The sequence below is a fragment of the Photobacterium alginatilyticum genome (genome assembly GCF_009910675.1).
Taxonomy (GTDB): Bacteria; Pseudomonadota; Gammaproteobacteria; order Enterobacterales; family Vibrionaceae; genus Photobacterium; species Photobacterium alginatilyticum.
Map to the genome: position 1 here is coordinate 1 of NZ_RSEJ01000039.1, position 47,058 is coordinate 47,058.

The 47,058-nt window shown below is 45.9% G+C and carries 45 protein-coding genes; 21 read left to right on the top strand and 24 right to left on the bottom strand.

The genetic code is table 11. The annotated features are described in order from the left end of the window. Nucleotides 1-460 precede the first annotated feature (460 nt). Both EIZ48_RS25555 and phhA read right to left on the bottom strand, forming a co-directional pair. Nucleotides 461-811, bottom strand: coding sequence for a 4a-hydroxytetrahydrobiopterin dehydratase (locus EIZ48_RS25555; protein ID WP_160657937.1), 351 nt, complete (start codon nucleotides 809-811; stop codon nucleotides 461-463). Further along, complete coding sequence (gene phhA, locus EIZ48_RS25560) at nucleotides 804-1,616, bottom strand: phenylalanine 4-monooxygenase (protein WP_160657940.1); 813 nt, start codon at nucleotides 1,614-1,616, stop codon at nucleotides 804-806. Before phhA ends, EIZ48_RS25555 begins: the two co-directional genes overlap by 8 nt. Before the next feature lie 630 nt (nucleotides 1,617-2,246). Here phhA and EIZ48_RS25565 point away from each other — a divergent pair. From EIZ48_RS25565 to EIZ48_RS25595, 7 genes are all read left to right on the top strand, one after another. Further along, nucleotides 2,247-3,377: a homogentisate 1,2-dioxygenase gene (locus tag EIZ48_RS25565; protein ID WP_160657942.1), complete on the top strand. Its 1,131-nt coding sequence runs from the start codon at nucleotides 2,247-2,249 to the stop codon at nucleotides 3,375-3,377. A 69-nt stretch (nucleotides 3,378-3,446) separates the two neighbouring features. Beyond that, nucleotides 3,447-4,469 carry a fumarylacetoacetate hydrolase family protein gene (locus EIZ48_RS25570; protein WP_160657945.1) on the top strand — a complete coding sequence of 341 codons (1,023 nt, stop codon included), beginning with the start codon at nucleotides 3,447-3,449 and terminating at the stop codon, nucleotides 4,467-4,469. 11 nt (nucleotides 4,470-4,480) lie between these two features. Continuing rightward, complete coding sequence (gene maiA, locus EIZ48_RS25575; protein WP_160657947.1) at nucleotides 4,481-5,119, top strand: maleylacetoacetate isomerase; 639 nt, start codon at nucleotides 4,481-4,483, stop codon at nucleotides 5,117-5,119. After that, nucleotides 5,119-7,218 carry an acetoacetate--CoA ligase gene (locus EIZ48_RS25580; protein ID WP_160657950.1) on the top strand — a complete coding sequence of 700 codons (2,100 nt, stop codon included), beginning with the start codon at nucleotides 5,119-5,121 and terminating at the stop codon, nucleotides 7,216-7,218. Before maiA ends, EIZ48_RS25580 begins: the two co-directional genes overlap by 1 nt. A 77-nt stretch (nucleotides 7,219-7,295) precedes the next feature. Beyond that, complete coding sequence (locus tag EIZ48_RS25585; protein WP_160657953.1) at nucleotides 7,296-8,279, top strand: CobW family GTP-binding protein; 984 nt, start codon at nucleotides 7,296-7,298, stop codon at nucleotides 8,277-8,279. A 132-nt stretch (nucleotides 8,280-8,411) separates the two neighbouring features. Next, nucleotides 8,412-9,797, top strand: coding sequence for a TldD/PmbA family protein (locus tag EIZ48_RS25590; protein WP_160657956.1), 1,386 nt, complete (start codon nucleotides 8,412-8,414; stop codon nucleotides 9,795-9,797). After that, entirely contained in the window at nucleotides 9,797-11,140 is a 1,344-nt protein-coding gene (locus tag EIZ48_RS25595) for a TldD/PmbA family protein (RefSeq protein ID WP_160657958.1), read from the top strand. The genes EIZ48_RS25590 and EIZ48_RS25595 overlap by 1 nt, the downstream gene beginning before the upstream one ends. 94 nt (nucleotides 11,141-11,234) lie before the next feature. Here the strand turns inward: EIZ48_RS25595 and EIZ48_RS25600 are convergent, their stop codons facing one another. From EIZ48_RS25600 to EIZ48_RS25635, 8 genes are all read right to left on the bottom strand, one after another. Next, complete coding sequence (locus EIZ48_RS25600) at nucleotides 11,235-11,483, bottom strand: hypothetical protein (protein WP_160657960.1); 249 nt, start codon at nucleotides 11,481-11,483, stop codon at nucleotides 11,235-11,237. A gap of 67 nt (nucleotides 11,484-11,550) precedes the next feature. Next, on the bottom strand, nucleotides 11,551-12,708 hold the full coding sequence (locus EIZ48_RS25605) for a cyclic di-GMP phosphodiesterase (protein ID WP_240153100.1): 1,158 nt from the start codon (nucleotides 12,706-12,708) through the stop codon (nucleotides 11,551-11,553). A gap of 113 nt (nucleotides 12,709-12,821) precedes the next feature. After that, nucleotides 12,822-13,925, bottom strand: a complete 1,104-nt coding sequence (locus EIZ48_RS29800) for a methyl-accepting chemotaxis protein (RefSeq protein WP_160657965.1) — start codon at nucleotides 13,923-13,925, stop codon at nucleotides 12,822-12,824. A 301-nt stretch (nucleotides 13,926-14,226) separates the two neighbouring features. After that, complete coding sequence (locus tag EIZ48_RS25615; RefSeq protein WP_160657968.1) at nucleotides 14,227-15,174, bottom strand: helix-turn-helix domain-containing protein; 948 nt, start codon at nucleotides 15,172-15,174, stop codon at nucleotides 14,227-14,229. A 51-nt stretch (nucleotides 15,175-15,225) separates the two neighbouring features. After that, complete coding sequence (locus EIZ48_RS25620) at nucleotides 15,226-16,356, bottom strand: sensor domain-containing diguanylate cyclase (protein WP_160657971.1); 1,131 nt, start codon at nucleotides 16,354-16,356, stop codon at nucleotides 15,226-15,228. Between the two features lie 549 nt (nucleotides 16,357-16,905). Beyond that, nucleotides 16,906-17,733, bottom strand: coding sequence for a hypothetical protein (locus EIZ48_RS25625; RefSeq protein WP_160657973.1), 828 nt, complete (start codon nucleotides 17,731-17,733; stop codon nucleotides 16,906-16,908). 11 nt (nucleotides 17,734-17,744) lie between these two features. Then, nucleotides 17,745-18,989: a hypothetical protein gene (locus EIZ48_RS25630; RefSeq protein WP_160657976.1), complete on the bottom strand. Its 1,245-nt coding sequence runs from the start codon at nucleotides 18,987-18,989 to the stop codon at nucleotides 17,745-17,747. 13 nt (nucleotides 18,990-19,002) lie between these two features. Then, nucleotides 19,003-19,686, bottom strand: a complete 684-nt coding sequence (locus EIZ48_RS25635) for a pirin family protein (protein ID WP_160657978.1) — start codon at nucleotides 19,684-19,686, stop codon at nucleotides 19,003-19,005. Between the two features lie 169 nt (nucleotides 19,687-19,855). On the opposite strand from EIZ48_RS25635, the gene EIZ48_RS25640 reads away from it, so the two are divergent. Beyond that, nucleotides 19,856-20,749 (top strand): LysR family transcriptional regulator, encoded by an 894-nt coding sequence (locus EIZ48_RS25640; protein ID WP_160657979.1) that lies wholly within the window; start codon nucleotides 19,856-19,858, stop codon nucleotides 20,747-20,749. On the opposite strand, the gene EIZ48_RS25645 is transcribed toward EIZ48_RS25640, so the two are convergent. From EIZ48_RS25645 to EIZ48_RS25680, 8 genes are all read right to left on the bottom strand, one after another. Next, complete coding sequence (locus EIZ48_RS25645; protein WP_160657981.1) at nucleotides 20,744-21,559, bottom strand: LytR/AlgR family response regulator transcription factor; 816 nt, start codon at nucleotides 21,557-21,559, stop codon at nucleotides 20,744-20,746. The two genes, EIZ48_RS25640 and EIZ48_RS25645, sit on opposite strands and share 6 nt — an antisense overlap. Further along, the gene (locus tag EIZ48_RS25650) at nucleotides 21,552-22,622 is read right to left on the bottom strand and encodes a sensor histidine kinase (RefSeq protein ID WP_160657982.1); all 1,071 of its coding nucleotides are present in this window, start codon (nucleotides 22,620-22,622) and stop codon (nucleotides 21,552-21,554) included. Before EIZ48_RS25650 ends, EIZ48_RS25645 begins: the two co-directional genes overlap by 8 nt. Beyond that, on the bottom strand, nucleotides 22,622-23,920 hold the full coding sequence (locus EIZ48_RS25655; protein ID WP_160657984.1) for a hypothetical protein: 1,299 nt from the start codon (nucleotides 23,918-23,920) through the stop codon (nucleotides 22,622-22,624). The genes EIZ48_RS25650 and EIZ48_RS25655 overlap by 1 nt, the downstream gene beginning before the upstream one ends. A 1-nt stretch (nucleotide 23,921) precedes the next feature. Then, on the bottom strand, nucleotides 23,922-24,695 hold the full coding sequence (locus EIZ48_RS25660) for an outer membrane lipoprotein-sorting protein (protein ID WP_160657985.1): 774 nt from the start codon (nucleotides 24,693-24,695) through the stop codon (nucleotides 23,922-23,924). Next, complete coding sequence (locus EIZ48_RS25665; RefSeq protein WP_160657987.1) at nucleotides 24,688-25,974, bottom strand: ABC transporter permease; 1,287 nt, start codon at nucleotides 25,972-25,974, stop codon at nucleotides 24,688-24,690. Before EIZ48_RS25665 ends, EIZ48_RS25660 begins: the two co-directional genes overlap by 8 nt. Next, entirely contained in the window at nucleotides 25,962-26,660 is a 699-nt protein-coding gene (locus EIZ48_RS25670) for an ABC transporter ATP-binding protein (RefSeq protein WP_160657988.1), read from the bottom strand. The genes EIZ48_RS25665 and EIZ48_RS25670 overlap by 13 nt, the downstream gene beginning before the upstream one ends. Nucleotides 26,661-26,669: 9 nt before the next feature. After that, nucleotides 26,670-27,323, bottom strand: coding sequence for a hypothetical protein (locus EIZ48_RS25675; protein ID WP_240153101.1), 654 nt, complete (start codon nucleotides 27,321-27,323; stop codon nucleotides 26,670-26,672). 263 nt (nucleotides 27,324-27,586) lie between these two features. Beyond that, entirely contained in the window at nucleotides 27,587-28,042 is a 456-nt protein-coding gene (locus tag EIZ48_RS25680; RefSeq protein ID WP_160657990.1) for an acyl-CoA thioesterase, read from the bottom strand. A 475-nt stretch (nucleotides 28,043-28,517) separates the two neighbouring features. On the opposite strand from EIZ48_RS25680, the gene EIZ48_RS25685 reads away from it, so the two are divergent. Beyond that, nucleotides 28,518-29,513 carry a Preprotein translocase subunit SecY gene (locus EIZ48_RS25685; protein WP_205298614.1) on the top strand — a complete coding sequence of 332 codons (996 nt, stop codon included), beginning with the start codon at nucleotides 28,518-28,520 and terminating at the stop codon, nucleotides 29,511-29,513. A gap of 74 nt (nucleotides 29,514-29,587) precedes the next feature. Here EIZ48_RS25685 and EIZ48_RS25690 read toward each other — a convergent pair whose 3' ends face one another. Together EIZ48_RS25690 and EIZ48_RS25695 are read right to left on the bottom strand one after the other, a co-directional pair. Beyond that, nucleotides 29,588-29,968: a hypothetical protein gene (locus EIZ48_RS25690; RefSeq protein ID WP_160657994.1), complete on the bottom strand. Its 381-nt coding sequence runs from the start codon at nucleotides 29,966-29,968 to the stop codon at nucleotides 29,588-29,590. A gap of 18 nt (nucleotides 29,969-29,986) precedes the next feature. Further along, entirely contained in the window at nucleotides 29,987-30,295 is a 309-nt protein-coding gene (locus EIZ48_RS25695) for a monooxygenase (RefSeq protein ID WP_160657996.1), read from the bottom strand. Nucleotides 30,296-30,398: 103 nt separating this feature from the next. Between EIZ48_RS25695 and EIZ48_RS25700 the strand changes: the two genes are divergently transcribed. Further along, the gene (locus EIZ48_RS25700) at nucleotides 30,399-31,298 is read left to right on the top strand and encodes a LysR family transcriptional regulator (RefSeq protein ID WP_160657998.1); all 900 of its coding nucleotides are present in this window, start codon (nucleotides 30,399-30,401) and stop codon (nucleotides 31,296-31,298) included. A gap of 61 nt (nucleotides 31,299-31,359) precedes the next feature. On the opposite strand, the gene hppD is transcribed toward EIZ48_RS25700, so the two are convergent. After that, nucleotides 31,360-32,436: a 4-hydroxyphenylpyruvate dioxygenase gene (gene hppD, locus EIZ48_RS25705; protein ID WP_160658000.1), complete on the bottom strand. Its 1,077-nt coding sequence runs from the start codon at nucleotides 32,434-32,436 to the stop codon at nucleotides 31,360-31,362. A 308-nt stretch (nucleotides 32,437-32,744) separates the two neighbouring features. On the opposite strand from hppD, the gene EIZ48_RS25710 reads away from it, so the two are divergent. Next, a complete protein-coding gene (locus EIZ48_RS25710) occupies nucleotides 32,745-33,710 on the top strand; it encodes a CHAD domain-containing protein (RefSeq protein ID WP_160658003.1) in 966 nt (321 codons plus the stop codon). 75 nt (nucleotides 33,711-33,785) lie between these two features. Then, nucleotides 33,786-35,630 carry a hybrid sensor histidine kinase/response regulator gene (locus tag EIZ48_RS25715; protein WP_160658005.1) on the top strand — a complete coding sequence of 615 codons (1,845 nt, stop codon included), beginning with the start codon at nucleotides 33,786-33,788 and terminating at the stop codon, nucleotides 35,628-35,630. A 44-nt stretch (nucleotides 35,631-35,674) separates the two neighbouring features. Here EIZ48_RS25715 and EIZ48_RS25720 read toward each other — a convergent pair whose 3' ends face one another. Beyond that, nucleotides 35,675-36,154: a glutathione peroxidase gene (locus EIZ48_RS25720; protein WP_160658007.1), complete on the bottom strand. Its 480-nt coding sequence runs from the start codon at nucleotides 36,152-36,154 to the stop codon at nucleotides 35,675-35,677. Between the two features lie 196 nt (nucleotides 36,155-36,350). Between EIZ48_RS25720 and yhfZ the strand changes: the two genes are divergently transcribed. The 9 genes from yhfZ (at nucleotide 36,351) to EIZ48_RS25765 (ending at nucleotide 45,119) form a co-directional block, all read left to right on the top strand. Next, complete coding sequence (gene yhfZ, locus EIZ48_RS25725; protein ID WP_160658009.1) at nucleotides 36,351-37,247, top strand: GntR family transcriptional regulator YhfZ; 897 nt, start codon at nucleotides 36,351-36,353, stop codon at nucleotides 37,245-37,247. A 40-nt stretch (nucleotides 37,248-37,287) separates the two neighbouring features. Then, a complete protein-coding gene (locus EIZ48_RS25730) occupies nucleotides 37,288-37,665 on the top strand; it encodes a hypothetical protein (protein WP_160658011.1) in 378 nt (125 codons plus the stop codon). Beyond that, complete coding sequence (locus EIZ48_RS25735; RefSeq protein WP_160658013.1) at nucleotides 37,659-38,537, top strand: phosphotriesterase family protein; 879 nt, start codon at nucleotides 37,659-37,661, stop codon at nucleotides 38,535-38,537. The genes EIZ48_RS25730 and EIZ48_RS25735 overlap by 7 nt, the downstream gene beginning before the upstream one ends. A 16-nt stretch (nucleotides 38,538-38,553) precedes the next feature. After that, nucleotides 38,554-38,913 carry a DUF2620 domain-containing protein gene (locus EIZ48_RS25740; protein WP_160658015.1) on the top strand — a complete coding sequence of 120 codons (360 nt, stop codon included), beginning with the start codon at nucleotides 38,554-38,556 and terminating at the stop codon, nucleotides 38,911-38,913. Between the two features lie 12 nt (nucleotides 38,914-38,925). Then, nucleotides 38,926-40,227, top strand: coding sequence for a YhfT family protein (locus tag EIZ48_RS25745; protein ID WP_160658017.1), 1,302 nt, complete (start codon nucleotides 38,926-38,928; stop codon nucleotides 40,225-40,227). 100 nt (nucleotides 40,228-40,327) lie between these two features. Next, nucleotides 40,328-41,506 (top strand): YhfX family PLP-dependent enzyme, encoded by a 1,179-nt coding sequence (locus EIZ48_RS25750; RefSeq protein ID WP_160658019.1) that lies wholly within the window; start codon nucleotides 40,328-40,330, stop codon nucleotides 41,504-41,506. After that, entirely contained in the window at nucleotides 41,499-42,710 is a 1,212-nt protein-coding gene (locus EIZ48_RS25755) for a phosphopentomutase (protein ID WP_192928738.1), read from the top strand. The genes EIZ48_RS25750 and EIZ48_RS25755 overlap by 8 nt, the downstream gene beginning before the upstream one ends. Before the next feature lie 355 nt (nucleotides 42,711-43,065). Next, nucleotides 43,066-44,391, top strand: coding sequence for a PTS sugar transporter subunit IIC (locus EIZ48_RS25760; RefSeq protein ID WP_160658023.1), 1,326 nt, complete (start codon nucleotides 43,066-43,068; stop codon nucleotides 44,389-44,391). Between the two features lie 146 nt (nucleotides 44,392-44,537). Next, complete coding sequence (locus EIZ48_RS25765; protein WP_160658025.1) at nucleotides 44,538-45,119, top strand: hypothetical protein; 582 nt, start codon at nucleotides 44,538-44,540, stop codon at nucleotides 45,117-45,119. Nucleotides 45,120-45,178: 59 nt separating this feature from the next. On the opposite strand, the gene EIZ48_RS25770 is transcribed toward EIZ48_RS25765, so the two are convergent. Together EIZ48_RS25770 and EIZ48_RS25775 are read right to left on the bottom strand one after the other, a co-directional pair. Beyond that, nucleotides 45,179-46,198, bottom strand: coding sequence for an adenosine deaminase (locus tag EIZ48_RS25770; RefSeq protein WP_160658026.1), 1,020 nt, complete (start codon nucleotides 46,196-46,198; stop codon nucleotides 45,179-45,181). A gap of 76 nt (nucleotides 46,199-46,274) precedes the next feature. Further along, nucleotides 46,275-46,553, bottom strand: a complete 279-nt coding sequence (locus tag EIZ48_RS25775; RefSeq protein ID WP_160658028.1) for a molybdenum cofactor biosynthesis protein — start codon at nucleotides 46,551-46,553, stop codon at nucleotides 46,275-46,277. Nucleotides 46,554-47,058 lie beyond the last annotated feature (505 nt).

Genomic DNA, 47,058 nt, shown 5'->3' on the forward strand with positions numbered 1-47,058 from the left:
TAGGCTAGGCGCCGATTTGAAGATCTAGTGGCTCTAAATCAATAATCGGTAACAACGCATAGAAGCCAAGTAAACTCGCCCTTTGGGAGTGAGCCAGCGAACTCATTTCTGTGTCAAATAACGTTGAAAGGGGCTACCATTCCTACCGATATTTTCCTTGAACTGAGCCCGCTGGCCTCACTCTGAATCCTGCATCTTGAGGTAGCTTGGGTATAGCACTCTAGTAGAGCCGATTATTAGTGACATAATAAAAAACCTCCCAAGTGGGAGGTTAAGTCAAGCAAGATAAAGTGAACGTCTAGTTACTACGAAGCTCATATGAGCAAATCTACTTATGGATGGATCAAGTGGTTTATTCGCCTATAACACTACTACTCACAGTATAGTTAACAATTCATGACCATATTAAATATATGGGTATATATCCAAGCTATCTTGCCCTGCTTTAAACATTCAACCTTTATAGATTTAACGACTGAAAGGCTAAATCCGTTTTCGCTGCACAGATGAAATCATTTTTATGCAGCCCTTTTACTGAATGGCTCCACCAGCAAACCGTCACTTTCCCCCACTCCAGCGTAATGGCCGGATGATGAAACTCTTCTTCGGCAAGCGCGGCCACTTTGTCGGCAAAAGCCCAGGCCTGCTTGAAATTCTTGAACTTATAGGCCCGCTCAAGCTGCTTAATTCCTTCCCTGCTAAGCACATCCCACTCCGGGATATTCTGAGACAGCTCGATCATCTCACGCTCGGTGACCATCGGCGCACCAACCTGGCAGGCTTCACACTTCAATTCATGTAATTCAGACATAGTCTCCCACAATCTCCTTATCTTTCGGTGGAAACATTGGCTCATGCAAGCCTAGCGATTTAGCCTCTAACACCATACTCATAATGTCTCTCTGGGCCAAATCGTAAAGTTGCTCAATACTGTCGAGCACGAAATATATCGGTTGCATAATATCGATACGGTAAGGGGTACGCATAATATCAACCGGATCAAACGGGCGATAAACAGGTTTATCACTGGTTACGGCATATTCTGTCTCGCCGGGTGACGATAAAATTCCCCCGCCGTAAATGCGCAAGTTATTATCCCGCCGTAGCAGGCCAAACTCGACCGTAAACCAATACAGACGAGCCAGGTATACCCGATCTTCTTTGCTGGCTTCATACCCCAACCGACCATAGGTGTGGGTAAATTCAGCAAAAGCCGTGTTAGTCAGCATGGCGCAATGGCCAAATATCTCGTGGAAAAAATCAGGCTCCTGCAGATAATCGAACTCTTCGCGACGGCGTAAGAAAGTGGCAACAGGAAACTGCTTGTTAGACAACAGGCTGAAGAAACGATCAAAATTGATCAATGCCGGCACCTCGACACACTCCCATCCGGTTGTTGACCGTAGCACCTGATTGATTTCTTCTAGTTGCGGTACCCGATCCAGAGGCAAACCTAGCAAGTCCAGCCCCTTGATGTATTCGTCACAGGCCCGGCCATCGATACTATTGAGCTGTCGAATCACCAAATCATGCCAGATTTGATCTTCTTCCGCGTTCCAGTCAATAAAGCCATTTTCATCCGGCTTCTTCGATACATATTTGTTCGCTACACCCATAAAATAACCTACTTTGTCTGTTCGCCTCACCCTGGCAATCTTCAATTATTCCCGTCTTCAATGCCGAATTCCCTCTATCTTCATTAAGGTTAGGTGCTTTCATGACGGCTATGGAACCACAGGAAGGAAAACAAACCCACGCACAGGTGTAACAAATTTTTTACATTATTTGTTAGGGTAATATACCCAAGCTACCTCAAGATGCTCGCTTCAGCGAGAATTACTTGGCTTGTAGGCTAGGCACCGATTATTAATCTAGTGGCTCTAAATTAATAATCGGTAACAACGCATAGAAGCCAAGTAAACTCGCCCTTTGGGAGTGAGCCAGCGTGCCCATTTCTGTGTCAAATAACGTTGAAAGGGGCTACCATTCCTACCGTTATCTTCCTTGAACTGAACCCGCTGGTCTCACTCTGAATCCTGCATCTTGAGGTAGTTTGGGTATAACTTTAATTACGTCTCGAAGCTGAGCTTGCATTTTCAAAATATAGTGTTAGTAAATAAATGGTTATGTAAAATTATCCGCACACTCCAGCGGATAAAATAATACGGATTTAGTTGCTTGTTCGTCCTTGCTCAGCCAGAGTTAATATATTGAGTTAACAAAACATTAACTTTAAGGATAAGGCAATGCGGCATTGGTTTCAGTTTCCAATCATTGAGGGAAAGGCATCCCGTCAGGCTCACTGCGATTTACCCGAAGGGACCTATGAACGTGAATGCGGCAAGGAGGGCTTTTTTGGCCCGGCCAGCCATATGTATCACGCCAACCCGCCGACAGGCTGGACACAGTGGGAAGGCCCGCTTCGTCCCCGCGCCATCGATACAACCAAGCTGGAGCAGCCAGGTGATTCCCCCTGGGATGCATCATTATTGCTGTTCAACAACAATGTAAAGATGCGGGTATGGAACAGCAAACAGAGCATGGACCATCTGGTGCGCAATGGCGACGGCGACGAAGTTCTGTTCATCCATCAGGGCCGCGGACAGCTCTTCTGTGACTATGGCCACCTCTCTTTCCGCGACGGCGATTATATTGTGATCCCCCGGGCGACAAGCTGGCGTATCGAGATTGAAGAGCCGGTGTCCATGCTGCTCATCGAGGCCACTAACAGTGGATACCAGATGGCAGAGCGCGGCCTGGTCGGCCAGCACGCGGTGTATGATCCGGCAATTCTGGAGTATGCCCGTATTGATGATGCTTTCTTGGCCCAGCAAAGCATGGAGCAGCAATGGCAAGTGAAACTGAAAGCCCGCAACCAGCTCAATACCATTACCTATCCGTTCAACCCGTTAGATGCCCAGGGCTGGAAGGGTAACCTGACCGTTTTCAAGCTTAACTGGCGCGATATCCGGCCACTGATGAGTCACCGCTATCACCTGCCGCCCTCGGCACACACGACCTTTGTCGCCAATGGCTTTGTGATCTGCACCTTTGTCCCCCGGCCGATCGAGAGTGATCCCGAGGCATTGAAAGTGCCCTTCTATCACAACAATGATGATTATGACGAAGTACTGTTCTATCACAGAGGCAACTTCTTCAGCCGGGATAATATCGAAGCCGGCATGATCACCCACCACCCTTGCGGCTTTTCCCATGGACCACACCCCAAGGCACTAGCCAGCAGTATGGAAAACCCGAAAAAGGAAACCGATGAAGTTGCGGTGATGCTCGACACCCGGTGGCCGCTTGAAATCGCCGATTTACCTGAAGGTGTTGAAAATAAAGACTATGTTTATTCATGGTTAAACAAAAAATAAGCCGCTTACGGCTGCGATGGCAACGATTAACCCGATGAAATAATTTACATTGTAAATAAGGAGTCGAGAGTGAAACTAGCTTCTTTAAACCATGGCCGAGACGGACAACTCGTTGTTGTCTCTCGTGATTTGACCCAAGCCGTGCATGCCCATGACATTGCTCCTACCCTGCAATTTGCTCTCGACAACTGGGAGCAGGTCGAAGGCGATCTTCAGCACCTATACCGAAACCTCAACGACGGCACGGCCCATGATATCTTCCCGTTCAATCCCAAGCTTTGCACCTCGCCGCTTCCCCGTGCCTACCAATGGGCTGACGGCAGTGCCTATGTCAATCATGTCGAGCTGGTACGCAAGGCCCGTGGCGCAGAAATGCCGGAAAGCTTTTGGACGGATCCGCTAGTCTACCAGGGCATGTCCGATGCCTTCCTCACCCCAACCCAGGATATCGCCGTTGCCGACGAAAACTGGGGCATTGATTTCGAAGCCGAGATCGCCATTGTCACCAATGATGTCGACATGGGGATCCGTACCGAGGAAGTCCACGGGCACATCAAGTTGCTGATGCTGGTCAATGATGTTTCGCTCCGTAACCTGATCCCGGCCGAGCTGGCCAAGGGCTTTGGCTTCTTCCAGTCCAAACCGGCCTCGGCTTTCTCTCCGGTTGCGGTTACCCCGGACGAACTGGGCGGCAACTGGCATGACTACAAGGTTCACCATCGCCTGACGGTTCATCACAATGATGTCCTATTCGGCCAGCCCCATGCCGGAACGGATATGACATTTAATTTTGCCGAACTGGTTCAGCATATTGCCAAAAGCCGTCCGCTCAGTGCCGGTACAATTATCGGCTCCGGCACCGTTTCAAACCGAGACCGTTCCAGCGGCTCCTGTTGCCTTGCCGAGCGCCGTATGCTGGAAATCATCGACAACGGGGTCGCCGAAACACCTTTCATGCGCTTCGGCGATACGGTCAGAATTGAAATGTTCGACGACAACGGCCAGTCCATTTTTGGGGCAATTGAACAGAAAGTGGCGCGTTATGAACATCGCTACCATGATGAAGACCTCAACCACCACAGACCAAGCTGAGCGGGGAAATCATGAAGCTTTACGACTATTATCGTTCTTCCGCTTCCTACCGGGTACGCATTGCCCTTAATCTCAAAGGGTTGAGCTATGAGCATTATCCGGTGTCGCTGTTGGATAACGAACAGAGCAGCACCAGTTACACGTCCCTCAATCCCAGTGCCCTGGTTCCGAGCTTTGAATCGGACAGAGGATTGTTAGGCCAGTCGATTGCCATTATGGAGTACCTGGAAGACTGTTACCCCGAGCCCGCGATCTTACCGAGTTCTCGCTGGGAGAAAGCCAAATGCAGAGAAATATCGCTGGCGATTGCCTGTGATATTCACCCGCTGAACAACCTGAGAGTCCTGAACTACCTTCACAGTGAGTTCGGGGTGCACCAAAACGAGAAAATGATTTGGTATCACCATTGGCTCAGCCAGGGATTTCAAACCCTTGAAACGCTGCTAAGTGACAGTACCCATCATTTTTGCTGTGGCGATACGCCAACCATGGCCGATATCTGCCTGCTCCCCCAAATCTACAACGCACGGCGCTTTGGGTTTGATGTTGGCCCCTACCCTACCCTGCAGCGCATTGAGCAGCACTGTCTTCATCTTGATGCGTTCGTCCGTGCCCACCCTGACGCCCAAAGTGAACAAGGAACCTCCTGATGACAGAGAACGGTGATGATCCTACTTTTCAGGTTAATTCGACAGCTCATCCGCAAATGATGTGGATGCCAGAGAAAGATCGCATTCATGACAGCCTGCTGTACCGGTTCATGGTGGATCTCAGCGAAAAAAAGAACACCTTGTACCATGATTACAACCAGCTTCATCACTGGACCATCGAACATAGCGAAGAATTTTGGGATATGCTGTGGGACTTTTGTGACGTCAGGGGCGAAAAAAACCGACCAATCACCCAATGCCCCCCTAACAGCCAGTTGCCGGCCAAAGAAACCCAATGGTTTCCTCATGCAAACCTCAACTTTGCCGAAAATTTACTTAAAAACTGGAATCTTCACGCTGCCGCCGATGCCATTATCTTCCATTGTGAAGGGGCTCCCGGGCGGCGACAGCATCTCAGCTGGCAACAGCTATACCGCCAGACTTCACAAGTAGCCACTTTTATGGCTGAAAACGGGGTTAAACAAGGCGACGTCGTGGCGGCCTATATCCCCAATATTCCCCAAGCAATCGTAGCTATGCTGGCTACGACTTCATTGGGGGCAATATGGACGTCAACCTCTCCGGACTTTGGCGTGGAGAGCGTCGTTGAGCGATTCGGCCAAACAAAGCCCAAGCTATTGATCTGTGCCGATGGCTACTTCTACAACGGAAAAGTGCACAACAGTCTGGATAAAGTCAGTGCGATGCTGGAAAAGCTCCCCAGTGTGAAGCAATTACTGATCATCCCCTATACGGAAGGCAGCAAGACAGAAGGTGACAATACAATAGAAAATGAAAGGGGCGCCATTTCTCGATCTTCTGATTCTCGGCCTTCTGGCAAACAACCGGTAGCGACTGCGTGGTGGGATGATATGCTCGAGCAATTCCCTGCATGCCCCCTTTCTTTCACTCAGGTACCGTTCAATCATCCGCTGTATATCCTCTACTCTTCGGGAACAACAGGACAACCCAAATGCATCGTCCACAGTACCGGCGGAACCCTGCTCAACCACCTGAAAGAACATCAGCTCCACTGCAATCTGAAATCGGGAGACCGGCTGTTTTACTTCACCACCTGCGGCTGGATGATGTGGAACTGGATGGTCAGCGGTCTGGCATCCGGGGCCAGCCTGGTTCTCTATGATGGCTCGCCCTTCTTTCCTGATGGCAATGTATTGTGGGATATGGCTGAACAGGAATCGGTCACTCAGTTTGGTACATCGGCGAAATACCTCGAGGCACTGGAAAAACAAGGCTACCAGCCGAGATCAAACCATGATTTATCATCACTCAATACCTTGTTTTCGACCGGTTCGGTACTGGCCCCCGAGCAGTTCGACTACGTCTATCAAGCGATAAAATCCGATTTACAGCTCGCGTCTATTTCCGGCGGCACTGACATCTGTGGCTGTTTTGCCATCGGGAATCCTCTCAATCCAGTCTACCGTGGGGAATGCCAAGGGCGAGCGCTCGGTATGGATGTACAGGTATTTGACGATAACGGCCGTTCACTATTCCAGCAACAGGGAGAGCTGGTTTGCTGCAACAGCTTCCCCAACCAGCCCGTCGGCTTTTGGAGTGACGAGGGTGGCAGCCGCTATCACAAAGCCTATTGGCACACCTTCCCCAACACCTGGCACCATGGCGATTATGTCTCGCTGAGCGAGACGGGCGGAATGACCTTCTATGGCCGCTCCGATGCCGTATTGAACCCTGGCGGTGTCCGAATTGGTACCGCCGAGATCTACCGTCAGGTAAATCCGCTCGAAGAGATCACCGACTCAGTGGTTATCGGCCAACACTGGCGCAATGATGTTCGGGTGGTACTCTTTGTCCAGCTAGCAGAGGGATACGAACTGGATGATGAACTAAAGGCGACGATTTGCCAGCGGATCAGACAACATTGTTCACCGCGCCATGTGCCGGCTGTCATTCTGGCAGTTAAGGATATTCCCCGTACAAAGTCGGGAAAACTGGTCGAGCTGGCCGTACGCAACATCGTCCATCACCAGCCGGTCAAGAATGTCGGGGCTCTGGCAAATCCGCAAGCCCTTGAACAGTATAAAAATCACCCAGAGTTACAAGATGAAGCAAATTAAGTTGTCCAATCTGGCTCGGATAGGTTTATAGAATGATATGATGCCTTCATCAGGCTACAAGGAGAACTGTTACCCAAATGAAGCGCATTCCAACCAACATTATCACCGGCTTTTTAGGTGCCGGAAAAACGACTTCCATACTTTCTCTGCTGGCACGTAAGCCAGAAAATGAAAAGTGGGCGATTCTAATCAACGAGTTTGGCAATATCGGCGTTGATGGTGCGATTCTTGACCAGCAAGGCGCTATCGTGAAAGAAGTTCCGGGTGGTTGCATGTGCTGTGTAGCAGGCTTGCCGATGTCCGTTGGCATTAATGCTCTCTTGGCACAAAAGCCTGATCGTCTGCTGCTCGAGCCGACCGGTCTTGGCCACCCGAAGGAAGTGATCGCCAAGCTCACTTCTGAGAGCTACCGTAACTATATCGACCTGAAGGCAACCATTACGGTTGTCGATCCGCGTCATTTTTCCGATACCCAGTATACCGACAACCAAAACTTCCAGGATCAACTCGCGCTGGCAGATGTCGTTGTCGCTAACAAAATAGACCAGTGCGCTAACGAAGATCTGGCTGCTTTTGAGGCATTTACCGCTAAATCCGATCCGGCAAAAGCCGCCATTGGCAAAGTTGAGCAAGGTCAGCTTGACCTCGACTGGCTGGCTATCGAACGAACTGAACGTCAGGCACAGCACAGCCATCATCACCACAGTCACGGCGAAGCCGCGCCATTGGAAGAATTTGAACTGGCTCCCGGCGAAACCTTTGCTCGTCGCGAAAACAGCGGCCAGGGATATCGCAGCTGCGGCTGGTTCTTCGCCGCCGATCAAATTTTCGACTTTTCGAAACTCTTTACCCTGCTTTCCAATGTCAACGCCCAGCGTGTCAAAGCCGTGGTTAATACAGAGCGTGGCTGCTTTGCCTTCAACGTGGTCAACCAGGTCGTCTCTGTCAACGAACTATCGCTGAACGGGTTCGAGTCACGGATAGAATTTATCGACAAAGAAGCACTACCGTGGGACGAGCTAGAGGAGATCCTGTGCTCTCTGGTCACGGTTCAATCATGATTGGCGAGTCAAGATTTTGAATTTCATGCTAATAATGAGTATGGATAGCATTAAAATTGCAGTCGAACAGAATTAATTTGTCCATTGAAGGCCCTGTTTGGCAATGGACCTAATCACAAGCAAGGAGCAAATATGCTAAACCCTGCTACTGCGAAAGCAGTCATTGATCATGCGCTATTCCTCGGTGCTGACTTTGCTGAACTCTTCGTTGAGCATCACCAGTCCAGTTCCGTCGAGCTTATCTCCGGCGACATTGACAAGGTAAACTCGGGTATCGACTTCGGTATCGGGATCCGCTTGTTCTTCGGTTATAAAGTACTGTACGGCTACACCAACAGTACTGATGAAGAAGAGCTCAAGCGAGTTACCGGGCTGCTGGCAGCCAAGGACAAGCGAGACCAGATTGCCAATGCGGCAGCCTTGAACCTCAGCCGTTATAACAGCAAACATCAATGCCAACAGCCATTGGCACAAGGGGCCAACCTTGAAGCCAAAATCGCTTTCCTTAAAGAAACCGATCAAGCTGCCCGCAGTGAAGACGAGAAGATTTCTCAGTTTATCGGCCGTATCCTGCAGCGCGAACAACAGATAGAAATCTTTAACTCGACCGGCCTGCATATCGGCGACACCCGCCACTATACACGTGTCGCGGCAACAGCCATCGCCCAGAACGGCAGCGAGCAGTCAACTGGCTTTGAAGCGCCTGGCGCCCTGACTGGCTGGGAGTTCAATACCCGCCTTGATGCCCGTGAGCTAGGCCAGCACGTTGCCAAGCAGGCAATGGTTAAGCTGTTTGCCGATAACTGCCCGTCAGGCGAAATGCCCGTTATCATCGGTAACGGCTTTGGTGGCGTGATATTCCACGAAGCCTGTGGTCACCTGCTTGAAACAACATCGGTGGCCAAGAAAGCCTCGGTATTCCACGACAAGATGGGCGAAATGATCGCCAACCCTGTCGTCAATGCTGTAGATGACGGCACCATGACCAACGAATGGGGCTCTATCAATATTGATGATGAGGGCATGGAGACTCAACGCACTCAGCTTATCAAAGACGGCAAGTTAACCAGCTTTATGGTTGATCATATGGGCTCGCTCAAAACGGGTTATGAGCCGACAGGCTCTGGCCGTCGTGAATCCTACAAATACGCACCGACATCGCGTATGCGCAATACCTTCATCGAGCCGGGTGAGAGTTCACTGGACGAAATGATCAGCAGCGTCGAGCACGGTATTTTTGCCAAGAAGATGGGCGGCGGTTCGGTTCAACCGGGAACGGGGGAATTCAACTTTGCCGTGCAGGAAGCCTACCTGATTGAAAACGGCCAAATCACCAAACCGCTGAAATCAGCCACGCTGATCAGCACCGGACCAAAAGTGCTGAAAGAAATCAGCATGGTGGGCAAGGACTTTGAATTAGCCGCCGGCATGTGCGGTTCCGTCAGTGGCTCTGTGCCGACAACTGTGGGACAGCCGGCTCTGAAGGTCGACAACATTCTCGTGGGAGGTGGCAACTAATGGCCGATCAAAACAAACTTCAACAAGCGATTGATCAGGTACTGGAGCGTGCCAGCGCAGCCGGTGCCGAAGCCGATGTTATTGCCAACTGCAGCAATAACTTCTCACTGAAAGCCAACGGCGGTGAGCTTGATGAGTACAAGGTAACGTCAGGCCAGGTCATTGGTGTTCGTGTCGTCAAAGATCAGCGTATTGCGACCTGCTACTCAGAATCACTGGAGCCAACCAGTCTGGATACCATGGTGGAGCATGCACTGCAAAACGCCCTTTACACCAAACAGGACGCACACCAGACAATCAGCTGTATCAACAGCCAGTTAACCACTGACGTTGCCGAAATCTATCAACAGGACGAAGCAACTGTTGATGACAAAATAGCCCTTGCCCTGTCATTAGAGAGCGGCGTTGTTTCCAAGCCTAACGCCAAAGCCGCTCCTTACAACGGTTTCGGCGAGTCAGACAGCCAGGTCATTATTGCAAACACCCAGGGCACCTTGTGTCAGCATCAGGAACGTTCGACCTACTGTTACGCCTATACCCTTTACGAGCATGATGACAAGCAGTCTATGCACGGTGGTATGTCATCGGGTCGACGCTTCGACGATCTTGATCCTAACTACTGTATTAACCACGGCTATGAAACTGCCAAGGCGCTGCTGGATGGTTCACCGATTGCCACTGGTAGCTACTCGGTGATCTTTGATCTCAGCTGTCTGAGTAGCCTGTTTGGTGCATTCGGTATGTGCCTGTCTGGTCAGTCTGCGATGAAGGGCATTAACCCATGGCGTGAGGCGCTACATCAGCAGGTAGCCAGCCCGCTATTAACCGTCTCTGACATCGCTTTCATTGAGGGCGGCTCAGCCATCAAAGCATTTGACAGCGAAGGCTATGCAACCCGAGATACTATCTTGATCGGTGAAGGCCAACTACAGAGCTTGCTGCACAACAGCCACACAGCGAGCTTCTTTGGTATCGACAACACTGCGAACGCCTCACGCTCGGCGAAAGGCGGACTGGGTGTCTCATCACGCCATACGGTGATAGCAACCGGTACCAGCTCTGATGCTGAAATCACAGCCGGAGAATATCTGGAATTGGTTGAACTGCAGGGGGTTCACTCTGGGGCCGATGCCGTCAGCGGTGACTTCTCATTCGGAGCCAGCGGCTTCCTTTGCCGTGATGGCAAACGCATCCAGCCAGTACGTGGCATCACCGTTGCCGGCAATTTCTATCAGTTACTGAAAGAAGTTGATGCCGTCGGTAAGACCCTGAACCACGACTACGAACGTGACTTCTTTGCCCCTCAAATTCGCTTCAACAAGCTAAGCATTGCCGGTAAATAAAGGACGGCAATAATAGCAGCTAACGCGAAAGCGGGAAGTCAAAAACAACAAAGGCGAGCTCCGGCTCGCCATTGTTTTCAATTTATCGATATTGCTAACCAATCGCTTTATCGGGATCAATCTGATAGTAAGTATTAACACTCGAGCTCGCGAGTTCAGGTTCAAGAAAATCCCTTATACTCTCGATAGAATCTGCTTCCCACATGCATTGACACATTTGTTGCTGTACGCTGACCAAAGTAGAATGGAGCCGCATCCCAGACGGTGGATGGGTTAACGCCCCGCTGGCTTTTTGCCAGAATAACTCAGGATCAGTGATTTCATGTTGAATCGCAATAAACATATCCCGCTCCCTTAGTTCTATAAAAAGTATAGCGAGGAATAAGCATTATGGTTTAATCCAAATGAAATTAACGATAAGGCGTAGGGTCGATATTCTCGGCATTTAGGCTTAATCCACGTTCAATAACAAGCTCTTTATGTTTAGCCAGATTGACAATATCAACCTCGATATAGCGCTTATGCCTTGTCGAATAAAAGCACTTAATCATTGGCTGAAGAAGCGATGACTCATTGGACTCCCAGACAATGCCGGCTCGCCCGTCTGAAAGCTCGACAAGAGAGCCAACCGGGTATACACCAATGTTCCAAATAAATTTGTCTAACAAGTCACTATCTAATTGATGCGGCGCCATAGATCTAAGGATTTTAAAAGCTGCTGCAGGGCTCAGAGGTTCTTTGTAACAACGGGCTGCGGTTAATGCATCATAGATATCAACGATTGCACTCATTCTGCCGACTAAAGAGATCTCATCACCTGTCAAACCTTTGGGATAGCCGCTGCCGTCAAGCTTTTCATGATGAAGCAGACTAACCTGACGACTCATCTCAGACAAATCCGGCATACTGGCGATGATGGGCTCTGACAATGTTTGATGCTGCTTAATATGCTCAAACTCTTCTTCGGTTAACCGACCAGGTTTATGCAAGATATCATCATCAATTTGGGTTTTACCTACATCATGCAATAAACCGCCAATGGCTAACTGTTTTAGGATATGTTTATTGAACCCTAAATATCGGCCAAAATTCACCAATAAAAAAGCGACATTTAATGAGTGTTCGAGTAAATAGGTATCTTTATTACGTATCGCCGATACACATTGGATCGCATCCGGATTACTTAGAATAGAACAAACAATATTATCTGATAGCTCCTCGACAGGGCGAACATCAATATTCTTTCCTTGATATAAATTATCTATAGTTTTACTCAACAGATCCTTTGACTGTGTCACAATGGACTCCGCGCGTTTCAGCTCGACTTCAAAAGATGTAGTTTTTAATTGCGTTGTGTTGAGTTGATTTATACTGGGGATATAATTTTTAAGATCTGACTGGTTAAAATCAACCCAAACGACTTTTATACCATTCCCTCTAATTTGAGATATTTGCTTCTCTGTATGGATTCTTCCCGGGTGATTAACACGAAGACGCCCTTTGGCATTTTCTAGTTCTACAACAAAAAGACCTTGGCAAATATCTTCAACTTTAACTGCCTGTATCATTACTCTCCCCCCCATCCCTGAGTGGCCTTATATAATTAATACACAACAAAGTATGGCTTGATGTCAATTTCATTAAACTTTTCATTTACGATTAAGTTACACTCAACATTTGTTCAAGCGAACTCAACATTATTTTCATACGCTTCTTTACTCATTTTTTCTAAATAGCTAATAACCAAACTTCCCGCTTCTTCCATTTTGGCCAATAACGTAAAAGCATCATCATTTTGCTCATTCTTGAACGCCTCTATCGCTTTAGCGCCATAATAATGAGTATCAATATGGGGTTTTTCCAATAACTTATAACTTGGTAGGTGAGAGAAAAACGCCTTCCCATTGCCTTTATAATACCACTGACCAAGTCTGCAATGGCAATGATCAACCAATTGATTAGTATCTAAACGTGTCTCGCGTATACGCTTGTAAATATCTATTTTCCATGAGACGTGATCTAACTTAACAAGATGAATAAAGAGCTGAATGTAACTGTCTCTCACCACCTTGTACAAGGTATTTGCGTTATCAACAAAACGGGAAACCATATCTACAAGTATATTAAGCTTTTCCCCTAATAGGGAAAAATCATTCGTCACATCGCTTACGCCTTGACGACAAGATGATGTATTTACGCCAATTTCTTTAACAACATCTTTGATATGCTTTGCTGAATTGCGAGCAGTCTGCGCGAGCACCCTTACTTCATCTGCCACCACGGCAAAACCACGTCCATAATCCCCGGCACGGGCGGATTCAATAGCAGCATTTAGCGCAAGTAGATTTGTCTGCTCTGAAATACTGTCAATTGAAACGATATATTTTGTGATTTCATCGGAGTTAAGCTTAAGCATGTTAACCTGCTCTCCCACTCCATTAACACGATCTTTTGTTGCAAGTAACGTAGTCTGGAAGCTTCTTAATAATTCAATACCATCACGAGTTTCAGTCTCGTATGAATCTAAGAAAATCTTCGTATTCTCCACAGAGTCCGATATGCTCTTCCTTATAGCTTCAAGTGGGTGCGCAGTATCTAACACCCTAGAGAACAACCCCTCATAGTAATATCTTTTTTTTATTTCATTGGTGACATCACTTGTTAAGACATCAATCTTATGCTTAAGTTCATCACGCTGATTATTGCATCTATCAAGTTCACTTTTTAGAGCCTCTATCTGAAACTCATAATTTCTAACATCACTGTCAAACAGAAGTGAAAACATGAAGAATCATCCTTATAATAATTCATTACAGTTCTAGCGGCTACAACAACACAAACACTAATATTGAATATAGCAAAAAACTGCCTGTACAATATTTAGCAGTGAGCTAATCATTATCAGTCAATAATGTGAGGCTTGTTCCACTAATTCTATTAATAACAATAACAAAAGATTGAATTAATATACACTCATATCATAGATATACCGACATTTTTTCGTTTTTTGTACATTATTATCAAGTTATAATTTCTTGCTTTTATTATTTATAGAACAAGTATTTAAAGCGTAAAATATCATACAATTACTCAGCCTTATTTCGCTTTAATGTATCTTTAGGATACTCATGAAACAATTCGAAGTACTCACCACTAAACCGTCCAGGATTTTCGACATTCATTTTTTTTAGAGTCTCTCCGACAGACAAGCTACCAAATTTTCTTTCAAACTCAAACCGAGCAAAATTCAATCTCGCCATTAATAAAAATTGCTTTGGCGAAATAGAGATCACTTTCTTAAAAGCATACTCTAGCGTTCTCGTACTACAAAAACAGTTTCTTGCGAGATCGCCTACTTCAAGTTTTGATTTTATATTTAGGTTGATATAAGCAAAGGCACGCAGAATGATGACAAACCGCTTATCATAAACAAAGCTCGATTCCGTATAAATACCAGGCTTATTAAACAATAACTTAACATTTCTCAATATATAATCCTGAACAAGAAGACTCATTTCCGGTGAAATGAAAACATTATACCTTATTGAATATTCAATGATGCTGATAACTCTTTTTGAAATCAGCTGAGTCTTTGGCAGGATCACTTTTCTGTTTCTAATTTCACTCGATAACTTAATTATATTGCTAACTTCTTCTTCCCCTAGCACATCTACCAAGTATCTTTTCTTGATTAAGAGAACAAAGACTTCGACACCGGGAGGTAAAACAGAAACGATTTCCTCATTCGGTGCCACAATAAAAACATCATCATAGCCTAACTTAACTCCATTTACAGTAATAGCATCATCTCTATTAAAGAAAGCTATATATAAGTAATCACTAGTACATACGCCATGGTAAAGCACTTTATTACTGGTTATTTCCTTTGATGCTTCTAATTTCGGAAAGCTTAATACATACCTAGATGCTTCAAACTCTCCTCTTGATAACTGGCATACGACTTGATTTAATGGATCACATGAAAGGCTATATTGTTCTATCGAGTCATAAGTTAAATGCCGTATTTTTACCATATACTCCAAATTCTTCTATCATTTTACGAAAGTAATTGGTAATTGTATTACTCACATCTCTTCTAAATGAAAGTAAATAGATGTCCCATTGGATTTTTTTGCCTGATACATGGCTTTATCTACTAAATCTATACCCATATCAAGATCCAAGTTATTCGTATCAAAAACACCAACGCCTATACTTGCGTTAACATTAAGTAAGTACTCTCTTGTTTTGACTTTTTCTGAAAATACACCTTTTATTTTATTTGTAATTGGGCTAATTGCTGAACTTTTTAATCCTGTAAATACCATGACAAATTCATCACCACCAAATCTTGCTATACAATCATCACCTCTTATGCAGTGTTTTAGTCGATGTGCGACAGTCACAAGAACTTCATCACCAACTGAATGACCTAATGTATCATTAAGCTTTTTGAAGTGATCAATATCAATATAAAACATAACTACAAACCCGTCGACACCCATATTGTCATCAAGTATTTTAATCAGTTTATCTTTGAATATTCTTCTATTCGGCAACCTTGTCAGGGGATCAATATTTGCTTCTATCCACAGTTTCTCTTTATCTAGCTCTTGTAATCTTAGATCTCTCACAATAGCGACAAAACATTCAGAGCCATTGTAACGGCCTACTGATATATTAACCTCCACCGGTATCGGAGAGTTGTCTTTTCTCAAGTGTGTTGACTCAATTGTAATACTTTTTTTTCTCTCTACTAAATCAATAATTTCATTCCATCGCCCTATTGCTCCATTTGTAGAGTCAATCTGAGAAAACCTCATTCTCAACATTTCATTATAACTATATTGCAATCGGCCAAATGCATTCCGGTTGCATCCAATAATTTTCATTGAAATTGGGTTAATTATATATATGGCATCATCAGTATTAAATAGTAAGGATTGAAATGTAGTTTCATCATTTTTAAAAACAGATAAAAATGCACTTGCTAACTTTTTTGTTATTCTTTTCACATGTTGATTTACACCAAATTTCACAGAGCCATGATTACTACTTACGTTTCTTGCAAAGAGGAAGTTCACATAAACAGCGACAGCGAAGATAATTCTGATAATGTCAATCGGAAGCTTATATGCAACACAGTGCTTTGCTTTATTCTCATAGAATAACTCGTCATTACCACTTCCCCAGAGAATAATCTTAATGATTTTCATATCAAAAATCTCCTCTCGCTAGTTGTTATTTTGCTAAATTATCATTTTTTACCCCATAAAAATTTATCTATTTCACTTATCCGCCTATATCAGCCAGGTTATTCATCATACATATTTAAAAAACAAACGATATTTCCTTAAAAATCTATCCTCTCATATATGTATGACAAACATTATGTTAAGTTATTAATATTCCTTTTCAATATATTAATAAATATAACTGCTAAAGTTAGGTTTATAAACAGAGCGGACGACAAATTGCGTATATTGTACATTTCACAATATGCAATTGCTTTTATCTTTTGATGTTAGTGTGTTGCGGACGTGTCAATAATGAGCACATAATTTTGAAAGGAACGGACTGGATAACTTTTCTTGCCAAAGTTTTCGATAGCAAATTAATGCTGCACGATAACAAATTTCCACCTATTGTTAAATACACTCACTGAATAGTTTGTCGAGAAAAGCCTCAGGAAGCGTATGCATTTCGCGCACACTAAAGAGAAAGCTTTCATGAGGCTTCTCAATAACTTTTTGATAATATCAGTGTTAGTATTCAGGAACTATCGGGATGCTAATCCATTGCTCCTGACCTGCACTTTCAGCAGCTAACGAAGGTTGATCAAATAGCCCTGTTATCCTGTTGCCCGCAACATCTTCTAATATGGGATCAATAACTAACTGATACTGGTTTTTGTCCCACGTTATATCCGGATAAAATAGCCACATCTCTTCATGTTCTGAAAGCTCAATACTTCCAGCAACACTTTGCCCCTTCTGATCTTTCACTCTGATACGATATGCCAGCGAAACATGATCCATCTTGCCATTAAGCTCAATAGTCAACGCTTCGCTTGAGCCCTTATTAGGGTGATGAATAACCCACTTATCCACATCAGGCACTTCATAATCAGCTTCTACGGCTTTAAAGGGCTTCCGGTATTCCTTTTCTAAGTGGCAACCGTCGGCATCTTTCGCCATAGTATCGATAACTAGCTGATAGTCCTCTCCCGATGTCAAAGCTCTCCCCATTGCATTATGAGCAACAAGACCTGTTTTTACTCGGCCCGGATCAAAAAGCAATGTCAGGCGTGAACTGTCTGTACTCCAAAGTGCAAACTTGTTATCAAGAAATACACCGTGCAGCCTATTACCCTCCTTATCCTCTAAATACACTGACGATAAAATATCTTCACGATACATTGGCTTAGAGAAATACACATAAAATCGAAGCAAGTTCTCGGGAAGTCTATCAGCAGTCGGGTAGACTGCTGATACATGTGCTTTCTCTGCTGCTGGCTCGCAGGTTGAAGCTATAATCGTAGATGAAAAAATACTTAGCCCAATGGCCAGGCTAAACAGAAAAGCAGCTCTCATATTCCTCTCCTTTAACGAACCAGATCGCTATATCCTGCATCGGTTTTCAATAGATTCTGAAAGTTCCTGAACATTTCCTGCTCAGGAATATATTTATAGTTGGAGAAGTTATACTCACTAATAAAGTCATTCAGACGGAAATATGCCCCTTTGCGGAAAGAAACCAAGTCCATGTCACCCGTCACCAAATTTCTTTTTAGCGTTGCGATGAACTGTTCATCCTGATCAGCAGCCTGAAGCACTCCAGCCAGCGGTACCGGGCGTGTGGCAACACCTGCTTTAGCCCACATTTCTGGCGCAGAGAGGCCTTGCTGCTTATTAGCATTAACAATATCTGCTACACGAATTAAATCGGCACTGCGCTCTTTATGAAATACCAGCACATAATCTTCCATCTTTTGTTGTTCATTCTGGGCAGTAAAATGAACGACATCCAAAGGCGTATTGCCATAGCCCAACTCAGCAATGGTTTTGCCTTTTACGTGGGCACCGTCGTTTAGTTTGCTTGTCGGTATAGTCACCAGTGGGGTACATGTATAAGCTGCGACAACAGTTTCTTCTCCATCCAGATCCAATACTGTCATCGCCCGAATCGGTGCTCTTGTCTCAGTCTGATTATGGACGGTGTGATAAATCTCTACATGAGAAGTGGTCAAAGATTTATCAAATGGGTATGGAATCTTACGCAACGTAGAAGAAAACTCGCCCGTGGACAAGCTGGATACGTAGAGTGAACCATTCACATAATCCAGATCTGTTATCCCTAATGTTGATGCCGGAATGTCACGCCAGAACTTCACCCCATCGGTTGCAGTTTTAGTTAATTTCTTTACCGTATTCGGCAGTGACCTCAAATCTACTCTAGTGATTACTCCTGCCTGGTTGGCACGAATAATAACAGGCGTCCGCTTGCCCTTTTGTTGAATCGACAAAGAGATATAGGCTTCTTTACTGACCGGATGAATCGCAATGTCATGATAATGCAGTAGGTGGCTATCCACTCCCAGCAACTTGGCGATTTTAGTGCCAGCCCCCTCAAGGTTATAACTCATTGACGTTTTCGCCGGTTTCACATCTGGCAAGGTATAGGCAAATATCTGCCCGCCGTCAGAATCGGCCACAAACAATGTATTTTTCTCTGCAAACTCAAGAATAGTTGCTGATACAGGCTGAGCCCCGGCAATGGCTGCCTGGCTGGCAGTACCAAAAGAAAGTGCTGCTATCACGTTGAGCGCAAGTACATTTAACTTCTTCATAATCACCTCTTCTTTACTTACTCTTTATCAGAACCAAACCAAAACTGTCATCTGACTTAAGTTCCAGTGAATCACCTTCAATAAGATCTCCGGCTTGAACAAACACACCATTAGCCTTAGCGGTACCCTCAGAGATCATGGCGATAAATGGCTGCTCACATTCAACGGTCTGCCCCTTTGCAATGAAACCAACCTGACAGACCATATTGCTGTTGAAGCTCTCACCGTTATTGCCACCTAATACAGTCGTAAGATCTCCCTGTTTTAAGGCAAAATTCTGGTACGCAGGCTCCAGCCCGGTTTCTGGCGGCAAAAACCAAATCTGCAGTATTTCAGCTTTGGTATTATTTCTACTGAACTCGGCATGTTGCATACCTGTACCAGCACGTTGAACCTGAACACCGGGACCTTCGATAACGGTCCCGTCTCCCAGGCTACCTTTATGCCCGACAGCACCGTTCAAAATAACGCTGACGATATCAACATCATTATGTGGATGCAGAGGCGCCCCTTCATTTGGCTTAAAATAGCCGCTCGCAAGGTAAATGAAATCCCCCAAACCATGGCTGATGTCTTTACGGTTCTTTGCATCTTTCCAAATCAACGGGCTCTTCACCATATGAGTTTCGACGATGCCCGCAAAACCACCCACCGGGAGATCATTACGATGGATTATGCGTAGTGGTTGTGTATTCATTTTGTGTTCTCCTTACGGCTCTTGCACACGGTAAGCATCCGTAAATCTAGTTGAGTTTAGTCAATACCCATAGGGTTGCTCCTTTGTTAAAGACGATAAACCATTCCTGCCAGTATTAAATCTATGTTAATTTGAATACTGGGTATTCTTAGTGGGAATAGTAGAGATAATGGATACACTCACTGCAATGCGTTCATTTGTAAGAGTTGTTGAGACGGGGAGCTTTTCGGCTGTTGCCCGGGAGGAAAACACCACCCAGTCAACAATTAGCAAGCGAGTCGCTATTCTGGAATCAAACCTTGGTACGCAGTTACTTGTAAGAGGGGGCCGCCTTCACAGCCTTACGGAGGCTGGGCAAAATTACTATGAACGGGTGGTTGGTATCTTACGAGACCTTGAAGAGGCCGAAAGCGAAGCGCGTTCTTTAATAGCTACGCCTCGGGGTAAACTGCGCGTATCTGTTCCGGTAATGTTTGGTACTTTGTACATTGCACCTGTTATCCCCGAGTTTTTATCGGCTTTTCCTGAGGTTCAACTTGATCTAAAATTCAGTGAAAAGATGGTGAATTTGGTTGAAGAAGGCATAGACGTAGCCATTCGGCTGGGAGACTTAAAGGATTCTTCGATGATAGCCAAGCACTTAGGTGATGACGACCTGATTATTGTCGCCTCACCCACCTACCTGGAAAAGCATTCTGTCCCTCAACACCCAAGTGAGTTACGTACACACAACTGTCTTGTCTACAGTTTGGGAGCAAGCGGTAATACCTGGACTTTTTCTGATCAACACTCCGATACAACGGTCCAGGTCGCAGGAAATTTTCAGGGTGATAGCGGATGTGGGTTGATGGAAATGCTGCTAGCCGATGCTGGGATCTCATTCATGCCAAACTGGCTGGTTGCCCCTTATATCCAATCAGGTCAGCTTGTACACATTCTGCAGGATTACTATAAGAATTATCCTATTAATGCCGTTTATCCCCTCAACCGTAATGTTCCTCTAAAAACAAAAAGTTTTATGGATTTCATTCAACAAAAACTCAATCAGAACCCTATTTTATAACCCTTTAAATAGACTCTGAGCGCTACGGCTAACAGGCAACTTATTCTTACCGATCAGTACCGAGAGTCTGCCGGTAAAGTCTTTATGTACTTTATCGATTGCTGAAACATTGACTATCGTTGAGCGATGGATCTGCCAAAAGTGGTCAGGATTGAGCTGATTCACCAGTTCTTTCAGCGCACTGCGAATAACATATTCATCCGCTCCTTTCGCGGCATTCTCGTTCTTCTTGTAGACCGAGATATACTTGTCCTCGGCTTTGAAATATAAAATGTCCGCAACCGAAATAACATAGATATCGTCTCCTTTGCTGGCTTTCACCCAGTTCAGATATTCAACCGGCTTAGGCTGAGACAACTGGTTGATTTGCTCAATCAGGCTACCGAGCTGTTCATGACTATACTGCCCTTGTGCGGTATGACTATCAGCCCTTTCAGCAAGGCGAGCCTTCACCTTGTCACATGCCTGTTCCAGACGCTGCTCCGAAAGCGGCTTTAACAGGTAATCAAGTGCATTTTGCTCAAACGCATTTATCGCATACTCTCTATAAGCGGTGGTAAAAATGATATGCGGCGTCTTATCCAGTTTAGACAGTGCCTTGGCGACCCCCATTCCGTCTAGCTCCGGCATTCTGATATCAAGGAAAACAACATCAGGCTGGTGAGTACTTATCGCTTCAAGAGCTTCTACACCATTGCCCGCTGCTGCCGCAATTTCAAGCTCAGGCCATACTTCTGCCAATGCCCGGCTCAAATGATGGCGTAAGATCGGCTCGTCATCTGCTATTACGGCCTTGGCAAACTTACCCATGCACTTCTCCTTGTTCCTGCAATGTCATCAATTGTGCCTTTGGTAAGCGGATCGTCGCCGTCACCCCACCCTCTAAAGGTTCTTTTATTGTCAGACTGGCCTTATTATCAAACAAAGACACTAACCTACCACGGATATTTTCCAAACTGACTCCATTCCCGCCGGAAGACATCGTCGGCTGAATACCTTTCCCATTATCCTTAACCTGCACCACAAGCTCATGGTTGTCTTCTTCTATGTGCAGCTCAATTGCGCCCCCTTCTCCCTTTGGCTCGATACCATAATAGACAGCGTTTTCAACAAGCGGTTGGATCAGAAACGGCGGAATCGGCAGCGTCAAACTCACATCATTGCTGATAATTTGATAGCTCAACCTGTCACCCAATCGGATCTGCTGAATATCAAGGTATGCCGAAATAAGATCGATTTCCTCTTCCAGCGTCGTGACATCTGCGCGGGTTCTGTGCAGATTGGTATGTAACAGGTCAGTCAGACGAACCAGCATCAACTTGGCTTTAGCGGTATCCTGATCGATCAATGCAATCGCATTGGCCAGTGTATTAAACAAAAAATGCGGCTCAATCTGGCTCTGCAGCTGACGTAACTGACTTAACACCAAGGCTTTTTCCTGCTCAGACTGTTTTCTCCGAACTTGCTCCATCTCATGTTGAGCCAATAGCTTTTGCTCATAGGAGTAAAAGTAATAGAAACAGATAAGCGTGAACAATAACGCCAGCATAATGACAGGTTTCATTTCGGCTAGTGACTGATAGGTATCTGGACCACTTAGCCAAAAAAAGGCATTGGCCGTACCCAGCACCATGGCAGACAGTACCGTTAAGACATTCACCTGTCGGTAACTCAAGCTCGGAAAAAAGTAGGTGGTAAACCTTGCCGTCGCGATGGCACTCGCGCCGTAGCCAAAGCTGATCGCGAGATCTTCATAGAAATTATCCGGCCACACAATGTAAGTGACGATAGCAATCCCCAAGCAAAACGCACTGGTGATCGCCACCGATTTCAACCAGGGAAACGGGTTACCTGTGTACTCACTCTGACTCATCAAAATCGTCCTTTAAGATTTAGCAAAATCATACGCTTATCAGATAAATTACGGTAGACGGATTGTTTGTCACCAGTCAAAAAACGGGCCGCAATCTCTACGTCAAATTGCACATCGCCGGTATCAAGAATGGAATACCCTAACCACTGGGTCATTATTGCCCCTTTGTCTTGCGGAGAAAACAACACATCAAAGGTCGGTTTAACATTTTGCAGGCAGGATACATTGCGAGACCAGTCCCAGTGCTGCCAGGCTACCGGATCCAGTGTCCAATGAAACATCACGTTATGGCTAACCAGATTGACATGCTGTAGAGGCTGGGCATAAGCATGCCTCAATCCGACAGGCATTTCATTGGCATGAATTTGCTCAGCATTCTGATAAGCTTGCTGCCACTGGCCGTAATCCCAGCTTCTGCTGTCATACCAATATTCCAAAATCACGCTCTGCCCACTTTCACTGGTCCATGTCAGCCCGGCCAACGCTTGTAGCCCGTTATCCTTTTTGTCAGAAATAACAGGCTCACGCAACGAATCTGGCACCCGGAAGCTAAAATATTCTTTCTGATACGCCGCGGAAGTGTGAAACTCCCAGGCATCATCCAGAATAGTCACCCAGCTACCACCAAGTAGACCACGCCTGACATCATCGTAATAAACAATTCCCTGCCATTCGCTATCGCCAGCAAGCCCGTAACGTCTGATGCCGACTCCTTGCTGTTCATTAAGTTGATCCAGCTCGCTACCTTGTTGCGTGGTCCAGGAAGAATCAGCATAAATTAGCGTCCACTCACCATTAGCGTCAAAATAAGAGGCAGCAGCGACTCCTGCCCCTTCCTCGACTTGGATACCGACCGGATTAGTTCTATATGGCTTGATAATATCCAGCGGCCGATAACCATAACCAACACCCCAATCCACCCGCACCTTGCCGAGGGTAATATCTACGTCAGTACCTGCCAGCGATATTGCTCCCTGCCAGAACAGCTCCCTGACGATCAGCTCGCTATCGCGATCAACACCGGACTGGGAAGAATAAAGATCATTACCTTTTAGCGCCAACACTCCAAGCCACTGTTCGTAACCTAGTTCGACATCCAGCAAGGCGTTTACCGATTGCCATTGCTCATCCTGTTCATCAGGAAGGTATACGCTGTTTCTTGTATCATGATGCTCGACACTGACCATCCAGTCCCAGCTCGCATCCAATGTATTGGCGAATGCCTGTCGTGAAACAAACAGGCAAACGATCAGCGACACCAACCTAAGCCAACAGTACAAAGCAGAAGAGCAGTTCATGTTATAGCCCCGACACAGTATTTCGAGACAAATAAGCCGGATTGTAATACTTCGCCGCCAAGGCCACAGGAGAGATCTCCTGATAGTTGATGACTGTCTTTTTACTTGGCTGAATACGATCGTGCAGAGTCATGGCTACAACACTAGTACGGGCGTTTCGCTCCCCTTTGGTAAACCAGGCCTCTTTTGCCAACTTACCTGACCGAAGATACATGGTTGCCCGGATGGGAAAGTCACTCCCCTTTTCGAGCCACAGTTCAATACGCTGATAACTGGCGCCCGAGGTTTTGGCTGTCAGCTCCAGTTGGTTGACCATTACACTCTCGGACATCGGGAGTTTCAGCTCTAAAGACTGGACCCATTTACCCTGATAGTCGGCACTCCAGGTTAAAGTCGAGATATCACCGACTGATGCTTCGCCCAGCAATTTCTGCATGGGGGTGATCCTGATAGGACGGCGGCTTTTTGGCATCAACAACCAATAGTTATCTCCCAACATCAGCATTTTTTGTCCTGCTTCAACTTTCGACTTAAACACCACCAGCGATTCACGTTCAGGACGGGTGTACACGGTATAATGGCGCGTTTTCTCCAGCTCATCGTTTTCATACAGCTGTACCTCAGACACCACTTTGGCTGCCGCACTATCCAACCGATACTGATCAGCCCGCTGCAAGATTTCCTCAACGCTTTTTTCAGGCTGGGCACTGACATTAAAAGCCAAAATGCTGATCAAAAAGCCAACCGTTTGCTTGAAATTAGACACATTACACATATGACAAAGCCTCTGTAATTGGTTTGTTGACCCCTTTACGGGCTGAGAAAAATGCTGCAACCAGGCAAATGACAAGTACACCGCTCGTGGCGTATAGCACCAATTCCAGTGAGAAGTTAACCTGTAGCGGATAGCCCTCGCTGTAACCGGGAGGCGGTGGCATATTGACTTCAACCAGCATCAAAAACAGGCTCAGAGCTGCGCTCATCAGGGCACCGGTCCCGGCACCAATAACGGCCAGCAAACCGGACTCGCGTAAAAAACCTCTGATAATTTCACCGCGAAAACTGCCTAGCGCCGACAATGTACCGATCTCGCGAGTGCGTTCTGTTACCGACATCGTCATGGTATTAAACAGGGAGACAAATACGACTAGCCCCATTACCAATCCCATCATGCCGAAGATAAGGTCATAGAGATTTTTTACGTTATTGTAGAAAAATGCCCGGTCTTGCCATGGCGTCAGTTCAATGCCCTGCCCTTCGACCATTAAGTTGAGTTGACTGTCGATAAGCGGCATCATCGCATCGGTTTGAGCGGTATCATTCAGAAAGACAGACAAGGTACTGACCTTATCAGACAGCAACAGCTCTTGTGCAGACTGGATGTGAATATAGAGCTGGCGTTTGTCTAGCTCAGGAACGCCCGTAGAATAAAGGCCACGCACCTTGAAGTCATAAGCATTTAACGCCCCTTCACTGGTTGTGGCCAGCAAGGTTATCCAGTCTCCGACTCCGACATTCATATTGTTAGCCAAATCGGCACCCAACATAACTTCGGGCTCAGCCGGATCATAGCGACTCGAAGTAACATCAGAGAGCGTTTTACCTTCCCTCATCGTTAGGAAAGGGCCTTTGAGGCTAAACTCACGATCATTCACCCCTGTTCCGGTGAAAATGGCGGACTTGCTGCCGTTGGACACCAGCCCGGTAAAATAGATCCGGGGCTGAACGGCACGAACAGTGTCGTGTTTCAGTAACGCGCGGATCAGAATCTGCGAATGGTTCAGGCCATTGCTCAACGGCATCTCTTCGTCTTTTTCGAAATAGCCCGGCACACTTAACGTTATATGGCCGACATCGCGGGCAGTAGATTCCTGCAGTGATTGATAGGTATACAGGCCAAAGCCGCCAGCGGCTGTCATCGCAAACACAGTGATCGCAATGATCATCACCGAGAGCAAGCTGCGGCGGGCGTTTCGCTGCAGATTAAGCCATGCCAACTTAAAGTAATAAGGCATCACTTTGTCAGCCAACTTGCTAATCGTTAGCTTACCCATCGCATTGCCTCCTGCTGGATATATCCGTCTAATAACTCAATCCGACGATCACAGCGCTCAGCCATCCGCGGATCATGGGTCGCGACAATAAACGTGGTTCCTATTTCATGGCCGAGATCTTTCATGATCTCAACCACAGCATTGGCTGTCTGGCTATCAAGACTGGCGGTAGGTTCATCAGCTATCACCAAACTCGGTCGATGCACCAATGCGCGGGCAATGGCAACACGTTGTTGTTGGCCGCCAGATAAATGATCAGGGCGATGATGAAGCCACTTCTCCAGCCCGACTCGTTCAAGCATCTCAGTTGCTTTCTGTTGCTGCTCTTGTTTCGAACATCCATTGAGATGCAATGGGTAGGCGACGTTTTCCAGCGCTGTCATTACAGGAACAAGGTTGAACCGCTGAAAAACAAACCCAAGCTGGCTCCGGCGAAATCTCGCTGCATCAGCAGACGATTGCGGTGCTGGTTGCAAGGCTGACGTGGTTTCCCCGAACAACACTTCCCCCTGATAGTCTCTATCCAGCAAACCAAGGATATTGAGCAGGGTGCTTTTTCCCGAGCCCGAAGGCCCGCAGAGCGCCACCATCTCACCGTTATCAATCCCCCCTGACACACCGTTTAGTGCGCACACCTCTTGATTGCCCAACCAATATTGCTTACGTATTCCAGAAAACTGGATCATGTTTCCCCCTCAGCCCTGATTGACCATATCAATAGCCTTAAGCGTTTGCGGATGATTGGCGTCCTGTTGCTGCATTTGCGCAAGCCAGCTTCTCGCCTGTGGCATATCTTCTGCCCGAATTGCCGCCTGCACAGCAAAGCCATATATCCAGGCTGTCGCTGCAAAGGGTTCCTTTGCAAATTCCGGCTGTTCCAGCAAAGAAAGGTAAATGTCGTAACCACGCTCGAAGTAGTTAAACATGTCAGGTAGCAGGGTAAATGTTGAGGCAGAGATAGCCTGCGCCAGGTAGTACTCATGAATACCAGAAATCACTCGCTGATCGGCAAGAGAAAGCGGATTGGCATCAAGCATGTCCAGACCCTTATCAATCTTGGCCAGACCCTGCTCGACATATTTCATTTTGTTCCAGGGCATCCAGGCATCACGACCTTTTAGTGTTTCAGTTCCGCCTAAATAGACCATTGTCAGCGGCTGTGGCCCTTCAGCCTCAATCAGGTTCTCAAGTTGCTGGTATACCGCTTCAACTTTAGCTTCATCCCCTGAAGCAGCTTGATTGTACAGGTTGATAATGGCTTCGATCTCGCTTGCCTGGACAAAGCTAGGTACCAATAACAGAGTGCTGACTAACATCACCCGTAACTTTTTGGTAATCATCTGAATCATGTGTCTCTCCATTTACGTTGATATTTGTCTCGATAGTAAACACGGGGATTAAACGGCGTGTATCAATGCGACAAACTGCAGAACCAGAGAGCGAAACGAAGTAAAACGCGACCGAAGTGTCATGCTATAGAGCGAAAAAAAAGCAGGAGGACAAAGAAAAAGGGATTGTAAGAAAAGGTTAGATAATGTTGTGTGGCCAAAGCGGCAGCGGGAGCCGCCGCATCGATACCCGAACTGTCTTAAGGTCGTTGTTTCAACAAGAATTACTCTACCGTTACCTGCTCGGTTGAAACGCGCGACTCAATGCTTTCAATGGCTTCAACTAGCGAAGGCGACAAGATGGCTTTCTTGTTGGTTTTGAAGTTGAACATGACCACTTTTGCTGTCCCTGACGTCGTTACCGCCCCGAGCTTCTTGCTGACGATTTCGTATTCCATGGTGAAACGATCTTCCTTGAGTTCGGAAACCCGGCTACCGACATAGAGCGTATCCGGATACGTCACCGGCAACTTGTAACGGCAGCTGGTTTCACCCAGCACCGGGCCGATACCTGTATGTTGTATTTCTTCCATTAGGGCGACCTCTCGGAAGTACTCAATGCGCGCAGTTTCAAGATAGCGGAAATACACGACGTTATTTACATGGTTAAGCGCGTCCATTTCACCCCACGCCACCGGAATTTCTGTAATCACAGGGTAGCCTTTCAATAGGTCTTTCATACATGCTCCTTGCCTTGTGGTGTTGATGCCGTCCTGCCCGATACTGCACACTCAGAACACTGGATACCGGCCGTAGAGCTTTTAATCTAACCTCGCACTAACAATATAGCAACATTTGAGCGTGTATCACCTTGATCTCACCACTGTATAAAAACCTTGCCGACAAACGAGCACTTCCATACAGACGGACATTAGTGGCACTAAAAAGACGTATTAGCCTTTCCACACAGTCAGCAGTTGGCGAACTTTTCTTCAGTTATGAAAGCTCAGTGTAAAATTCCGTCGTAAAATCTGCGGAGGCCTTATTTTATAAGGGCTAACACCTTGTTTTAGGGTATGCTTAGCCACCTTTTTTTATTACCCGGCGGCTAAAACCGGCGGGTTAAACATGAGCAATAGCGCTCATAGTTAAAGACACTGTTATATGCTTTACAACGACAATCTACCGGTACGGTTCCCGAAAGGAACGTTCGCGATGTGGACGGTATACAGTTTCACCGGCGCATCCATTCTTGCTTCCATCATATTTTCGCTGCTTCTTTTCCTCTCCATCGATGAAGATCCAGTGATGCAACTGCTGTTTGGCGGCCTTGCGGTTATCTTCGAACTGGGAAAATTCTTTGCCTGGTATGAATTTGGAGAACGCCGAGCCCGCCGCAACTATACCGGTGCCTTCTCGGCTTTTGCCTTCTATGCCGTTCTTGCTGCTATTTCTATCGGCGGTTCGGTCGGTGGTATCAACAGCGCCACCAACAAGGCGCAAGGACATGTCAATGTTCAGCAGAGCAAGATCAGCACCTACAACATGCAAATTGACGCGATTGAGAAACAAATCGAGCTCAACAATATTGCTGCCGAAAAATATATCCAGATGGAGCGAATCGCAACGGGTGTCGCCCGGATCCAGAAAGAAAATGACCAGCTTCGTCGCCAGCAACAGGCTTTGGCAACAGAGCGGGACAGCCTGCCGGTAGTCAATCAGGGATCGGTCATTGGCCTTATCGACAGTTTGGCTAAGTCGCTCAATGTACAAACGCAAACAGCACAATTAGGTTTGGTCATCTTCCTGTCTGTGCTATTGGATTTCTTCGCGGCTTTCTTTGTCGGATTAATTGGTGAAGAGCTGCGTTTCAGGAACCAATTCCGCCGCATCAACCCTATCACTATCGATGCGTTCGAAGCAGCTGAGCCCAAAGAGCCTGAGCTGCTTACCAACACAATAGAAACCAGTAATAAAGCCGAGCCTACTGCAGTACAGGAAGTCGAACCCGAACTACCCAAGAGCCCTTATGAGAAAGCGATTGAAGCCTTAAGTTCTAACCAGGTTAACTGCACCAAGCGAGCTGTCACCCGGTTTCTTAAGATCAACAGCGAGGAGGTGGATGACATCTTCAAGCAACTACTTGAGGAAGGGATTGTGAGCAAAAAGCCCAATAACCATTACCAATGGCATGGTGTAACAGAAAGCTAACCCTTCTCCGCAACGTCCAAAGCCCGCAGTAGCAATACTGCGGGCTTTGTTATGTGAGTATGATGATTAACGTATCAGCCAAGTTGTACTTTCTTGTACTGTGCATAGCTTAGGAAAGACAGCAGAGCAAAAAACGCAGGATCACTCCAGCCGAATCCAACGAAAATACCAGTAAAACACGCATACAAGGTAATCACGACACCTAGCAGATTGGTAACCAACAAGCCCTTAAACAACTTTTTCGCCACTAAGCCCTGTTCAATCTCACGAAGCAAGAAACTGATCGCTGCGATCCCGCCCAGGAAAATACTGTTATGCTGCGACAGAAAAAGGGCGTATTGATCATTGAGTTCAAGGCCGTACATCGGCCACATCAAAGCGGGTACAAAAAACAAAGCCAGTGCAAAAACACCATAAATTGCAGCATGTACCGTCAGGAATGTTTTACTGTTCATCTCATTGTTCCTAATACATTAGTGGTTAATCGGGCCTTTGTTAATCTGAGACAGAGGCTCGTTGATATCGAACACAATGCCTCTCACGTCGGTAATACCCATTTGCTGCAATCGCGCCGTATGCATCTCAAGGTAAGCCAAGGCCGTTTGCTCATCCTCGAATAGATACACCCCTCCCCCCTGTTGAGTCTGAGCATTCTCGGTCCAGATTTTCCAAATCATTCCCGGCTCATGGTTGATAGATTCAGCCAATTCTTTTAGCAATACAGACATCTCCTCACCAAAAGGGCCTTGAAAATTAAAGTCTACCTGTAGCAACTTACGCATAATTCTTTACTCCACTCTCTTCGTTATGTGCAATAATCATAATCAGCAAAAATTGAACAGAAAAGTTCAAAATATCTCAATTTAGTGTGCAAAAAATCGACCAATGAGACTCAAAACCACCCTCGAACAATGGCTTACCTTGCATGAGATCAACCGCTCGGGAAGTATTCAGGCGGCTGCAACCCAGCTAAACAAAAGCCATACCACTCTGATTTACGCGATCAGGAAGCTCGAAGAGCAGTTGGGAATACCCTTAGTTGAGGTAAGAGGACGCAGAGCGGTGCTAACCGAAGACGGTCAGTCTTTACTCCGCAGGGCAACATCCATGCTTGAACAAGCCCGAGATCTTGAACTGATCAGTAGCCAGCTATCCATGGGGGTCGAATCTGAAATCACGGTATCTATCGATCATTTATGCTGCCGGGAATGGCTATATCAACCGTTATCCGAGTTTTTCGCGCAAAACAAAAACACCTCGGTTCAGGTGATTGAAACATCACTATCAGGCACCACTGACGCTGTAGCATCGGAGAAATCCGACGTGGCAATTATCAACCTTCCGGTAACCAATCATCCGGCAGATGCGTTCGGCGTCATAACTATGGTACCTGTTGTTGCCAAGAACCATTTACTGGCTCAAAAGGCGAATCTATGTTTCGGAGACTTAACAACCGAAACCCAGATCGTCATTCGCGATCTGGGTGCCGATCCGGACAAGGAAAAACAAAACGTCGGCTGGCTTAAATCTCAGCAACGCATAACCGTTGATAATTTTGATCATGCGTGGCGTGCCGTCGTCAGTGGCCTTGGGTTTTGCCGACTGCCGGAGCATATGGTCAATGAGATGAACAGCAGTGACATCGTTAAACTCTCAATTGAGGGGGCACAGCGCTATCAGGTGCCGCTGCATATTACCCTGCCCAAAGGTGCTAAGACCGGACCGGCCGCTCATGACCTATACCATCTTCTGCTCGCCCATGCCTCCAAACGATTTGGCCACTAAGCAAAGTGGGCAGGAGAGTGGCGACTCACCTGCCCTACGCAAACAGCGATTTCAGCCGCTATCATTTATCACCAGCATCCAGCACGCCGCGGCGGATCTGGTCTAGCTCTATAGATTCAAACAAGGCCTGGAAATTACCTTCACCAAAACCCTCATTCCCTTTCCGCTGAATAATTTCAAAGAAGACAGGCCCAATCACGGTATCGGTAAATATTTGCAGCAAGATACCGGTCTCGTCGCCATCAATCAGAACCTTCAGCTCATTAAGCTTGGCCACATCTTCATGGTGACCGGGAACACGCTTGTTGATCCCCTCATAATAGGTATCAGGGGTGTCCATGAACCCAAGCCCACCCTGTTTCAGCTTCTCGACCGTTGCCAGGATATTTTCGGTACTCAGGGCAATATGCTGAATGCCTTCACCGTTGTATTGATCCAGATACTCGGCGATCTGGGACTTATCATCACTGGACTCGTTTATAGGTATCCGAATTTTGCCACATGGTGCCGTCATGGCGCGCGATAACAAACCGGTCATTTTGCCTTTGATATCGAAATGGCGTATTTCATGAAAATTTGCGATTTTTTCATAAAAGCTTGCCCACAAATCCATATTCCCGCGCTTAACATTGTGGGTAAGGTGATCGATAACCTCCAGCCCTGCATCCAGCGCTGCCATCCGCTCTTTGTAATCGGGATAGTAGTCAAAATCAATGTCGTAGATATCGCGCTCGCCATAGCGGTCAACCAGATAAATCAGGGACTCGCCGATACCATAGATAGCAGGTATGTTCAGCTCCATCGGTCCCGCCTGAGGTGCGCACGCCGTGGCACCTTTCTCAACCGCATAGGCAAGTGCCTGACTAGAATCAACCACGCGAAACGCCATGGCATTCACGCTGGCACCGTGTATACCAGCAAAACCTGACGCCTGAGAATGAGCCTCACCATTAACAATAAAATTAATATCGCCCTGTCGATACAACCATACCGACTTGTGTTTGTGCTTGGCAACCTCTGCAAACCCCATTAAGCGAAAGAGGTTTTTCAAGTTTGCGATACCCTCTGGGGTCGGTGCGGTGTATTCCACAAATTCAAAGCCGTCCGTGCCCATTGGATTATCAATCATCTTGCTCATCCGTATTATCCTCACTATGTCTTCAGCTGCCGTGTTTCAGGAGATCCGGCGCTTACTAATAGGATTAGCATTTCTGGCGAAATGATGAGACATTTCCCGGGCAAAAGATGTTACACAAATGTAAATCAATTTCGTAAACTCAGATTGACAATATGCAACTTAAGTCACTAACAAGGTAAAGAGTAAAAAGTTGCCAGCTAATATTGGTAACAAATTTATTTATATTTTTTGCAACCCAGCTAGCAGTTTCGAAAGCTTTACGCCATTCCTCTGCTACAACAACTAAGCTTTGTTAAAGAGGTGAAGGAATGAACGTTAATAAGAGAGACCAACTAAAACTACCCAAAAAAGTTAACCCTAAAATAAAGCTGTCGGCCTCAGCTGAAATATACCTACCCACTTTCCATTTTCTCAATAATGAATTTCTCCATGCAGTACGGCATGAAAAAGGTATTATCCGTGACGATGATATCGAGTTTCTTCACCAATACCGAGTAGCACTTCGCCGTTGCAGGACGCTGATCAGCTTACTCAAGGCCTTGTTCGAGCCCCGCCAAAAAGCCATGCTCAACAATGAACTCAAAACCATGATGCAAAAAACCAATCTGCTGAGAGATCTCGATGTCTTTCTGTTCAAGATGGATAAGTATTTTGTCTGCCTGGACCACTCGCATCATCAAGGGCTGATCCGTTTTATCGACGAGCTGCAAGATGAACGGCAAAAAGCTTTCAAGGAGCTAAAGAAATGGCTGAAAACAGAAAACTATGAGCAGCAATGTACTCTCATTCAAGGCTTACTGGCCGAGATGGAAAGTAACCAAACAGAAAAAGGACATATCAATAGTCAGGAGTTTGGCCACCTGGTCATTTGGCGCCACTTTCAGGGAACACTGTCACTCTGCAATCAACTCGATAGTAATAGTACTGACAATGCCATACACCGACTAAGAATTCGCAGTAAGAAGCTCAGGTATCTACTCGAGTACTTTGCCCCTATCTTGCCGCCTAAAGTCCGTAAAAAGCAGATAAAGAGTTTGAAGCAACTGCAAGATGAACTCGGTGAGTTCAATGACTCTTCGGTAGAGATACAGTTTTTCGAACACTACCTCCTTGGTAAGAAGACAAGCACCCACCGTTATAAGGCTGTCACCCAACTCAAAGAGATAACTCAGCGACACCATATCGAGTCAAAACGGCAAGTTATTACCAAAATCGCATTGTTTACACAGCCTGATAACGTTGAAAGCTATAACATCTACTCTCCTAAGAAGTAGCTCTTTCCCGTGATAATTCATATTGTTGAACTACACTTGCATGTGAAACCGATTTAATTGCAACTAGGTGACATCATGCCACAGAACCTGAACAAGGTGAGAAAGCTAAAAATCTATATCATTACCTTGATATGCATCTTGGGGTTTATTGTCATCTCGCTTATCCCATTTTTGGTCAATAACCTGCAAGAGAGAAATGCCTTAGACAAACACCTTCTAGCGGTAAAACAGGCAACTCAAGACATCATTTACTTTGACGAAGTGTTAACCATGTCAGCCCGAATGTACGCATTCACCCAAAGTCCTGCATGGGAAAAACGCTATTTGCACACGGCAAATAGTTTAGATAACGCATTAGAAGTGGCGCAGTCTTTAGAGCCAACAGTAAAAGATGCTATTCAAGCCACCACAAAAACTAATAACCAGCTCATTGCGATAGAAATGAATGCTATCGAGTTAGTCAAAAACCAACGCTTCACCGATGCTCAATCTTTACTATTAAATGATCAGTACTTTGAATTAAAAGCCGAGTACGAAGAGTATGTACACCGAGCACTGCAAGATGCCATACACCACAACGAGGTCGTCATCTTACAAAAGATTACCAAAACCAAAAACTGGCTACTCAGTTCAGCGTTTTTACTATCCATTTTGTTTTTTTCACTGGTTCTCTACTTCTATTCTTACAACAAGAAAACAGAAGCTTTAATTCGCTCAAAAATTGATGAATTAAACAACAAAGTGCAAGAACTCGAAGCGTTAGCCTTTGAGCTGGACTCAGCAAATAATGCAAAATCTGAACTACTGGCGAAAATCTCCCATGAACTCAAAACACCTATCAATGGCATCCATGGCAGCCTACAACTGATTAAGTATAAGAAAGTCAACGAAGAGGCGCTGTTGCTGGTTAATAATGCAATATCATGTAGCGACATGCTAGTAAGGCTAGTTGACGATATCCTAGACTTCTCCAAACTAAAATCAAGCAAATACACCCTCAATGCAGATGAGTATGACCTCTGCGCTTTGTTCGCTTCTGTTCAACAGATTTACACTCAAGAATGCAATGCCAAAGGCATCAAGTTCCATTTATCTCAGAAGATAAGCTGCCCAAATCGATTCTGCGATGGATTACGCCTGAAACAAATAATCTTTAACCTGCTCAACAATGCCGTAAAATTTACTCACAGTGGCACCGTTTCTCTTACCGTAAAAGAACAAGCTACCCCGGAGGTAATATTCGTAGAAGTTACCGACACCGGAATCGGGATGAACCATTCAACACAAGCCAAGTTATTTAACGATTTTGAACAAGGTGACAGTTCAATCACGCGCGTTTATGGCGGCACAGGCTTGGGGATGTCTATCGTTAAAGCGCTTGTGGAACTTATGGGTGGAAAAATACATGTTTCAAGTGAACCGAACATGGGAACCAAAGTTTCTCTGCAGCTTAACTTGGCTATCTCCAGAGAGGAGATAACGAAACCAGATACAACATGTAAGCCTGATTATCTTGATTCACTAAAAAAACTCGATGTTCTTGTGGTAGAGGACAACAAAGTGAATCAGTTCATCATAAGTAAGCTCCTTAAGAGTGTTGGTATTTTCCCTGTTATCACTAATAACGGACAAGAAGCCCTGGAATCAGTCTCTAATGATACTCAACTGGTCTTAATGGACATTCAAATGCCGGTAATGGATGGTGTGACCGCATGTCAATACATTAAACAATCCAGACCGGAACTTCCTATAATCGCTGTAACAGCAAATGCCCAAGAGAATGATATCAAATACTACCTCAATAAGGGGTTTGAAGGTGTCATTCCCAAACCTATTAAAATGGACGACTTATATCTGGCTATTCACAAAGCCGTCGCCGCCTCCGACATCAAAGTTTTGTCTAGTCCTAAAAAAGCCTGACGAGATCAGGCTTCCAGAGATATGCTATCAGCAATGAATCACAATCAACCCAAGGCTCTTTTAATATCGCCTTCAATCGACTCCGGCGCTTTGGTCGGAGCATAGCGTTTCATGGGCTTGCCGTCTCTGTTGATCAGAAACTTGGTAAAGTTCCATTTCACTTTTTGTCCGAGTAAACCAGGCAGCGCCTTTTTCAAATATTTAAACACCTCATGGCTATCCGGACCGTTCACATCCACTTTTTCGAACATCTGAAAATCAACGCCATAGTTAATCTGGCAAGCTTCAGCGATTTCATCATTGGCACCCGGCTCCTGACCACCAAACTGATTGCACGGAAAACCCAAAATAACCAGTCCTTGATCTTTGTACTTGGCATATAAGTCTTGCAGGCCCTGGTACTGAGGAGTGAAACCACATTCACTGGCCGTATTAACAACTAACACCACTTTACCGGCGTAATCGCTCATTGAAATCTGCTCACCTCGAATTGAATTAGCAGAGAGGTCGTAAAACGTTGTCATTTTGAATCTCCATTAGCTGCCTTGCCATCATTCTGATGCTAGCACTTATACGTAGTAACTTATCAGATCAGATTAGAATTATTATTCTAACTTTAAATTAAGAACCTGATCGCATATTTAATTTACCTCACTATAAATAAACCACTGCTGTTGCTAAATTAAAACTTCAGAATATTGAAGATAAAATAACAGCATTATGACAGCACAGTACATCAGTAAAGAAGGCGCGGCGATCATCAACGTTGCCCGGTATTTAATGACAACCTCAGTCAATGACAGACTAAGAACCATAGACTCATTATCTGAAGAAATCGGTGTGTCTGTCGGCTTTATTCAAAAAGCGCTGATCACCATTGAAAAACAAAACGCTGTCTCGTTATCCAAACAAGGAAGAAATGGCACCTTTATCTCACGGCTTGACTATCAGGCACTGGTCAAACTTGCTGGTTTTTTACATGTTGTTTGTGCCATGCCGCTACCCTATACCAGACACTATGAAGGACTTGCCAGCGGGCTAAAGAAACAAATTGGCGACCTGCCGCTGTATTTTGCCCATATGCGAGGTGCAGACGTTCGAGCCGAATGTTTAAAGGCAGGCACCTATGACATTGCAATCATGTCCAAGCTAGCTGCACAAACCTATTCAGACGGCTTTGTAACCGCCATCGACCTTGGTAAAAACTCCTATTCCCACGAACATAGGTTGATTTATCGAACAGGTGAATATGATGCCATTAAACGTGTCGGTGTTGACCCCGACTCACCGGATCAGAAAGTACTTACGAAACTCGCATTTGAAAACTCGCCTGTCGAGGTTGTAGAAATCAATTATGCCGATAGCCTTACTCACTTAGTTAACGGTGAAATTGATGCTGTTGTCTGGCTGCCGGAAGCCATCGACATGAAAAAGTATGGCCTGACAGAAAAATCACTTGGCCATATCGAGCAATGTAACCTGGCTTCAGATGCTGTGATGTTAGTACGCGGTGATGCAACACATATCAATGCACTGCTTCGAAAGCTCATCAATATTGCCGAGTTACTGGACCACCAGCAGCAGGTCGTAAAAGGGATGATTACTCCTAGCTACTAAACACTGGCTGTGTATCGCTCAACAGATAATAGAGGTTGCTATGAAGGAACGACTCGCCTTGTTAAGGCAAGCTGATGTTATAAGCCAACATGCCTATACAGGGACACTCGAAGCGGCACAGTTTCTTTCCGGGCACCTGAATATCGACACTCGCAATGAGCAATTCCAGATGGCAATGACGCATCTGGCAAGGGCTATTGATCGCATCACTGCCGGAGAGCCTATTTCAAACGGGTTGGATCCTGAACTCCTCGGCGAAATCTACCAGGATGACGCATATGAACAAATATCAGCACTCAATCTCGCCACGTTGACATTTTATGATATTGCTGCAGTGCCCGAGGCTGAGAATTCTTTTTTAATCAGCAATTTATTTTCGCTCTTCTGCGCCGGTCAATTTGAGGAAGAAGCATGCTAATCAACGCCGACGGTTATACCTACTGCCACGAGCACCTGCACATTGATCTCTCTTTGCAAAAAGGGGATATCGACTGCCGACTCGACCATTACGAACTTCTTCGCGACGAGATGCGTGATTTAATCCACGCCGGTGTATATAACATCATCGAAGTGACCAATTCTTTTATGGGAAGAAATCCTCAATTTATTGAAAATTTAATCAAAGACACTGGTATTAACGTTGTTCTTTCAACAGGTTATTACATTGATGGCTTCTTCCCGCCAGCGCTTTACACGCAATCTGCACAAACGATCTGCAAAGAAATGGTCAGAGAAATCGTCGTCGGTATCGACGGTAGCCAACTCAAAGCCAGTGTCATCGGGGAGATTGGCAGTAGTGAGAACCGCTTTACCGATACCGAACAAAAAGTCTTCAAAGCCGCAGCAATGGCGCACTATGAAACAGGCAGACCAATTTCAACCCACCAGTCGATGAGCACCATGGGACGTCACCAAATTGAACTGCTCAAGAGCTACAGCGTCGATATGGAAAAAGTCACCATTGGCCACTGTGATTTAAAAGATAATCTTGACGATATTCTCTGGTTGCTTGATCAGGGCTGTTTCGTCCAGTTCGATACAATTGGCAAAAACCGTTATTACCCTGACGCCAAGCGTGTAGCTATGCTCAAGGCATTATCCGAGTACGGTTTACTCGACCAGGTGATGTTATCCATGGATATCACCCGTCGCTCCCACTTAAAACAAAATGGCGGACTGGGTTTTTGTTACCTGGTCGACACCTTCATTCCAATGCTTCGGAACAACGGCATTAGCCAGAAGGAAATCGACGCCATGCTAATACATGCCCCCTACTCTCTATTTGGTTAAACAAAAGGTTATTCCTATGAAAAAGATTGGTATTGCAGGCCTTCAACGTGAGCAAATAAAAGAACAAATCAATATCGCAGCACCGGATCAGTTCGAGTGCTTCATCCTCAACGATATGGATGCGGCATTAAAGGTGAAAGCCGGTGAGCTTGACTACTATATCGGCTGTTGTAATACAGGGGCTGGCGCCGCACTCTCCATCGCGATAGCCATTATCGGGTTTAGCCAGAGCTGCACCATTGCCAAACCGGCAATACGAGCCAAAGAAGATGAAGTACAGCGTTTTGTCGCCGAAGGAAAAGTTGCCTTTGGCTTATCTGTCGAGCACGTCGAACATGCTGTCCCTATTCTCGTCTCAGCACTTGCTAACAACTGATAGGGCAAGAATATGGATATCATGAACTTAGGCCTGGTCGCCATACTCTGCGCCATGACGGCACTTATTGCCAACATGAGCGCCTCTGTCTTTCATGACGGGATCCGCCCCATCTTGCCGCAACTGGTCGAGGGCCATATGACCCGCCGTGATGCCGGCTCTGTCGCCTTCGGCCTGTCGATTGGCTTTGTTGCTTCCGTCGGGATCTCGTTTACCCTGTCAACCGGCCTGCTAAACCCATGGCTGCTTTTTCTCCCGACCGATATTCTCGGCGTTATGATCGGAAGCAGGCTACTTGCGGCATTGGCAGGCGGTCTATGGGGCATACTGGTGGTAACTTCACTGAGCGGGGTTAATGCCGTCCTGACCGGGTTACCTATCGATGCACTGGGCGCATTAGGCGAGCTCGGCACACCCGTTATGTCTGCCTTTGCACTTTTCCCTTTGCTAGCCATCTTCTATCAGTTTGGCTGGAAAGCCGGGGCGCTAGCCGGTGTCGTCATTCTGGTATCACGCTTGCTAGTGATGAAATATACCGGTATTTATCCCGAGTCTATTCAAATCTTTGTCGGTATGCTGATGCTGGTCGGTATTGCTATCAACAAGGATATTACGGATAAAAAGAACGGCATTAACCCGCCTGATATGTCCGGTATGCATAGCCTGTTCGAAGAGCGCACCAAGCGCATCGTAAAAAACCTGCCATTACTGGCAGCAACAGGGGCATTGATCGCCATTATCACCAATGCCGGGATCTTCGCAGGCTCGGAGGTATCTATTTATTCCTTGGCTGACGCCTACAAGATTGCTGATCCTCTCGAGCAAGATAGTGCTATCAAGCAGGTCGCACTCTCTGAGTTTATGCGGGGACTTGGCTTCATCCCGCTGATTGCTACCACCGCTCTGGCAACAGGGGTCTACGGCGTTGTCGGTATGACCTTCGTCTTTGTCGTGGGCTACCTTTCACCCAATATTCCAGTCGCAGCCATACTTGGCGCACTGACAATCTGCGTCGAGGTGATGTTGCTACGTAAAGTCGGCCACTTTCTTGAGCGTTTTCCATCTATCCGAAACGCGTCCGACAATATCCGGAACTCGATGAATACCCTCATGGAGTTTGCGTTGCTAATTGGTGGTGTCCTTGCCGTAATGAAAATGGGCGAGACAACCGGCTTCACCATTTTCGCTGTTTTATACTTCCTCAACGAAGTGATGGGACGGCCGATCCTGAAGATAGCAGCACCGGCAGTGGCGGCCATACTGACAGGTATCATTTTAAACCTGCTCTATATTCTGGGACTGTTCGCTCTCTAACCACCGGGTCAACAGAGCCAGTCTCACTCCCCCAAAATGGTCATGATTATTTGATTGCCCTTGTGGGACTGGCTCACCTCGTCTTGAAAAAGGTAATTTCATGTTTCTTACAGCGCTAAAACAGCAAAATCCGGCTCTTATTGATAGCGCCATCACAATGCTAGAACGTGGCTTGATCCTTCCCGATACCTACGTGATCGACGTTGATCAGTTCAGGGAAAATGCCCGGCTGATAAAGACACAGGCAGATAACTACGGAATCCGCCTTTACGCCATGACCAAGCAGTTTGGCCGCAACCCCGTATTGGCAAAGATACTTATTGATGAGTTCGACTATGCCGGCATTGTCTGTGTCGATTTCAAAGAAGCCCGGACAATGCATCAGGCTGGGGTAAAAATAGGTCATATTGGTCACTTGGTGCAGCCGCCCAGCCATCATGTACCTTTCGTCGTTTCAACCATCCAACCAGAAGTCATCACCGTATACTCATTAGACAAAGCACAAGAAATATCACTCGCCGCGCAACAAGCAGACCGATGCCAAAACATTCTGCTTAAGTTCTATCGCTCGACAGACCGTCTCTACGTCAATCAGGAAGCAGGGTTTCCATTAGAGTCACTCGCCGAGATCATCGCGCAAGTCAGCCAATTACCAAACATCCATATTATGGGCCTTACACACTTTCCCTGCTTTCTCTACGATAAGGAGGAAGACAGCACGCAGGCAACCCCGAATATGGACACACTGCGTTTGGCAAATCAGCAGGCAATCGAACTGGGTTATCAATTGGAGCAGCTCAATTGCCCCTCTTCCACCAGCTGCGAAACCATCCCTCTTATCAAGCAACTTGGAGGTACCCACGGTGAACCCGGCCATGCCCTGACAGGGACGACGCCATCAAACAGAAACGGAAGTCAGCCTGAAAAGGTTGCCATGCTGTATATCACCGAAGTCTCTCATCAGTTCAAAAATAATAGCTACTGCTTTGGCGGCGGCTACTATCATCGCTGCCAACTCGAAAAAGGCTTGGTAAGAGAACAGCTGCCAAGCCGCACCGAAGACAAGCTCGTCACTATTAGCAACGACGACGATTCGAATATCGACTATCACCTGAAACTTGATTACGCCTGCGCCGTCGGTACACCGGTCGTTATGGCATTTCGAACCCAGGTGTTCGTCACCCGTAGCGATATCGCCCTTGTTGAAGGCATTTCTACTGCAACCCCCAAGCTGTTTGGCATCTACGATTCACTCGGAAATGAGGTTCATCATGGCTAAATTCATTGTTGTGGTATTAGATGGCTTCGGTGTCGGTGAGATGCCAGATGTACCGACCGTTCGTCCACAAGACTGCGGTGCCAACACCGCCGGTAAACTACTCAATCACTTTCCGCTCAAACAATTACCTACTTTGGAAAAGCTGGGACTGATTAACATCGTAGACGCAACAAACTCAGTCATGACCCCCAACCCGAAGGCAAACTGGGGGATAGCGGACTTAGCCCACTACGGTTGCGACACTTTCATGGGTCACCAGGAAATCATGGGGACCCGGCCAAAGCCCCCTTTAGAAAAACCATTCAGTGAATCAATCGACGATATAGAGCAAGCATTGCAACTCGCCGGTTATCAAGTTAAGAGGATCTTCGTCAAACACCTTCAGCTACTCATGGTCAGCGACAGTGTTGTTATCGGAGATAACCTCGAGGCTGACTTGGGCCAAGTCTACAACCTGACCGCAAACTTCAACCAAATTACCTTCGAAGAGCTCAAAGAAATCGGTCAAATCGTGCGATCTGCCAATGCGGTGAGCCGAAATATTGCCTTTGGTGGTTATGTCCCCTCAATGGACAATATTCTCAACGCCATCGAACTCAAAGCAGATGAATTCGGAATCGAAAAGTATATCGGGATTAACTCGCCTGACTCGGGAACCTATGACGATGGGTTTCAGGTTGTTCACTTGGGGTATGGTGTTGACGCCAATACCCAGGTCCCTTTACAGCTAAACAAAGTTGGCATACACACCTACCTGTACGGCAAAGTCGCCGATATAGTCCAAAACGAGACTGGGACGTCTTACACTTCTGTTGTCGATACTGATCAGGTATTCGAGTTACTCATCAATGATCTTAAAGAAAAAAGTGGCTTCTTTTGCGCCAACGTTCAAGAAACCGATCTCTCCGGTCATCAACAAGATCCCAAGAGATATTGGAATATTCTGGAAAAAGCCGATCGCGGATTAGCTGCCGTCATAGATGCAATGGACCAGAGCGATCTTCTGGTAGTTATGGCTGATCACGGTAACGATCCGTTCATCGGTCACACCAAGCATACCCGTGAACAGGTTCCATTAATGCTTTATAGCTCAAAAATGCAGGGCGTTGCTTTAGGTAAACGAAGAACAATGGCCGATATCGGCGCCAGCGTTTCAAGCTACTTTAAAGCACAATTACCAGAATCAGGCCAATCCATAATATAGGAAAATATAAACTAGAAACTAGAAACTAGAAACTAGAAACTAGAAACTAGAAACTAGAAACTAGAAACTAGTTTATCACTATACATTGAGCAATATAAACATAAGAGAATAGAGAATAGAGAATAGAGAATAGAGAATAGAGAATAGAGAATAGAGAATAGAGAATAGAGAATCAATATTAACACCATTAATTAAATCAAAATCAATTTTTGAACAGGCATTAACTTTAAACAAACAAGGCTTATGCAATGAAACTACATCTTTGCTGTGCAGTTGGCATATATATCCATATGCCAAAAACAATAGTGGAACGTGTAATAACAATTAATAACCCAATAACGTAGAAGGACCTACCATGTCTATTTTCTCTAAAACAATGGACTTTGTAGAAACAATAGTTTCTCCCTTGGCGGCGAAAATATCCTCTCAACGCCATATCAACGCTATAAAGGATGGTTTTGTCGCTACAATGCCGTTCTTGATTGTCGGCTCACTGCTGCTGGTATTGGCTTACCCTCCCGGCGACGGTAACTTCTTTTTAGATGGTTGGCATGCACTGATAGACATCATAGGGCAGCAAAACATCCTGGCTCCTTTCCAAATCAGCATGGGTATCTTTGCCATCTATGCCGCATACAGCATTGGCTACAGCCTGGCAGAATCCTACGGCCTGAGAGCACTTAACTCTGGCTTGCTATCAATGTTTACCTTCTTGCTAGCCGTTGCCCCGGTGCAGTTCATCGACAATGTCGGCGGCATAATGCCGATCACCAATATGGGAGGTACCGGTGCGTTTACAGCCATCTTATCCGGCTTGTTCGTCCCAGAGCTACAGCGCTTCCTTAAAGCCAAGAATATCAGGCTCAACCTTCCTGAAGCTGTTCCGCCAAAAATTTCTGCATCATTTGACTTGTTGATCCCCGTTATCGTTATCAGCATTATTGTCGCTGCAATCAACGCAATACTGGGTAATTATGATTTAAATATTCCATCGGCAATAATGGCTTTATTTGCACCGCTTATCTCTGCCTCAGATTCATATATTGCATGCCTTTTTGCTGTCATTATGATTCAGCTGCTATGGTTTGGTGGTATTCATGGTTCATCCGTTGTCGTTAGTGGTATTTTATATCCGATATTAATCATCAACCTTGGACTCAATCAAGACGCGCTAGCCGCTGGTGAAGAGCTTCCTAAGATATTCGTCAACCCGATCCTCGACTTTTTCATCTTTGTCGGCGGCGCTGGCGGTACATGGGGATTTGTTGTTCTTATGATGCGCTCTAAATCAACCCATCTTAAAACCATTGGCAAGATGTCAATTATCCCAAGCTCATTTAATATTAACGAGCCGGTTATTTTTGGTACGCCTATCGTAATGAACCCTAACTATTTCATTCCCTGGATGCTTTCACCGATCGTGAATACCAGTATTGTATGGCTAGCTTTTAAAACAGAGATCATTTCAAAAATCATCGCCCTTCCACCCTGGACAATGCCGGCACCTATTGGTGCAGTCATTGCCACCAACTCGAGTACAGCTGCGATAGTTGTTGTATTGTGCGTTGTGGTCAGTGTCGTGATTTACTACCCCTTCTTTAAAATACACGAGAAACAATTACTAAAAGAAGAGAATGCGACCACTGGCGAAACAACTGAACTGAAACCTTCAGAGGCATAAGAAATTTTGGCCAGGAGAAACACATAACCGAATCTCCCACCTGCAGGACCTTAACTCAACGATAACCATATCGCTGAAAAGGTTCTGCCTTTCATGTTTCGACATGCGTATACTACCAGCAAGACATATCCTTTTTATCGGGTACCATGACGCAACTACACAACGCGCTTCAACAAATGGGGCTTTCCGCGCTGGATTTCAGCGAACACGAGCATACTTTTCTCGATCAGTTTCTGAACATTAGTGCTCCTTTATTCGACAAGATCTGCCAGCACCGGCCAGACAAGCCCTGTCATGATTTGATACTCGGGCTATTAACCAAATCCCACCAAGAAGCACTCGATAACTACCAGGCCACTGAACCTAAAACAGCTGAACTAAAAGCAATGTTCAGTAATAAGGTCGGTGCCGAACATGCCGATAAGTTCACCGAACTGAGCCACGATGAAGTTACCATTATCTCAACCCTGTGGTTTATGGCTCAAGGTTATACCGGTATTGATTATAGCTATGCCAATGATCATGCAGTGGAAATCGCAGAAAAACTTAATCAAGATGCGTCCGCCGAGACAAGGCAGAAAAAGACAGAGCAATACCGAGAGCGCTTTATGAAAGCCTATTACACCGGCATCGACTTTGCGCGTAAAGAGTCTAACAAGAATAACCGTTCGGCTAATTTCGCTGAAGCCATCAAAAACGGCCTAAAACGACTTCTTGGTAACCGCTAACAAATCGTTACCCATCGTATTCCTATTGATATGGCGCCTACCTGACACAGGCAGGCGTCTTAAATAATCGGTCTAAAGTTCAGGTCCAAATAATGCTGCAAGCGCGCATGAAGTGCTTCCTTCTCATCAGATGTAAGAAAGCTCGCCTCAATAGCATTGGAACTAAACCTGGCCATATCCTTTTTAGATAACTTAAACGCGTTAGCAACCGCCATAAAATTATCAACCATATAGCCACCGAAGAAAGCCGGATCATCGGAATTGATCGTGACACATACGCCCCTTTCAAGTAAGTCGGCAATATTGTGTTCATCCATCGCCGCAAACACGCCCAGCCTGACATTCGACAGAGGACAGACAGTCAATGGGATTTGCGCAGCGACCAAGTGCTCGACCAGCTTTTCATCATCAGTACAACGGACACCGTGGTCAATTCTGGCAACTTGTAATTTCCCCAAAACATGCCAGATATTATCAACAGGGCCATCTTCCCCAGCATGTGCAACGGTTAGAAAGCCAGCCTGTCTGGCCTTTTCAAACACCTGAGCAAACTTCTCGGGCGGGTTTCCCACCTCTGATGAATCTAAGCCAACAGCAATGATGGAGTCTTTATACGGCATCGTTTGCTGCAATGTCTCCAATGCCTCTTCTTGCGATAAATCCCGTTGAAAACACATAATCAAACGGCTAGTGATCTCCAGTGTTGAACATCCTTCCTGCAGGGCGCGACAAATGCCATTCACAACCGCACCAAATTCAACGCCCCTTCGGGTATGGAGCTGTGGATCAAAGGAAATCTCGGTATGCAGTACATGCTCTTCTTTGCACCGCTTTAAATACGCCCATGTCAGATCATAAAAGTCTTGCTCGGTTTTCAGTACTGAAACACCCAGGCCATACAGTGCGTAAAATGCTGACAAATCGCTAAAAGCATAAGCCGCATGCACATCAGTAATGGTCTGATATGGGATAGAAACCTGATTCCGCTTTGCCAATTCCAGCATCATTTCAGGCTCTAATGTGCCTTCAATATGGAGGTGTAACTCAATTTTAGGCAGCGCTCGAATAAACCCTTCCATACACACCTCTCTCGATAATCGCTCGCTGTAAGATCATCTGAGTAATAGTGTAGTTGCTGAACGGCATTAGCTGAGCTTAAAACTTGTCGAGCCGACCTCGCATCATGAGCATGCCAAACAGAGACAGCACAATTCCAGTAGAGATAATGACCACGTTTTTATTCTTGGCTTCGGCAATAGCGTGCTCTGCGCTGAATGAGGAAAGCAAATCACTACCGCCTGCGGCCAAAAACTGATTCATGTCCGAGAACACCTGCTCCTGGCCGAGCATACCGCCCAGTGACACGCCTCCCCACAATAATGAAAGCACACCAAGAAGAATTGATATCAGCCCCCAGCTTCTTTTAACATCCATATTATTACCCATGTGAATAAAAGAGACAGTAAAGAGATAGCGATACCATACTGAAACCTTAAGCAGTCAGAATAAATATCAGATTGATATACGCTATGAATTATATAAAAAGAAACTGATGACTAAATCAAAAGCAATTCATCAAGCTACGAGCCACCGCACTTAATGATAAAACTATTCTTTGTGGGGATGAGAATTTGCACTATTTTGTTGAGGTAGATGCTAATTTGTTAAGGCAGGTAGTAATTATTAATCAGAACCGAAAACGCACTGAATTAATGTTCTCGCTCTTTGATTAATAAGCAAGCAAGCCCTCTTAGATATAACCAATTAAAGAGTATTGATTATAAAGCATTCTATACCCAAGCTACCTCAAGATGCAGGATTCAGAGTGAGACCAGCGAGCTCAGTTCAAGGAAAATGACGGTAGGAATGGCTTTTCCCTTTCAACGTTATTTGACACAGAAATGGGTTTGCTGGCTCACTCCCAAAGGGCGAGTTTACT

Bases quoted from the DNA above. Each gene is read 5' to 3' on its own strand.
- EIZ48_RS25595 (WP_160657958.1), top strand. From the start codon at position 9,797: ATGGCCGATCAAAACAAACTTCAACAAGCGATTGATCAGGTACTGGAG.
- EIZ48_RS25745 (WP_160658017.1), top strand. From the start codon at position 38,926: ATGGATATCATGAACTTAGGCCTGGTCGCCATACTCTGCGCCATGACG.
- EIZ48_RS25715 (WP_160658005.1), top strand. From the start codon at position 33,786: ATGCCACAGAACCTGAACAAGGTGAGAAAGCTAAAAATCTATATCATT.
- EIZ48_RS25775 (WP_160658028.1), bottom strand. From the start codon at position 46,553: ATGGATGTTAAAAGAAGCTGGGGGCTGATATCAATTCTTCTTGGTGTG.
- EIZ48_RS25645 (WP_160657981.1), bottom strand. From the start codon at position 21,559: ATGGGTAAGTTTGCCAAGGCCGTAATAGCAGATGACGAGCCGATCTTA.
- EIZ48_RS25580 (WP_160657950.1), top strand. From the start codon at position 5,119: ATGACAGAGAACGGTGATGATCCTACTTTTCAGGTTAATTCGACAGCT.
- EIZ48_RS25720 (WP_160658007.1), bottom strand. From the start codon at position 36,154: ATGACAACGTTTTACGACCTCTCTGCTAATTCAATTCGAGGTGAGCAG.
- EIZ48_RS25735 (WP_160658013.1), top strand. From the start codon at position 37,659: ATGCTAATCAACGCCGACGGTTATACCTACTGCCACGAGCACCTGCAC.
- EIZ48_RS25555 (WP_160657937.1), bottom strand. From the start codon at position 811: ATGTCTGAATTACATGAATTGAAGTGTGAAGCCTGCCAGGTTGGTGCG.
- EIZ48_RS25650 (WP_160657982.1), bottom strand. From the start codon at position 22,622: ATGAGTCAGAGTGAGTACACAGGTAACCCGTTTCCCTGGTTGAAATCG.
- maiA (WP_160657947.1), top strand. From the start codon at position 4,481: ATGAAGCTTTACGACTATTATCGTTCTTCCGCTTCCTACCGGGTACGC.
- EIZ48_RS29800 (WP_160657965.1), bottom strand. From the start codon at position 13,925: ATGTTTTCACTTCTGTTTGACAGTGATGTTAGAAATTATGAGTTTCAG.
- phhA (WP_160657940.1), bottom strand. From the start codon at position 1,616: ATGGGTGTAGCGAACAAATATGTATCGAAGAAGCCGGATGAAAATGGC.
- EIZ48_RS25615 (WP_160657968.1), bottom strand. From the start codon at position 15,174: ATGGTAAAAATACGGCATTTAACTTATGACTCGATAGAACAATATAGC.
- EIZ48_RS25585 (WP_160657953.1), top strand. From the start codon at position 7,296: ATGAAGCGCATTCCAACCAACATTATCACCGGCTTTTTAGGTGCCGGA.
- EIZ48_RS25625 (WP_160657973.1), bottom strand. From the start codon at position 17,733: ATGAGAGCTGCTTTTCTGTTTAGCCTGGCCATTGGGCTAAGTATTTTT.
- EIZ48_RS25765 (WP_160658025.1), top strand. From the start codon at position 44,538: ATGACGCAACTACACAACGCGCTTCAACAAATGGGGCTTTCCGCGCTG.
- EIZ48_RS25675 (WP_240153101.1), bottom strand. From the start codon at position 27,323: ATGATTCAGATGATTACCAAAAAGTTACGGGTGATGTTAGTCAGCACT.
- EIZ48_RS25665 (WP_160657987.1), bottom strand. From the start codon at position 25,974: ATGGGTAAGCTAACGATTAGCAAGTTGGCTGACAAAGTGATGCCTTAT.
- EIZ48_RS25600 (WP_160657960.1), bottom strand. From the start codon at position 11,483: ATGTTTATTGCGATTCAACATGAAATCACTGATCCTGAGTTATTCTGG.
- yhfZ (WP_160658009.1), top strand. From the start codon at position 36,351: ATGACAGCACAGTACATCAGTAAAGAAGGCGCGGCGATCATCAACGTT.
- EIZ48_RS25620 (WP_160657971.1), bottom strand. From the start codon at position 16,356: ATGAAAATCATTAAGATTATTCTCTGGGGAAGTGGTAATGACGAGTTA.
- EIZ48_RS25605 (WP_240153100.1), bottom strand. From the start codon at position 12,708: ATGATACAGGCAGTTAAAGTTGAAGATATTTGCCAAGGTCTTTTTGTT.
- EIZ48_RS25755 (WP_192928738.1), top strand. From the start codon at position 41,499: ATGGCTAAATTCATTGTTGTGGTATTAGATGGCTTCGGTGTCGGTGAG.
- EIZ48_RS25750 (WP_160658019.1), top strand. From the start codon at position 40,328: ATGTTTCTTACAGCGCTAAAACAGCAAAATCCGGCTCTTATTGATAGC.
- EIZ48_RS25695 (WP_160657996.1), bottom strand. From the start codon at position 30,295: ATGCGTAAGTTGCTACAGGTAGACTTTAATTTTCAAGGCCCTTTTGGT.
- EIZ48_RS25635 (WP_160657978.1), bottom strand. From the start codon at position 19,686: ATGAATACACAACCACTACGCATAATCCATCGTAATGATCTCCCGGTG.
- EIZ48_RS25690 (WP_160657994.1), bottom strand. From the start codon at position 29,968: ATGAACAGTAAAACATTCCTGACGGTACATGCTGCAATTTATGGTGTT.
- EIZ48_RS25655 (WP_160657984.1), bottom strand. From the start codon at position 23,920: ATGAACTGCTCTTCTGCTTTGTACTGTTGGCTTAGGTTGGTGTCGCTG.
- EIZ48_RS25740 (WP_160658015.1), top strand. From the start codon at position 38,554: ATGAAAAAGATTGGTATTGCAGGCCTTCAACGTGAGCAAATAAAAGAA.
- EIZ48_RS25660 (WP_160657985.1), bottom strand. From the start codon at position 24,695: ATGTGTAATGTGTCTAATTTCAAGCAAACGGTTGGCTTTTTGATCAGC.
- EIZ48_RS25670 (WP_160657988.1), bottom strand. From the start codon at position 26,660: ATGATCCAGTTTTCTGGAATACGTAAGCAATATTGGTTGGGCAATCAA.
- EIZ48_RS25700 (WP_160657998.1), top strand. From the start codon at position 30,399: ATGAGACTCAAAACCACCCTCGAACAATGGCTTACCTTGCATGAGATC.
- EIZ48_RS25680 (WP_160657990.1), bottom strand. From the start codon at position 28,042: ATGAAAGACCTATTGAAAGGCTACCCTGTGATTACAGAAATTCCGGTG.
- EIZ48_RS25565 (WP_160657942.1), top strand. From the start codon at position 2,247: ATGCGGCATTGGTTTCAGTTTCCAATCATTGAGGGAAAGGCATCCCGT.
- EIZ48_RS25685 (WP_205298614.1), top strand. From the start codon at position 28,518: ATGTGGACGGTATACAGTTTCACCGGCGCATCCATTCTTGCTTCCATC.
- EIZ48_RS25770 (WP_160658026.1), bottom strand. From the start codon at position 46,198: ATGGAAGGGTTTATTCGAGCGCTGCCTAAAATTGAGTTACACCTCCAT.
- EIZ48_RS25630 (WP_160657976.1), bottom strand. From the start codon at position 18,989: ATGAAGAAGTTAAATGTACTTGCGCTCAACGTGATAGCAGCACTTTCT.
- hppD (WP_160658000.1), bottom strand. From the start codon at position 32,436: ATGAGCAAGATGATTGATAATCCAATGGGCACGGACGGCTTTGAATTT.
- EIZ48_RS25730 (WP_160658011.1), top strand. From the start codon at position 37,288: ATGAAGGAACGACTCGCCTTGTTAAGGCAAGCTGATGTTATAAGCCAA.
- EIZ48_RS25710 (WP_160658003.1), top strand. From the start codon at position 32,745: ATGAACGTTAATAAGAGAGACCAACTAAAACTACCCAAAAAAGTTAAC.
- EIZ48_RS25640 (WP_160657979.1), top strand. From the start codon at position 19,856: ATGGATACACTCACTGCAATGCGTTCATTTGTAAGAGTTGTTGAGACG.
- EIZ48_RS25760 (WP_160658023.1), top strand. From the start codon at position 43,066: ATGTCTATTTTCTCTAAAACAATGGACTTTGTAGAAACAATAGTTTCT.
- EIZ48_RS25590 (WP_160657956.1), top strand. From the start codon at position 8,412: ATGCTAAACCCTGCTACTGCGAAAGCAGTCATTGATCATGCGCTATTC.